Source organism: Vibrio sp. CCB-PB317 (assembly GCF_022808245.1).
GTDB lineage: Bacteria > Pseudomonadota > Gammaproteobacteria > Enterobacterales > Vibrionaceae > Vibrio > Vibrio diabolicus.
The window spans coordinates 1094794-1151333 of sequence record NZ_JALGNU010000002.1 but is presented as its reverse complement, the minus strand read 5'-3'; the positions used below and the strand labels follow the sequence as shown (position 1 = coordinate 1151333).

Here is a 56540-nt window from a genome sequence, read left to right as displayed (position 1 = left end):
AGTGTTTTTTCTAACCGAATAATTTCTTGCGGTAACACGGTGGAGCTGAAAATGGCAGGATACGCGACAAATGGAAGTGTCTTCGCCAGCTTTTCTGCCCCTAAAATTGCGCCAGCACGATAAGCAAATGTCTTTGCAAGACTTACGGTTACAAAATCCACCATATGAGTCAAATCCAGCTCTTGCAGTAGCCCAGCGCCTTGCGGACCGTGCGTACCTAACGAGTGCGATTCATCCACAACTAAGCCGCAGTCAAACTCTTGTGCTATTTCGTAGATATCACGTAGAGGAGCAATGGTTCCGATAGTGCTGTAAACCGAATCCACAACAATAATTCCCGAACCATGGCGTGAAATCTGTTTTCGCAAGTGGTTGGTGTTGTTATGCATGAACGGATGAATTTGTGCTCCTGCGATACGTGCACCTTCCCATAAAGACATATGCGCAAAGAAGTCGATATACACAGGTATGTTCGGTGCACAAATAGTCTGTAATAAACCGACATTCGCAGCCCATCCTGATTGAGAAAGCAGACAGCTAGGCATGCCGACAAAACTGGCTAGTTGAGTTTCAAATGCAGGTTTTGATTCATCATCTTGCAAGAAAATCGCGGACATCACGACGTTGTCATCGTGTTGAGAAATCGCATCACGATGCGCGTTTTGAATCTCCTTGTTATGGGACAGTGCAAGGTAATCATTGCTTTGCATAACAACGGCATTACACGGTGGACGTTTACCAAGAACAAGGTGTTTCTTGTTCTCGTTCGGTTCAATTAGATCTTGAATATGAAAATCTAGGCGTTCCTCAATAAAGGAAGGAAGTGGTTTGCTTTGTATAGTTTCACTCATAATAAATCTCTTCTTCATATGGAAAAACGCCAGCGCTGACACTTATTCATATTGCGGATTTTGGGGAGAGTGTCACTAACCAGGTTGCATAAGTTTGCAGACCCTTGCAAACTCGACATTTGAGGGTTGGATGGTGGCTGTAACTCTATAGGGGCCCGGGGTCTAAACTAGTTTGTGCTTAAAGTTTATACGGCGATTTTGCGGTGTTTTTTTCGTGCTTCATGTCTGGACTTTTTATGAGGAATATAAAGTTTGAAAAGTGAAAAAATGGGCGCATTCGATAACAAAAAAGGCGCGAAAATCGCGCCTTAAAATATGATTGGGAAAAGATAATATCAGTTTATCGCTTATTACGTAGATAGCGCTTGCGGCGCTCTTCTTTACGCTTCGCTTTTTCTTCTTCTTTACGAGCGGTTTCAATCTCGACTTCAATCAGCTCTTGAGTGATCATTTCTGGGCGCTCTAGTGTAATTTGGCCTAGTGTCCCTTGGCGAAGTTCGTGCAACAAAATCTCTGATACTTTGTGCAAGTCCACACGTCCACCTGCGCGTAGTGCACCACGGCGACGACCAATTTCTTCCATGATCTCGATATCTGATTCAGGAAGCTCTTCGATTTGGTAACGCTCTTTAAGCTTGTCTGCATAGTGGGCTGCTAGGTACTCAATGGTGTAAAACGCAACCTCGTCGTATTCCATCGCAGTATCTTTTACAGCGCCAGTAGCAGCTAAACGGAAGCCACTGTGTGGGTTTTCCACTTTAGGCCACAGAATCCCTGGAGTATCGGATAAAACGATGCCATTTTGCAGGTTGATGCGCTGTTGACGACGTGTTACCGCGGGCTGGTTACCTGTCACCGCGATCGTTCGACCAGCTAGAGTATTGATGATTGTTGATTTCCCAACGTTTGGGATGCCCATGATCATGGTACGAATGTTTTTACCGATCTCTTCACGGTGTGGGGCAAGTTTACGGCAAAGCTCCATGATTCGATGCACTTCTTGCGGTTCTGACGTCGTGATCGCCATTGCTTTTACGTGTTGCTCTTGCTCCAAGTGCTCAATCCATAATTGAGTTAACTCAGGATCGGCCAAATCACTCTTGTTCAAGACTTTAACGACCGGCTTGTCACCACGGATTTGAGAAATCAAAGGGTTTTCACTACTGAAAGGAATACGAGCATCCAGTACTTCGATGATCACATCCACTTGTGGGATTGCTTCTTCGATCTCTTTGCGTGCTTTGTGCATGTGGCCAGGAAACCACTGGATTGAGTTATTAACCATTTGAATTTAATACCTTAATTTTCTTACTGCTCCAACGGGCGTACGAGTAGTAATTTGAGCTTCGAGCAGCATAGTTTTAGACTGAGTGTGTTAAAACCGTACTTACTTTTGTGGCTCTGTACCGCAAAGTTGAGCGTTTCTTTCGTGTTAATGAGCTAGTTTATCACGGAATGAAGGCGAAGCATTCAAGATGGAGACAAAAAGCCATGGTTTACAAACGAGCAAGCAAACATTTGTTGAGTATGCTCGCCAACGGACTTACAACAAGTATTCACTTTGGTGAGATATTAAGCGCAAATATTGTGTAGTCAAAGGTGGATTGTTTTGTCGGTTTTTTCTGACATATTTTAAATTTTTATCTTTATATCAGTAATTTATATTTCATTTCGCTATTAGTCGAAATTTGACTTTTAGCCGACACAAATTAATCTGACTGCCCAGTCCGAGTAAGGCATTATGCTCAGTACGATAAGTCGTATTACAGCGTTGTCCGTTGCCACATTTTTGCCAGTAGTTTTTTTTTTAACTCATTGATAGTGACAGTTATTGAGAACAGACAAGCAGACTGAGTTTTACATTGAGGCTGAGTAATGCTGGTCGATTTTGATCAGCGAGTGGCAGGATTAATTTAACCAATCGAGCAGGAGATCGAAAATATAGATTATTGGATAGAGATAAATGAATACACAGCTTAATGTGATGGTGATTGATGGTCATCCTCTACAAACCAAGATACTTACCCAAATATTGGGTCATAGTGGCGCTTCAGTCAGTACATTCAATTGTGTGGACACTGCTAGTCAATGTGCACAAGAGCAATATTTTGATGTGATCTTTTGCGATCTCCAGATGCCGGGAAAAGGCGGTATCGACATCTTGGAAGTATTCGACCAAATTCAGTATCACGGGCAAGTCGTGCTAGTCAGTTTGTTGGAGCAGAGCATCATCTCGGCAGTACGAGAAATGTGCGAAGGGTTTAGTTTTGAGATATTAGGAGAACTGCCTAAGCCGTACGACGAAATACAAGTGGTTAAACTCTTCAGCCAAATAAAAGATGAAAGAACGCGAAAAACAGCGTTTGCTCAACCTATCGTACTGCAAGACCAAGAGTTTTTATTTGCTTTGGGTGAAGGGCGAGTGAAGAATTATTACCAACCTTTGGTAGACGCACACAGTGGTGAGCTTTTAGGTTATGAAGCGTTAGCGCGTTGGGTGCATCCTATTTATGGCGTGTTGTTACCAAACCACTTTCTTCCGATCGTAAAACGATGCCATTTGTCTTCTGAACTTTTTCAATCAGTGCTGATTAATACAATCTATGACATCAACAATAGGGGATTAACCCAAAAGGTCTCGATTAATGTCGACCACGAAAACTTGAACGACCCTGACTTCTCGCATCGTTTTATTCAACAATGCTCGGAGAGCGGTGTCGACCCGTCACAAATCACCATTGAGATTACAGAGCGGGAAGCTTTCCAAGCTAGCACGTCTATCTACAAAAACCTCATCAAACTCAGAATGAAAGGTGTCACGGTATCAATTGATGATTTTGGTACGGGCTCATCTACATTTGAAAAGTTGGCAAAGTTACCTTTTAACGAGATCAAACTTGACCGCGTTTTTGTCTACGGAGCGAGTGAAGACCTGAAAAAGAAAAGCATTGTCATCGCTATTTGTGCTTTAGCGAAAAGCCTCAATATTCGTATTGTCGCAGAAGGTGTCGAAGACGAAGTAACCTATAAAACCATGCGCGAATGTGGAATAGACATCTGCCAAGGCTTTTACATTGATAAGCCCATGCCGTTAGAGGTAATCACTATTTTGAAGCAAAGATATGAAAGCATTGAACGGTTTGATCTTTGATGATCAGATGCTTATCTGTATGGCTATCAGTGATAAAACCGTGAGTATCAAGAAACGTCGATTTCTAGACAAGTTTAATGTGAATAATGTTATTGAACTTGCAAAAGTAGTGGGAACATAAAGTGTTATGAATGTAAGAAGTTTTGTTTCTTCTTTTGCGGTTGCGATGTTGTTATTTATTGTATCGGTGACCATGATTGGTGCTGTTCTCATCTCTTATGAGGAGAAGCAATTTAATACGTACGCTAACAATTTAGCAAAAACAAAGCAGAAGGTTATTCTGCTAGGCTTGTTGACCGAAGCTCAATTGGCGCAGTATGAAAACTTCAGTATCGAACAAATAGAAGTACTGACTGACTTCAGTTTTCAAGATGCAATTTATGCTTTAAAGCCGTATAAAAACCTAGATTATGTGGAAACTGTTGCTCGTAAAGCCCTACACCAAGCAGAAGCTCATTTGTCCAATGTCTACGATAGAGAAGACGCCATATTGTACTTTCGTTCTTATACTAGTGACAAACTCATCTTAGAACGACCAATCCCAGCTCTAGAGGGATCTAAAGAGACGTTTGATATAGAATGGTGCAGAGTGAATTACGCTTGTATTCTTGCCGCGTGGAAAGAGCAGCTCTCCGACCGAGTTCTTATCTCTAAGCCCTTCAAAACCACGTATTCAGATGAGATGGCATTAAGTATCATGAGTCCCGTCTACTATAGAGGGAAGCTTGTCGGCGAATTTTCGGAACAACTGTATTTATCATCGCTTTATAATGAAGGCAAAGCCGTTGACGTAGAGGTTAGTAACGGAAATAAGCAGATAATTATTTACTTTCCGAGCTACCCCTTAGCTCATTTTGCTTACACTCAATCCTATGTTGCCGACAATAATAATCTTGTTATTTACCAATATCCGTTTAGTAAAATAGTGGTGGACTACAGCTTTATTCTTGTCATCTATTCTGTCGTAGCGTTCGCCTATTATCGAAAAGCCAATGAATCTAAACAGAGCAAAATTCAATTAGAAAATGCTCTGAGTGATGTAACGCAAGATGACTTGACCGGATTATTAAATCGGCGAGTATTTAAAGAAGAGCGGTTTAAACATCGAATGGAGGTTGAACCATACTCTATCATTGCGATTGACGGAAATCGTATCAAGAAGATTAATGATCGTTACGGACACCATGTTGGCGATGAAGTCATTGTTATTATTGCAGACTCAATGAGAAAGGTTTTTCGGAACAGTGACTACTTAGTCAGGACTGGTGGTGATGAGTTTATTGTAATTTTGCCCGGATGCAGCATGAGCAAAGCTTCCATGTTAGCGAAAAAGCTCCGTGGCGTTGTTAAACACAATCGTTTAAATACATTAGATATAGAGATCAGCGTTAGTACTGGTGTTGCTGTGCGCGAAGAGGATGAAACGCTGCAAGAGGTGATCGTGAGAGCAGATGAAGAGTTATATGAAATGAAAAAACAGCGTGTTTGAGGACAACAATACATAACCATGACATAACTGTTTGATAAATTTGACCAAGCAGTACCCTTGGTCTTTTATATTAGTCGAGCAATGCATAATGCTCCTTTGATTGCTGATTATCATAAGACCCAACTGGTACTTTATCGTGAACAAAGACCTTGATCTAAACCTATTAAAAATACTGGTTCTATTAGAAAAGCATCGTCAGCTTAAACCCGTAGCGAAAGCCTTGGGCAAGAGTGAGGCGTCGATCAGTAAATATCTTGCTCGCTTACGCATCCAACTTGGTGATGAACTATTCATTCGTCACCCACATCATTTAGAACCCACCAACTTTCTGATGCGTCAGCTACCCAAAATTGCAGATGCATTAGATAACTTAGAAACATGCCTAGTTCGATCAGAATTCAAACCAGAAAAATACAGTAAGGATATAACGGTCTGTTTACCCCAAACGGCTCAGTACTCATTTGGACACTTGTTGGCGATGGATTTAATGACGCTGTTTCCTAAAGCTCATATTACTGTCGCAACCATCACGGAATATACGGTGGACGAAATCCTTTTAGGCAAAGTGGATGCCCAGCTTCATTACTTCAATGATGAATTGCCAAAATCTATCCATCAGAAATTTATTGGCTACGCGCCTGCTGTGGTTGTTGTTCCGGAAGAGCTTGGGATCACCACTCTTGAAGAGGCTGCCAAACTACCATTTATTATGCTTGAAATTATCGGTTGGAAAGAGAAAGAGCAGCTTGCAAAACGAGCAATGGAGAATCACGGTATGGTGATCAATCGAATTGCAGCGCTAGATAACGTGAGCAGTGTGCTAAAGCTGCTCAAACAAAAAAAGGCGGCGACGGTTTTTCTGGAGTATCAGGCGCCAATCGAAGGATACCGTTTTATTCGTATTCCTGAATCTTATTACCCCAACGGCTGGCCAAAGGTTGTACTTCAGATGAAGCAAAGCCATCGTCACGACGCAATGCATCAGATATTAACCGATGCCATTGCAAAATATATGAAGAACTAACGATCGCATTGAATGTTTTCAGCGCTTGGGATCGTATGCAGTAATTCAATCAATGAATCTGCATGGTATTTTTTCAAAATACGAGTTTTGTAAGTGCTGATGGTTTTAGCGCTGAGCGATAGTTGTTCTGAAATACGTTTATTTGAATAGCCCTGAGCTAAGTAGTGGAACACCATGGCTTCGCGATTGGATAGCGTGACATCACCAGTAGAAGGAGCGTGAGTAGACTTAAACATAGAGTACCCACGTGAGACACTCACAATCGCGTCAGCAATCGCTTCTTTTGTCTCGTTTTTATTCAAGAAACCATGAGCTCCCATCTCGTAAGCCGCTTTAGAAAGGCTGGAATAGTCGCGTGAAGAAATGAAAAGTAATTTACCTTGATAGCCCGTTGCTAAAATATTCTTCGCCAAACGCATACCATCTCGATCACCAAGGACAACGTCTAGAATAATAAAATCAATTTTTGTATTTCGAACTAAGTCCATTACTTCTGCGCTGTCTTTCGACTGAATGACTTCGGCTGTGTTGATTACGCTCTCAACAAGAGAAGTCAGTGCTTCGCTGTAAAGTGGTTGGTCATCAATGATAAGAACATTATTCAAATGGAGCCTCACTACTATCCGAACTGTCATACCGCCCAACGCAATATGATTGTATTAAGAGGGATTGTAGGAAAAACCTTTCTGATGGAAAGGAAAATGACATTTTCTATAATTGAAATTCACTGAGCACAATTGAATAAGATACTGTCGAATACGCCAATACACGAGGGATTTCATATGTGTGGGTATAGTGATAGGCCAACGAAAAACATCAATATTAACCCTAAACTTTTCATCGAAATGGCCGCTAAAAGTGGGAAGGTAAGGTCGCACTAAGTTAACTCATGTTATCCTGTTCAAAAATGAGACATTTTTTCACAGTTTGATATGGAAATGTGCGTTGGCCGTCCTTTTGGTGGTTTACAAACTTTGTTGTAACGACTAAAAAGGATGCTTGGATTTTTAGCCTGAGAATGGCTTCTCATGGCGTTTGCATCAAACTTTTTCTGATGCGTATTTTGGTTGGATAATTGGCTTTATGAGTAACGTAACCAGCACCATTTTGACAGAAAGTGGTACCAATGAGCTTGAAATCATCGAGTTTCATTTAGAAAAAACATTGCCGGATGGCAGCACAAAAACTTGTTATTACGGCATCAACGTTGCGAAAGTACGAGAAGTGATTCGCGTACCAGAGACAACCGATTATCCAAACGCACAACCTCACATGATCGGGGTGTTTTCGTCCAGAGATGTATTGACGCCTTTAGTTGATTTAGCTGGTTGGTTAGGTGTACCAACACGCCAGGACCTAGAGCGTAAGTTTGTTATCGTTACTGATTTCAACAAAATGACCAATGGCTTTCTGATTGATAGTATTTCACGTATTCATCGTATCTCTTGGAATGATGTGGAATCACCAAGTCAGTTTTTGGAAGCGGGCGAACAAGATTGTGTAGTGGCAGTTGTCCGCAAAGAAGGCAACCTGATCATGATTCTCGACTTTGAAAAAATCATCGCGGATATTAACCCAGAGCTGAGTATGGAAAAATACGATGTGAAAGGGGATAAGTCGGTAGATCTAAACCAGAGAATGGTGGGTAAGCGTAATGCTAAAACGATCATGGTGGTGGATGACTCAGCATTTATTCGCTCTTTGATTCAAGATACATTAGCTTCTTCAGGTTACAATGTGATCACTTGTAAAGACGGTGGTGAGGCTCATGAGAAATTAATGAGCTTAATCGAGGTCGCGAAAGAAGAAAACTTGCCAGTTAAAGAGCTGTTAGATGCGGTGGTTACGGACGTAGAAATGCCTCGAATGGATGGTATGCACTTAGTGAAGAGACTACGCGATACTGAAGCGTTTCATGAAATGCCGATCATTATGTTCTCATCATTGATGAGTGAGGATAACCGAGCGAAAGCACTGTCTCTTGGCGCAAATGATACGATTACCAAGCCAGAGATTGGCCGTATGGTGAATATGATGGATAAATACGTATTTAACTTTGCGTAAACAAACCCGATAAGATTAAAAATAAGGCTGCCGATGGGCAGCCCTGTTGTTTTAAGAACAATGATTAATTACTAGAGTATAGTCTTGGTTTTCTCTAAGTGGTGGACCATAAATGATACTGCACTTCTCTTTTGACGCACTCTTGTCATCTCTTGCCATTATCGCTACGAGCCTTTTATCTTCAAAAGCCTCAATTTTCCAATCTGTTGTACCGTACTGATGTTCAAGTTCATGAACAAGCAACCCCAAAGCAGTCTCATCTGCATCAGGGTATCCGTATAAGAAGACGCATCGCTTGTTGGCGCCAATAGTACAGCCTTCGAAAGGCAGCTCTGCTTTGGTGAATTTATTATCAAAATTTGCAACATATGCTTTGCTCTCCAACCCTGCAATCGCCATTTTCCCATAACCGACACCGAGCGCTGATGCAATCGCGCCCTTCATGCCTTCTAAACGCGCTTCACGCGCATCACTTTGAAGGTTTAAAAAGCGTGGTGCGGCAGTGACAGCAAGAATGCCAAGCACGACAATAACTACGACTAACTCTATTAGAGTAAATCCAGTTTGTTTTCTCATATTATTTTCACAGCAAGTTAAAGGTAGAAAAAGTAACACTGACCGTACACTTGTTGTTGTGTAAATAAGTACGGTAATGACAAAATGATCAATAGTATAAAGCGATGAGTCATAAAGTGCTATACCGACGTAGTGAGAATCGATTACGCCTATATAGAGCGGGAGGAGGGTTCAAAGATCTAATGCGGCCGTTTTTGAGCAGTCATTAATTCCGTGGAAGAAATGCTGCATGAACAGTCGAGCATGAATTCGCCTAGATATAAGCATACGCGTACATCGGCTGAATGAAAGACGAAAAGAAGTGACGGCAAACCGCACAAATGGATTGTCTTTTTGTTCACTTTGATGAATGCTACGCGAGATTCATATCACAACACACTCGACGCATTCATCGTGCGAATGTGCTTTGCTTTCGTGTTTGGCTTTCAAATATAAGAATAATCTAAATGGAATTCGATTCGATAAACTTGCTTGCGATAGGGCTAATATTTCTTGGCTCTTATGTACAAACCGCAATAGGCTTTGGCTTGGCAATTGTTGCCGCACCTTTACTGATTCTTTGGGCGCCGGAGTATGTGCCTGCACCAATCTGTTTAGTCGCGTTATTTATTTCGTTGATGAATGCGATGAAGCACCGCAGTAGTGTTGAAATCGGCGGTTTAAAAATGGCATTGATTGGGCGTGTGCCCGGATCGGTTGCTGGCGGCTTGCTACTGTTTTTTGTCTCGACTCAAGCCCTTACACTTTGGATTGGTTTTTTGGTGTTATTCGCGGTTGTGGTGAGTGTTTTACCGTTTCGGGTTGAACCCACACCAGCGCGTATGACATTAGCAGGATTCTTTTCTGGATTGTTTGGTACCAGTTCGGCGATTGGAGGCCCACCGATGGCGTTGTTGTTGCAACATCAAGAAGCGAATCAGTTACGTGGTAACCTATCGGCATTTTTTGTTTTCAGTTCCATCATTTCGCTCGTTGTTCAAATTCCCGCTGGTTTCTTCACATTACACCATTTGGTGATTACTATTCCGCTATTACCTGCGGCAGCACTTGGGTATTGGCTCGCGATGAAAACCACCCAATCGTTACCAAAAGAAAAAATTCGGTTTGGAGCACTTATGTTGTGTTTTGTGAGTGGGTTTACAGCAGTAGTACAAGCGTTGAACCAGTAATGCCCTCAGCATCTTAAACTCACAGGGATATCGATCTCCTTTTATTATGCATAGCGCGATTTGTTTGCGCTGACTTGTTCGTTTAGATGAGCGATAGTTTTATGAATAACACTCGTTATGGCACTTTTATGGCAGCATTCTCCTTTGTAATTTGGGGGCTGTTACCCATTTATTATCGTTATTTACCGAATGCTTCAATGGATGAGTTACTGGCATGGCGAATCATCGGCTCAGTTCCTGTCGGTTTTTTAATTGTGCTTGGTATAACCCGTCGAGGACCGAATTGGAAAGAAATCTGGTGTGACAAAAAATCTTTGTGGTACACGTTTGTCGCGAGCAGCTTGATGTGTATTTCATGGAGTGCGTTCACTTGGGCTTTGACTCACCATCGAGTCATTGATGCAAGCTTAGGCTTTTTTATTGGACCGTTGGTGTCAGTGGCGTTAGGCGTGTTTATTCTTGGAGATAAGCTTTCAAAAGGCAAACTCATCGCAATTGTGCTAGCAACAATTGGCGTGATGTATCAAGTGATTCATTATGGCCAGTTGCCTGTTATCGCACTAACGATGGGGTTGTTCTTTGCTTTGTATGGCTTGTACAAGAAGAAGATAACATACGACTGGAGCACCACCTTGTTTGTTGAGGCCCTGCTATTGACTCCAGTTGCCGTGGCGTATTTGTTTTACAAACAATGGACAGTGGGTGAGTTGGCTTCAGGCGTAGATATCACAACATTGCTTTTGTACTTTGGCAGCGCACCGATCACGCTTTTACCACTGATTTTTTATTCTATCGCGATACGTATAACAAACTTATCGACAGTTGGTTTAATGCAATATATTGAACCAAGCTTGCAATTTGTTTTGGCTGTGATGTTTTTCGGTGAACTGTTTGATGAAGTTAAAGCAGTGACTTTTGCCTTTATTTGGGTGGGGCTGTTATTTACAATCTTTGAAAGTATTGTCAAAGGGCATAAGCGTAAAAAGTTGGCCAATCATCCTTTATAGTGCACTATTCTTGAATATTCACGATTCCACTCTCACGCCCTCTATTCGAGGGCGTTTTTAGTTCCATAAAGTATTCTCTAGCTCGTTTTCTTATATTCGAGTCAAATCATAATTTGAGGTTAATTGACGCATTATCATTAGGATACCGCTATATTTATAGCCAAGTGACACGCTATATAATGAAAACCGGATCAAAAAGGACGACATATGATCACAGCTCTATACGCTAGCATTCTTGCAATACTGATTATTTGGTTGGCCGTTCAAGTGATTAAGCAGCGTCGCTTAAATCAGGTTGCTTATGCTGACGGAGGAGTAGAGGCTCTCCAAATCGCTCGTAGTGCACAGAGTAACGCGACAGAATATATCCCCATTACTCTGATTCTAATGGCACTATTAGAATTCAATAGTGCTTACCCAACCTGGATACATCTCACAGGCATTATTTTCGTGATCGGTCGAATTATCCATGCTCGAGGTATATTGAAAGAGGACTTAAAAAGGCGTGTTAGGGGCATGCAGGTGACATTCCTAGTGATACTTTCGCTGGTTGTGTTGAATATGATTTATCTTCCGTACGATAAGTTATGGTAAGTCTTCGTAGCTATATCCCGCCGCCATGGGTACTCGTTCTGATTGGGTTAGTACTGAATATTGGCGCGATCGTTCTTACTAGCTTGGTCCTTGATAGGCTTGGCAAACAGTATTCGCAACTCGCAGAGCAAAAGGCGGAAAACTTGTATTCCATCCAACTCGCGTGGAATAGCGTTGAAACTCTAGAAAGAAAAAGAGAGGCGTTGCTGCTTCATTTGCACATAGGTCAGAGCGCAGCGATACCTTCGGAGATAGAACAGATATTGGAAGGGCACTTATCCTCTTGGACTCATCACGAATCGGATGAAATACAAATAGATAAACTCCCTAAGCTAATGTCAAAGATAAACCAAGCACAAGCTTCGTATAGAGATCGCATTGATGACTATTACATTGAGAATGTAGAGCTCAATGAGGTAATGGCAAAGCAAGATGAAAAGATCGCTTGGTACAAAAATATCGGGCTCTTCTTGCAAGTATTCGGACTCGCATTAATCCTCGCACGTGATTTGGCTAGGAAGCCATAGAACAAAAGTTAATGGTAGGGTTTATTGCGAAATGCCAATTATAATTTGCAAATTGCAATTCATTGCGTGAGCAAACAGTGGCTATTGGTGAAGTTTTAATGAAAGTGATTAAATAACAACCTGTTTTTGTGCGCTACAAAGTTGGCACGCCTCATGCTTTAGTATGAGTGACCCTTTCTAAGCCGAGGGTCACCTAGCCAACTGACGTTGTTAGTGAACCACTTTGTTCACAAATATATACAGCCAATCACGAATCCTTGTGGTTGGCTTTTTTTTATTTAAATGACACAGTTTAGAACTGTGCTTTAATCCAGATCATGCGATGGTCGGAAGACACATCTTTGCCATCACCATACTTACCAATACGCGCATCGTTAAATAGCTTACGACCTTCTTCATAAGAAGCTGACCAGTATACGCCAGAGTCCACCACATTTAGGTTTGCAGAAGGCAAGGCATAATCTACACCCAAGCCAAACGTCGAAGTGATGCGATTTGGATATGGGTGAGTGGAGCTGCGGTCAACAGCGTGTTCGGCTGCCCCAAAGCTTGTCGGATAAAGCTCGCCATTCATCACGGTTTGGTTAACCAATGGATCATTATGCAGTTCTTGCATTACAGAGCTAATACCGTCACCGGCCACGGGATCAAGGTTTTGATCGCCCATCATTACGAATTTAGCCCCGCTCGATAAGCCGCCTTTCTTACCTGCATCGTCGTAGAAATAGTCTTTACCTTGAATGTAGTGATGCCAGAACTCTACTTCGGCTGCGTTTTGCGCTTTGTTTTTACCTGGATCGAATACTGGTGGAGTAGGGTGCGACATCAGTAGATGCACAACTTCCTCGCCATTGCGAGTCGGAATGATAATTGGTGCATCTACGTGGTTTTTAGAAGATAGGCGTACTTGATCCCATTCTTCTGCAGAGTACCACTCATCACCACACTTCATGCCATCTGGAATCTTTTGTGAGCCGTCACAGATAGTAATGGTTGGAATCTTCGCACCTTCCATATCTTTCCATTTAAACGCTTGGAACGTGCGCGTATTTGCCGTATCAATCTTGTATTTAGACATTAGGGCAAAGGCATATTGACCGTGGTACATGCCAAAGCCCCATGCATCGCCCGGCATTTGACCTGCTGTTCCATTGTTGTCGAGGTCAAACTCGCTTAGCAAACCTGTGTTGGTAGAGTAAGACTCCGCGAAAGGATATTCGATAGGTTCAAGGTTCGCTTCACCGCCTGCACCATTGATGCTTTGCGCGACAGACAGGTAGTTCTTCTGGAAGCCTTCAAGGGCAGCTTTGTTTTCGCCTGTTCCGTCGTTGTTGTATTCCGCCATCATAAGAACGTCAGGGCGATTCTTCTGAATAATCGCAGCAACGTTTCGAATTTGAATGACTTTTTCCGCAGTGGTTTTGTCTTCAGCGGCGATAGAACCGTCTAAATAGGCATTAACCAATACAGTTTGCTGCGCTGGTTCAATTTGCATTTCACTCACTAAAGCTTCAAAAGTTGCACGGTCAAAAGAGAGGTTGTAAGTCGCTATTTTTACTTCTTTAGGCTGAACATTGACGTATTCAGTGTCGTCATTACATCCAGATAATAGAGCGGCGCCAACCAGGAGAGCGATAGAGGTTTTGATTGTTTTCATGGGTACGTCATACCTTATAATTGATTCGGCTGAATATTAAAGTCATCAGTAATTGTTTTAAGCGATATCAATCACACAAACATTTTCATATTTACATGTTCAATTAGTTTTTGTGTGATTTGTGCAATAAACGCAACACTTTCAACACCAAAAGGTTATATGCAAATTGTTAAAAAACGGTGTCGTTTTTAATAGATGAAATGGCACTAAAACATAAGCTGTATGATTGTGTGTGCTAAAATCAATGAGCGGGATAATTACGATAAGTTTGACTTCACTTTGGGGTGAGAAACAAACAAATAAGAACTGGTCAGTTTGGCTTTGCTATTGATGCAAAATAGGGGGCTAACCGATGGGTTCAGTATCAAACTATCAGAGCAGGTTATTTGTCACGGCAATGCTTGCTTCACCACTTCTTTTTTCAACATCTTTATCCGCCGCTCAGTCCGAACGGCTAGAGCAAAACCATGGTCTTGTTGTTGCTTTAGAAAAACGCAACCTTGCAGCCACACAAAATATAGATCGTGTGTTAGGTTTACAAAATGGAAATCGTGTACAAAAGCTGAAAACTAACAAAGGTAAAAACGGCGGTACGCATAATCGTTATCAGCAGATGTTTAAAGGCGTCCCGATTTGGGGCAAGCAAATTGTCGTACATCGTGATAAACAGGGCGAAATCAAGCATATCAACGGCACTCTCGTAAAGGATATTGCCCGAGACATCAATGATATGGTGCCTAAATTGTCGCTTTCTCAAGCAATGTCTTCAACGCAAAAGCCGTACCGAGAAAACGGATACCAAATAGAGAATCAGCGCCAAGGTTTACGTATTTATGTCGATAAAAGTGACGTGGCGCACTTAGCTTATATTGTCCAGTTTTTTGCTGATAATGAGCATGGTGGTAAGCCTACGCGTCCCACCTTTCTTGTTGATGCTAAAACAGGAAACATTTTGCTGCAATATGAGGGGTTAGCGCACGTAGAAGCGAATGGTCCGGGAGGAAACCAAAAAATTGGTCGTTATCACTATGGTGTGGATTTTGAGTCTCTATTAGTCCAGCAATCTGGTGATACGTGTTTGATGGATATTCCAGGCGTGGTCAAAACCATTAACTTGAATGGTAGGACGTCTGGCAATACACATACGTTCGTTTGTCCAACCAATAGTGTTAAAGAAATTAATGGAGCGTACAGCCCGTTAAATGATGCGCATTACTTTGGCAAAGTGGTATACGACATGTACAAAGATTGGCTGAATACCGCGCCCTTAACGTTTCAGCTTCAAATGCGAGTGCATTACCGCAAACGCTATGAAAACGCCTTTTGGAATGGTTCGAGCATGACTTTTGGCGACGGTGCGAGTTATTTCTATCCTTTAGTGAGTTTAGATGTCTCAGCGCACGAAGTTAGCCATGGATTTACAGAACAAAACTCTGATCTGATTTATTCAGAGCAATCTGGCGGAATCAATGAGGCTTTCTCAGATATGGCAGGTGAGGCGGCTGAATTCTATTCACGTGGTTCTAACGATTGGAAAGTTGGGTACGATATTAGAAAGGCTGCCAATGCGGCGTTGCGCTATATGGATAATCCGCCCCTTGATGGTCGTTCAATTGATCACGCGTCTCAGTATGTGAGTGGCATGGATGTGCATTATTCAAGTGGTGTGTTTAACAAAGCGTTTTATCTATTGGCGGTTGAGTACAATTGGGGAACGCGACAGGCGTTCGAGGTTTTTGCGTACGCTAACCAGAACTACTGGACGCCAAGTGAAACGTTTGATTCTGCAGCTGCGGGTGTATTGGCGGCCGCCCAAAGCTTAAGCGTGGCTGCGAATGATGTCGCCGACGCTTTTGCTCAGGTCGGTGTTTCAGTTGATGGCGGAGTCGTCGAGCCACCGTCTAGCACGTGTGAAGCTATCGCCCTAAACAATGGTGTTTTCAGCGAAATAGACTCTTCATCTACTGGTGAGTGGCATTGTTTTACGATTGATGTGCCTACCAACAGTTCAGATTTTACTGTTACCACATCGGGAGCAAACGGCGATGCGGATCTTTACGTTAAGCTGGGAAGTGAACCAAGTTTAACCAGCTACGATTGTCGCTCATACAGTAGCAACAGTAATGAAGCATGTAGTATTACTTCTCCGAATGAAGGAACGTGGCACATTGGCGTGTACGCTTACAGCAGTTACAGTAACTTGAATGTGGAAGCAAGTTATGTAGGACAAGAAGCGCCACCAACATCTGATGAAGTTACTACACAATCAATCAACAATGGTAAAACGTGGACGGCGATTATTACTGGTTCTGGCTTGATGAATGGCGTGTGGAATGTTATTTCAAATACGCCGTGTGATAACGATAACGAGTGCAGTTTATCCGGTATCGGAAAGAAAACCAGTGAGGTTAGCTTTACGTTGACGGATGGTACCGTATTCATCATCGCTAAGCCCTAGCGATTTTTATGTAAAGAGGCCCTGAAATATCAGGGCCTTATTTTTTTACGTTCAATTTTCTGTATATAATAGCGAGTCACAAAGAAGTGAGGACGACCTCACCGCTCTATCTTTTCTCGGGGACGACCCTATCTCGTTGGGAAATATGACATGGCTTGGGGAATTCTCTTCATTGCTGGCTTATGCGAAGTGGCATGGGCTGTCGGACTAAAATACTCACAAGGTTTTACCAAATTGGCGGCATCTGGCTTTACCGTTACGTTTATGGTGTTGAGCTTTTGGTTACTTGGAATTGCATTAAGGACGCTACCACTCGGTATCGCTTACGGCGTTTGGGTAGGTATAGGAGCGATTGGAACGGCAATCGTCAGTATCTACATATTTAACGAGCCCGCGACGCTAATAAAATTGCTGAGTTTATTGCTTATTGTAGCTGGTATCGCTGGATTAAAATTATCCGCTTAACGTCAGGTTAAACATAAAAAAGAAAGCCAGAGTCGACTCTGGCTTTTTACGTTTTAGTGTTGTCTCGCTTTAGGGCTGAAGGGTTAAGCGCTGCGCTTAACGAATGGCAAGCGCAAATGGTGACCAAATACGTTAATGAGTGCGCCCGCTACAATTAGTGCACCACCGATGTACGTCCAGATGAGCGGGATTTCGCCGAAGAAAATGATGCCTAACAACACAGAAAATACGATCTGAATATACGAGTAAGCAGACGCTTTGCCCGCTTGCTGAGTTTGCATTGCTTTGGTTAATCCCAATTGCCCAACTTGGGTGAATACACCAACCAAAACCAACATGAAAGTCAGATACAGGTCGGGCATAACAAAATCATCGCCAATCAGTAAGAGTGAAGTGGGTAGAGCAACCAGAGGGAAATAGAAAATGATCACTGAACTATCTTCAGTTTGGCTAAGTTTTCTAACAATGACATAAGCAATTGAGCTACCAAATGCGCCCAAGATTGCAATCATTACGCTAAACATAGGTAAAGTGCGCTCTGCTTCTTGTCCTGTTTCTGGACTTACCATTATATAGATGCCGAGTAAGCACAAGGCAATGCAAAGGAACGTCGATGGTTGAATGCGTTCCTTCAAGAAAAAGACGGCTAGGAGCGCAGTAAATACTGGGTGAATGTATTGGAAGATGGTCGCTTCTGCCAAAGGTAAGGTGGTCACCGAATAATATACGCACATCAATGCCATGGTGCCCACTGCGCCACGCGCAAACAGTAATGGCTTATTATTGCCCCATACAGAAATTCGTTTTCGCTTAACATCTAAATAGCTGATAACAAGTGAGACGAGTGCCCTCGCTGCAACAATCTCAAATACAGGGATACCATGAAGACTGACATGCTTTACTGTGGCAGACATTAGCGCGAAACCGAATGCGGAGAGCACCATAAAGCGCACACCAATGGGAACCAGAGTGTTGAATGAATTAGACATTTTACTGCTCATTTGTTGCGACAGATCGCACTTTAGCATACTCAGCTCACAAAATGATCCGTGATATTCAAACACATCTGCCGAGAGTGAGAATAAGCAGTAGACTATGGGTTCTCAAGCAACCCTATCTTTCATTCGCGCATGGAGCGCATCTAGGAAATATCTAGATATTTAAGGAGCATACATGATCCCAGTACAAGCAACGCATACTTCTGGCGTTGTCATTTCTAAAATTGATGGCGTCGATAAAATGCTGTTGCTCAAACGTGTTAAAGGTGGTTATTGGTGCCATGTTGCTGGTGGTGTAGAGGCCGGTGAAACCGGATGGCAAACTATTCTCAGAGAACTGAAAGAAGAGACGCAAATTGACGATGTTGAGTTACATACTGCAGACTTTCTAGAACAGTTCTACGAAGCAAAAAATAACCGCATCATGGTTATTCCATGCTTCGTATTATTTTGTCCACCTAACCAATCGGTTGTACTTAACGAAGAACACACAGAGTATTGTTGGTGTACGCTTGAAGAAGCAAAGCGACTAGCCCCGTTTGCAAATCAACACCACCTTTACGAACATGTGTGGAGGCATTACGTGGATGTGGAGTCGTTGACGCCATTTACGTTAATTGAACAAACAGACTAGACGAGATAGCCATCCTTTTAAGCACGTTTGACATAACGAATATGGAAGTTTGTTCTCAGCGCAATGAGGCGGTAGGATTTGTGAGTAGTGTTTACTGAAAAAAGGGATAAAGTGGATGGATGAGGTCATGTGCCAAAAGGCGTATCAAGGAAATAGCATGCAGGCCAGTTTTTCTGTTTCAGAAAGGGTCTCAATTGAGCCTCTCACCACCAAACATGCGACCGTTTTACTGGAAGTGGTGAACACGTATCGAAACAGCCTCTCTGGCTATTTGCCTTGGACGGACTTTGTGACCAACCGCAGAGAAGCGGTGAACTACATCTCTCAGCGCGTGAACAGCAAAGCGTTAGATGCCCACTGGTGCGCTATTTATTTTGATGGGCAGTTTACGGGTGTTATTGGCATAAAAGGTGTGGATTCGCACACACGCGTCACTGAGATTGGCTATTGGCTTGCCAACAATGGGCGAGGACACCGAGTGATCGACCAAGTACTCGCGGTGTTGATTCCTTTTTTGAAGCAGAAAGGGCACGCGCAATTCATCCAATTCCACTGTATGGAAGACAACATTGCCAGCATCAATATTGCTGAGCGTGCTGGTGCTACATTAAAAGAATACGTTGATCACGAGTTCGAGACGCTTGACCGCTCTCAACGGCTCGGCATTTATGAGTTGCGTCTGACTTAGCTCCAAACCCACTGATATTTTAATCAGAGTTCGAACTCTAATTTCGCGAGCGCTACAATAGTAACATTGTTGCGCTCGTGTTAATTTGGAGCGTCATTGGTTGAAACTAGGTTAGGAGAAGCATCATGAACGCAATCGCAGAGGTTGAAGTGGACAACTCGTTACAACAAAGCCTTGATCGCTTAAAAGCAGCGTATGCCGCCGAACCTTATCCTAGTCTGGATGAACGTAAGCAGCGCCTTGTCTTGCTAAAACAAGCTCTGATTGCGAATAAACAAGCATTGGTGGAAGCGCTGAGTGACGATTTTGGCTATCGTTCCGAATTTGATACCGCCATGACCGACGTTTTGCCGACGGTCTCGCACATCAATTACACCCTCAAGCAGCTAAAAAAGTGGTGCAAACCAAGTAAGCGTGAATCCGGTCTGTTGCTTGCTCCGTCGAAAGTGACTGTTCAGTATCAGCCACTCGGCGTGGTCGGGATCATTTCGCCGTGGAATTTTCCTGTCATTTTGAGCCTTGCGCCTTTAGTTACTGCTTTGGCCGCAGGTAACCGTGTGATGATGAAGCTCAGCGAATTTACGCCGAAAACCAATAAAGTCATCGTCAATATTTGTCGCGAGTTGTCTGAATATGTCGAAGTATTTGAAGGTGAAGCGGACGTTGCACGATCATTCAGCCAACTGCCATTCGATCATCTTTTGTTTACTGGCTCGACAAATGTTGGTCGCGCTGTGGCAAAAGCAGCGGCTGAAAACCTGACTCCAGTGACGTTAGAACTGGGTGGAAAATCTCCGGTGATCATTGCAGAAGATGCAGACATGAAGAAAACCGTTGATGCGATTTTGTTTGGTAAATGCATCAATGCTGGCCAGATTTGTGTGGCGCCTGATTACGCGTTTGTACCACAAGAACGCGTCGAAGAGTTCATCACGCTGTTCTTAAAACGTTTTGAAAAACTCTATTTGAAATCCAACAAGAATCAAAAGCTGACCCATATTATCAATCAACGACAGTATGATCGTTTGACTGCGCTACTTGAGGATGCCAAAGCTCAGGGCGCAAGCATCCATACTGTTGAAGCGTCACCTCAACAGGAAAGGCTTTTGTATCCTCATTTGATCACTGACGTGTCGAGAGATATGCGCATCATGCAAGAGGAAATATTTGGGCCATTTCTACCCATCAAGCCTTACAAAGCGGTAGATGAAGCGATTGACTACATTAATCAGCACCAGCGACCACTTGCGCTGTATGTTATGTCGGACAACAAATCGACCATCAGACATATTGTACGCAACACACACAGTGGCGGCGTCGGCATCAACGACACGGTATTACACGTTGGCGCTGAAGATGCGCCTTTCGGTGGCGTTGGTGAGTCAGGCATTGGTCATTATCACGGAGTGGAAGGATTCAGAACCTTTAGCCACGCGAAAACCGTACTCCACACGCCTAAATGGCTGCCAAGGACGGGGGCATTAATGCGTCGCAGAGCTATGGCGATAAAAGCGATTCAAAAGATTTTTGTTCGATAGTGGTTGGATTGAAAAAAAACGCCCAAACGGGCGGTTTTTTTGGTTTCTATGCGTTCTAAATTGCGGATTACTAAAAGCCGAGAAGCTTCCGACATGCACCGCCAATAGAAAAAGAAAGGCTCTTTTTGAAAGAGCCTTTTTCACGAAATGTCGACAGATTTTTGGAAGTTTAATGCAGAACTTCACTGCTGAATCTTAAGTATTTGCAGTCGTTCATTAGCTCTTTAAATGCCTTTCTATCTAGCTTAATCAGAGTTTCATGATCGCCGGCTTCAAGATAGACATGTTCCAAGTTTGCTAATCTTTCATCACAAACGGTCGACATGTGGTAAGGACTACCAATCGGTGGAATTGCGCCGTGCTCACAATCAGTGAAGAGTCGGTAAACCATACGCTCTTTCACCAAGTGGAAAGTAGCGTTAAATTCATCGTTTAATCTCGACAAACTGATTTTGTTGTTGGCAGGTAAGACTGCCATCATATGATGCCCTTCATGATCCTCAAGAATGACGCCTTTTGCGATATTCATTAAAGGCACACCTGCGGCAACACCACTTTGTAGCGAGCTATGACTGTGGCTGTGATTCACGGTTTGAAAGTGAATGTTATGCTCAGTCAAATATTCATCTAATCGGGTTGCAATCGTCATATAGCCTCCACGTGTATGAGACCCATAAAGAGTATAGGTGAGGCAAGCGACAATCGCGTATTTTACTCTGGTTTCGCTGACGCTCTTTCCGCTCCTGTTCTACGCTTATTGCAAGCCTGCGAGAAAGCGTGGTTAACAATAATAAACAGGGGGCAACATGAGCAAGCCAATCATCGCCGATAATAAGCCGATTAAAGTGAATCTAACCGAAGGGCAAGAATATTACTTTTGCCGATGTGGACGTTCTAAAAATCAACCTTATTGCGATGGGTCGCATTCGGGAACAGGCTTAAAGCCAATGAGCTTTACTGCGGAAAAAGATGAAGAAGCGTATCTCTGCCAGTGCAAGCACACCTCTAATGCCCCATTTTGTGATGGAACACATAAGCGTTTTTCTGCTGAGCAAGTCGGCAAAGAAGGCCCTGAGAAAACGCGAGAGAAAAGTGACAAACCGACTGCGTCCGCTACTCAAGAAGAACCAACCCTAGAGTTTATCCACCAATTAGCGAGAGAAGGGCTCTCTAAACTCGGCCATCATGGTCCGATGGCTGCAATGGGGGTTCCTAGGCATTTGCTACCACATTGGGATGCTATACAAATCATTGTGGCGCAAATGGCGACACAACCGTTGTTAGAAGACGTTCCCGTATCAACTGAGCTGATTGTGGGGCCAAACGCGCGTAAGCCGCTCAAGCTCGCTATTCCTTTGTTGGTGTCGGACATGAGTTTTGGCGCACTCTCGGAAGAGGCGAAAGTTGCGCTAGCAAAAGGTGCTGAGTTGGCAGGGACTGGGATTTGCTCCGGTGAAGGGGGGATGCTACCTGAAGAACAAGCTGCAAATTCGCGGTATTTCTATGAGCTTGCCAGTGCTCAGTTTGGCTACGATGAATCTAAGCTTCTTAATGTTCAGGCTTTTCATTTTAAAGGTGGGCAGGGCGCCAAAACAGGCACGGGTGGTCATCTTCCTGCAAATAAAAATGTGGGTAAGATCTCTCAGGTGAGAGGTCTCCCCGAAGGACAACCAGCGATCTCACCGCCAACATTTAAAGATCTTCATACTACTCACGATTTCAGAAAGTTTGCTGACAGAGTCCGTGGCATCACAGGCGGCATTCCAATTGGCTTTAAACTCAGTGCAAACCATATTGAGCAAGACATACAATTTGCGCTCGATGCGGGTGCCGATTACATCATCTTAGATGGTCGCGGTGGTGGCACGGGCGCGGCGCCAACTATGTTCCGTGATCATATTAGCGTGCCAACCATTCCTGCGTTAGCTCGTGCGCGTAAGTACTTAGATGAAAAAGGCGCAAGTGACCGCGTCACATTGATCATCACTGGTGGGTTGCGAGTTCCTACGGATTTTGTCAAAGCGTTGGCACTTGGGGCAGACGGAGTGGCGATAGCAAACAGTGCGATGCAATCGATCGGTTGCGTCGCGGCCCGGATTTGTAACACCAATAATTGCCCTGCGGGGATCGCAACGCAAAATGCCGATTTGAGGCAGCGTCTCGATATCGAAAAATCATCTCAGCAACTGAAAAATTTCTTCGAATCCTCGGTCGAGCTCATGCAAGTTATGGCAAGGGCATGTGGTCATCACGCTCTGAATGAATTTAGTCATCATGATTTAGCTACCTGGGATCACAACATGGCGAGGCTGTCTGGGATTAAGTATTCAGGTATGGACTTAAACTGATCTCTATCCATATTTTCTGCATATAGGTACATGTTTGATAACAATTATTTATTAGCCGAGATATGGAAATTTTGACTTGGCGTTAACTAAAAATTCAGTGTATGAACTACGCTGTTTGATGTGGATATTCGATTTATTGAATAACAAAGAGTGGTTACCACAACCACGATACGAAGGAGCATTATATGAGCAACACAAACGGCGGTTCGGTAGGTAAATGTCCAGTTATGCATGGTGGGCAAACATCTACAGATAAGTCGGTGATGGATTGGTGGCCGAATGCCTTAAACTTAGACATCCTGCATCAACACGACTCCAAAACCAACCCATTTGGCCAGGACTTTAATTACAAAGAAGAACTGAAAAAGCTAGATGTCGAAGCACTTAAAAAAGACTTAAAAGACTTAATGACTGATAGCCAAGACTGGTGGCCTGCCGACTGGGGACATTACGGCGGTTTAATGATCCGAATGGCATGGCACGCAGCGGGTAGTTATCGTATCGCGGATGGACGTGGCGGCGCTGCGACAGGCAACCAGCGTTTTGCTCCTCTCAACTCTTGGCCAGATAACGCAAACCTCGATAAGGCTCGCCGCCTTTTATGGCCCATCAAGAAAAAATATGGCAACAAATTAAGTTGGGCCGATCTGATTGTCCTTGCCGGTAACATGGCGTATGAATCCATGGGCTTTAAGACCTTTGGTTTTGGCTTTGGGCGAGAAGACATTTGGCATCCCGAAAAAGACACCTACTGGGGTTCCGAGCAAGAATGGTTAGCCACAAGTGACGCTGATAACAGCCGCTACTCTGGTGAGCGAGATTTAGAAAATCCACTTGCCGCAGTAATGATGGGGCTGATCTACGTGAACCCAGAAGGGGTGGACGGGAACCCTGATCCTCTCAAAACAGCACATGACATGCGTGTGACCTTTGCGCGAATGGCAATGAACGATGAAGAAACTGTCGCGCTCACAGCGGGTGGTCACACGGTCGGTAAGTGTCATGGTAATGGTGATGCCGCAAACCTTGGTCCAGAACCCGAAGCCGCAGACGTGCATGAACAAGGTCTTGGCTGGATTAACCACAAAACACGTGGCATTGGCCGTGACACGGTAACGAGCGGCATTGAAGGTGCTTGGACGACACACCCTACACAATGGGACTACGGATACTTCCACCTACTATTTAAGTACGATTGGGAACTGAAGAAGAGCCCAGCAGGTGCGTGGCAGTGGGAGCCAATCGACATTGAAGAAGAAGACAAGCCTGTCGATGTTGAAGACGGTTCTAAGCGCTACAATCCAATCATGACTGACGCCGATATGGCGCTCAAAATGGACCCTGAATATCGCAAGATTGCAGAAAAGTTCCAAAATGACCCAGCGTACTTTGATGACGTTTTTGCTCGTGCCTGGTTTAAGTTGACACACCGCGATCTAGGACCAAAATCATGTTATTTCGGACCTGATGTGCCAAGCGAAGATCTTATTTGGCAAGATCCAACGCCTGCAGGTAAGACAGACTACGATGTCGATTTAGTGAAAACAAAAATCGAAGCAAGTGGCCTATCCATTAGTGAGCTAGTAAGTACGGCGTGGGATAGTGCGCGTACTTACCGTGGCTCTGACCGCCGAGGTGGCGCAAATGGTGCGAGAATTCGTTTGGCTCCGCAAAAAGATTGGCAAGGAAACGAGCCAGAGCGTCTAAGTCGTGTTCTTGCTGTGCTAGAAAAAATAGCAGCAGAAGAGGGCTGTAGTGTTGCGGACGCTATCGTGCTTGCTGGTAACGTAGGTATTGAACTGGCTGCGCGTGCCGCAGGTCATGATGTTTCCGTACCATTCGCGCCAGGCCGAGGTGATGCCACCCAAGAGATGACGGATGTTGAATCATTCGAAGTTCTTGAGCCTGTTGCTGACGGTTTCCGAAATTGGTTGAAGAAAGACTACGCGGTTAAGCCGGAAGAGTTGTTGCTCGACCGAGCGCAGCTTATGGGTTTGACAGCACCAGAAATGACGGTACTCATCGGTGGTATGCGCGTTTTAGGCAGTAACTACGGCGGTGGAAAAGAGGGCGTATTTACTGACCGAGTAGGCACTTTGTCGAATGATTTCTTCGTGAACCTTACTGACATGGCATATACGTGGAAACCAGTGAGTGCTAATCAATATGAAATCCGTGATCGTAAAACCGACGCTGTGAAGTGGACGGCAACCCGTGTGGATCTTGTCTTTGGCTCAAACTCGATTCTACGTTCGTACGCGGAAGTGTATGCGCAAGATGATAATCAGGAAAAATTCATCCACGACTTCATCGCTGCATGGACGAAAGTCATGAACGCCGACCGTTTTGACTTGTAGTAAGTGAAACGATGCAAATCGGTAGATGCGTAAACAAAGTTGATGAATAAGTAAGAGAGGCGGGCGCAAAGCTCGCCTTTTTCTTTACCTGTCTTTTTACTTTGATTGAAAGTTGAGCTCATTTGAACCATAATAACTAGACCATATGAACCATAGGAGCTTGATATGGCAACTGCAGCATTAAAAAGCTTCAAACCGAAACAACCTCATAAAGCCAATTTCTGGTTTATGTTGGGTATTGAAGACGCCGAGACAGGCCGCACTGATGCGGTTCACAAAGGCTTTGAGCCCAAGGTATACCGGAACATTGTTGATCGAGTAAAGCTTTCTCAAAGTGAATTCCAACATGTGACACTGATTCCTGTTAGTACAATTAAGCGTCGTCTTAAAAATGATGAGCGTTTTAATACTCAAGAGAGTGATGCAATCTATCGATTAGCGATGTTATTGAAACTCGCAACAGAGTTGTTTGACGACGAAGAGCGCGCGTTAAAATGGATGAGAGAAAATGTGTACGGCTTAGGTGGAAAACGTCCACTTGATATGGTGTCGACCACGGTGGATTTTGAAATCGTAAAAGATTTGATCGGCCGTTTAGAGCACGGGGTGTTCTCGTAATATGAAGCTCTATCGTCTCACACAAAAGAAATTTGCTGACACGCCATTCAGCCCCGTTGGCGCAAAGTTGTTTGGAGGGCGATGGAACTCAAAAGGAACCGAAGCCCTCTACTTCTCTGAATCGGAATCCCTTTGCTCGTTGGAAGTGTTTGTTCACGTAAATAACGATCCAGCTATCACCAAACTGTACGATTTATATCGTATTGAGATGCCCGAATATCTCATCGCCACCTTAGATGAAGAAGATCTCCCTGTGACGTGGCGAGCAATACCGGCGAGCGAGTCTACACAGTACATAGGTGACCAGTTTCTCAATGATCCTCATCCTGAGTTTGCCGCGCTGCAAGTGCCTTCAACGATTTCACCTCGTGATAAAAACTACGTGGTGAACCCAAATCATCCCAAAATGAAAGAGATCATCAAGAAGGCCGAAAAGCTCGATTTCGCGTTTGACCCACGCATTTTCAAATAAACGCGCTGGCTTTCTCTCGCTTTAAAATATTCAGCGCTTACCTGAGATAAGCGCTGAAGCATAAAAGTTTATTCTCTTGGTTATTGTCGGTCGTAAGTGAACTGTTGCGCTTCATTCGCACTGCTGTGGTAATGCCCAAGCACCAACTCAGCACCTTTGTAAGATAAATGGCTGTCATCGGTATACATGGCGTTGTTCGCACCAACTTTCATTCGACATACACCATTTCTGCAAATGGCCTCGGTCAAGTCGACAAACTCAACATGCTCAAATTGCTCAAAGTAGTTCACTAACTTTTCCACGTTTTGAGGGTGATGTTGTTTGGGAGAAAAATCGCATGCGGACTCTTTCGTCTCGCCAAACAAACGCGCTTTCCAAAGGCATTCTCCTACCGCAAAAGGTGCAGAAGGCGTTGGGCCGAAAACGACCACTTCTTTCCCTTCCAGTTCATTCAACAATCCAGTTAATGATGCCTCATAATCGGCTTGTGAAAGCTCTTTATTGAAGTTGGAAGAGATAACGACGCGACGAATAGAAGGGGTACGCAAAATGGTATCGACTGCCTGTTTGAAGAACTGTCGGCAAGAAATTGATCCAGCATCTTTGATGATGTCGACATAACCGACTGCACAGGAATCTTGAGTAAGTTGCACCACGCCAGTTGGTGTTACTTCGGACAGACGCTTCACGTAAACCATGCTGTGACTATTGCCTAACACAGCGATGGTGGGCTGCGGCGCAGACGAGCACACATCGTTAACGTCAGTGTTGCCGTTGCAATTTAAACCGTAACCGTTATTAACGCGCATGGCTTCGAAAAATGCGCTTCTTTCTGGAAAACCACCGTTTTGATGACCGATAACGCCGAACGTTAGCAAGGGCAACGTCAACAACACAATAACCGCGGACACAGTGCGCATGCTCATGGCTTTTCGGCTACGGAACGGCTTTTCAATAAAGCGCCAAGTGAAGTAAGACAGCACAAACAGAGTGACAACGTAAAGTGGGATATTGACGTCTTGTGTTGCGTCCAACACGTAGCGGTAAAAGACAAATAATGGAATGTGCCACAAGTATAAGCTGTAGCTGATTAAGCCGACGAACACGACCCATTTTAGGCTCAGTAATCTACCGCAGACATTGTCTTTAGAGGCAAACAAAATCACCAACGCGCTACCGATGACCGGCACCAGCAGCGTAATGCCCGCGCCATCTTGCGATTTTTCAAACAAAAGCGCGGAAGCCAATATCAAAACGATGCCAATGGTTGCTAGAGTATCGTTGGATTGAACTTGAGCTTTTCTCATTACTAATGCGAGTAATGAACCGGTTGCCAACTCCCAAGCACGAGAGAAGATCATGTAGAAGGCGAAATCAGGATCGTTGCTCGCATAGACAATAGTCATCAAACTCAGCGCAAATACCGCGACAAAAAAAGTCAGGAAAAACGCTTTTTTGCCACGAGCGAGAAGCATGAGTAGCAAAGGAATGACAATGTAGTATTGTTCTTCAACGCCCAAGCTCCAAGTGTGAAACAGCGGATTGGCTTGATCTTCTAAACCGAAGTAATTGTGGCCTTTTAAATACAGAAGAATGTTGGATGAAGAAAGAATAGAAGACACTGCGAACTGACCAACGTCTTTGTGCGCTTGTGGCAAAAATAACCACCAAGACATCACATAGCTTACGGCAATCACCACCAGTAGCAGGGGAAGTATGCGGCGAATGCGTCGCTCATAAAAATCACCGAGGCTGAACTTCTGGTTTTCCAAATCGTTAATCACGATGGTGGTGATCAAATAGCCGCTGATAACAAAAAATACGTCGACGCCAATAAAGCCACCAGCGAACTGCTCCACTCCTGCATGAAATAAAATCACCAACGTGACAGCAATCGCCCTTAATCCGTCTACTTCCGCTCTGTAAGTCATATCGTGTCCCTCCAACATTCCGTTTAACGAAGTAGAGCAAAATATGAACCAGAAATAATGTTGTTTTAAATCAGGGTCTTAAAGTGATTGTCAAAATAAAAAGGTTGGGGAAAATAACGAATTCCCAAATTGAATTTCAATATGGAAATCCCAGAAAGAGTGATGTTAAGAAGCGCTAAATCAAAGAACGTAAAGCGCGAGACACATAAACTTCATTGAAAACGATAACGCTAAAGAAACGATGACAGAGAATACGATTCAGGAAAAAATTGCCAGCTTTACTTGTATCGAAGAAGCGTTGGATTACTTCGAAATCGAGTTTGATAGCCGATTTATCGAAAACAACCGAACCGAGTTGGTTAAGAGATTTAATGGCTACTTAATCCTCACTAAACCGGATGATTGGTTTTCAGGCCGCCGCGCACTCAAAAACGCCTACTGTAAAGTACAACGCAGTTTACTAAGTAAAACGACGCGCTCTGCGTGCCGAGGTTGCACATCTTGTCAAAGACGTTAACCCTTGGTGGCTTGCCTAAAAAAGAACCCTGCATCTTGGCGTCACAGGGGGAAGAGCAAGGTTCTTTTGGGTTAGCTGTTGGTTTGTCGCGAGTTGCGAATCAGCTTTACGCAGATGAATTAACCCGCGTGATACGCAGGGTAGTCCACTAAGCCTTTTTCATTGCCGCCGAACAATGTCGTAGGGTCATGTTCTGCCAGCGGATAGCCATGCTTGATGCGGCTTGGTAAGTCTGGGTTTGCAACAAACGGACGACCAAAACCGATCATGTCGGCTAAACCACTTTCAATCGCGTGTTGCGCCTTTTCTGCGTTGTAACGACCGGCATAGATCAGTTTGCCTTTATACGCCTCACGAACTGCGGTTTTAAAGTCGTGCGGAGTGTCTGGTGCGTCGTCCCAATCCACTTCTGCAATGTGAATGTAAACCACATTGAGTTTATCAAGCAGCGCAGCAGCAGCGGTGTAGGTGTCGACAGGTGTGCTATCAACGGTGCCGTTTAACGAAGTGAATGGTGCAAGGCGAACACCAACACGCTCTGCGCCAATGGCTTGCGTCATTGCTTCGACCACTTCACCAAGAAAACGCAGACGGTTTTCAATTGAGCCGCCGTATTCATCGGTGCGGTTGTTTGCTTCAGAATCGATAAACTGGTTAACCAAGTAGCCATTTGCTGCGTGAAGTTCGACACCATCAAACCCAGCTTTTATCGCGTTTAATGCGGCTTGGCGGTATTCTTCAATAACATTCTTGATGTCTTGTTTGGTCATCTCACGCGGCTCAACCACGTCGACAAAGCCAGGTTCGTCTGTGCCATTGTCGATAAATACTTTCACGTTTTCTGCTTTGAGCGCAGAAGAAGAAATAGGTTGCTCGCCGCCGATGTTGTCAGGATGAGTCACACGACCAACGTGCCATAATTGCGCGAAGATAACGCCGCCTTTCTCGCGCACTGCATCAGTTACTTTTTTCCAGCCAGCAATTTGCTCTGGGCTATAAATACCCGGTGTCCACGCGTAGCCTTGACCCATTGGTGAAATTTGCGTGCCTTCAGCAACAATTAATCCCGCTTCGGCGCGTTGAGCGTAGTAGATGGCCATCATGTCGTTGGCGACATTACCCGGTTGAGAGGCTCGAGAGCGCGTCATCGGAGGCATAACGATGCGGTTTTTTAATGAGAGAGAGCCAAGTTGAATCGGTTGAAATAATGCGTCTGTCATAGGAAACCTCGTTATTGTTCAGTTTGAATCAGTTCGATTGGGTAGCCGTCGGGATCTTTAATGAAGGCGATGTGCGTTTCTCCTCCTTTCATTGGACCGGGTTCGCGAGTGACGTTGCCACCAAGCGCTTTGATTTGTTCGCAAGCTGCGTAAATGTCTTCACACCCAAGCGCCATGTGTCCGAATGCGTTACCTAAGTCGTAACTGCCGGAATCCCAGTTATAAGTTAGCTCGATGGTCGCGCCATCTGGTTGATCAGGGCTACCAACAAACACCAGTGAGTAACGGTATTCTTGGTTTTCAAAACGATCCAAAACGCTCATTCCCAGAACGTTTGTATAAAATTCGATAGATTTGTCTAGGTCAACAACACGGATCATCGTGTGGAGAAACTTCATAAGTCGCCTTTCATAACGTTGCGTAATCACAATGCAAACCTTATCGCCACTCTAAATAAACTGGAAATTATCGTTAATTATGAAAATGATTATTTAACGTTATGGATAATGAGGTTGTTGGCCCTACAACGTGCAAACAAAGATTACTCGCCATTTCTTTTTAATAATTGGCATATGCTAATTACTCCTTTTTACAACCCGAGTACTTAACATGTCCGCAAATAGTCACTTTCATTCCACTCACGAAGCTCATTATCAATGTGCGGTTTGTTCTTCCATCGATGCGAATCCGAACTCTTTGGCTGTGAACTACCAGTGTCTAGCCGATGGTTCTGTTGTCGGAGAGTTTCACGTTTTACCTCGTCATCAAGGTTACACAGACCTGTTGCATGGTGGCATTGCGAGTTCGCTGCTCGATGGTGCAATGACACACTGTTTGTTATTTAGAAACATTCAAGCCCTTACAGCGCAGTTGGATGTGCGCTACCATGCACCTATTGAGCTAGATGAGCGCGTCACGATTACTGCACACTGTGAAGGTGAACGCCGCGGTATATATCAACTGGTGGCTCAATTACTGGTCAATAATGAAGTTAGAGTGACGGCAAAAGGGAAGTTTATTCGTCCTAAAGAGGCGTAAATAAAAACTCGTTCTACGGAGAGATAATGAAGAAATTTGATGAGCTGTACGCAATTGCGACGAGAAAATCTCAATATGACCAAACCAACACTTGGTTTAAAGGCGTAGAGACTTATCTGGAGTCCATTGGCAAAGAAGTCGATGAAGTCCGTGAAGAGATTCGTGAGAACCGCCTTTGTCATTTGGAAGACGAGTTAGGCGATGTGTTGTGGAACTATCTTAACGTATTAAAAGCGTTGGAAAGAGAAAAGGGTATAGCTCCTGAGAAAGTACTCGAAAGAGCCTGCGCCAAATACGAGCAGCGTGTATCTGCGATTGAGTCGGGACGCAGTTGGGATGAGGTTAAAAAGCAGCAGAAACAAACCTTGAACGCGGAACATGAAGCCGCGCAGTTAGAGACCATGAAGAGCCAATAACTGCGCGTGATATTATTTAAGATGCGGCGGAATGGGGAAGTCTGATCAATCCTTCGTGCCATTGACCAACAGTAGGTCACAAGGAGGTTGATCAAGTAACGTGTCTACAGTGCTGCCAGACCAAAATTGGGATGACATGCTTCGCTTACACGCGCCCATAATCAGAATTGCCGCTTGTGATTGCTTAACTGCTTTTGGTAACGCCGTTTCAGGGGTTCCTTCTGGCAGCAGTAGTGGTACTCGTGTTAACTTTTGCGCAGTAATAAAATCCGTAATGCCTGCTTTTTGGTTGCTCAAAATCTCTGCACGATAGCGAGATAGATAAGGCGCAACGTAGCGGCAGTAAACTAACGTCATTTTTCCGCTCAAGGTTTTTTCTAGCTTTGAGCCTCGCGATACGATGGCTTTATCTACGACCGACTTTGCATCTCCGCGATGAAGCGGATCTATCGCGCAAAGCATGTTGGCGTGAGAAGGCCATGAACGCTCACTTAATAGTAATAAATCACAATCGTTTTTTGCTAGCTCGGTGAGTAAGGTTTGAATTTCGTGCTTGTTAAAATGCCCCACGAGCAGTAAATCTGTGTTGTCGACAAGCCGTTTCGCGACTTGAGCAATCCAATGACTCCCTTTGAAATGCTCGTAAGAGAGGGTTGGCGTTTCAACTTCCTCTTCTTCACAAAGTTCGATAACGAAGTCTTTGAATTTTGATGTCCAAGCTTCAAACTCAGCTTGTCTCTTTTCTATATGGTCAGAGTTGAAACTAAGGAAATGCGCGAATGCGTGATCTTCACTCCGGCGGTGATCTTCCACCAACACCACGATGGGGTGAGCCAGCGCTGTCGCAAACTGAATCACTTTACGAAGCACCTTACGACTTGGTAAGGCGGCTTGCTGAGTCAGAAAAAATACTGGTGCCATTGATTACTCCATTATCAAACGAGGCAAATGCGCCTAATGCACACTAAAAGTTTATACCATCCCCTTATGCAAAGACGTTCTGTTTCTGCGAGCAAAATATAAATTCCGCAATTGTGCGCGCCATTGCCTAGAATTTTAACATCAGGATCTCATGCCTTTAGGTAATAGACATCGTGTTGACACTAACGTGATGTCCAAGGAAATCGGTGACAATGATGATAGATTCCAGCCAATTACAGATTAATCGCAAAGTGCCCCATTTGCTTGCCGAGATCATTAAAGCGATAGAGTCGACCGAAGACCTCAGTTTTTTGAAAGACTATCAGGAAGCGCAAATCGCGAACATTTTGGAGTCGGTCAACATTGCTTATCGTAAACGCGTGATAGAAGCGGTGCCGCCAGAGAAGTACTGGACGGTATTAAATTTGCTGCGATACGACACCGCCAAGCACATTCATCAATCACTCAACAAAGAGCTGCAACATGAACGCTTAGCGTACATCACGGATTCGGAACTGATCATCTTTGCAGACTTTCTGCCGACCGAGTTTGTGGATGAGTACCTTATCGACCAAAGTGAAGAGTCGGTCGCGCACATTCAACAAGCGCTGTCGTATGAAGATAACAAAGTGGGGAGATATGCCGAGCCGAATTTTTTGGTCGCAAATCCTAAAAACAGCGTAGGAGGCATCAAAACCGAGTTGTTAAAACGTGGACAAAGCCCGGTGCGATTGATCATTGTGCGCGATGTCGGAGGCGTTATTGGGACGATAGAACCTCAAACCCTGTTGCTGCATGAGAACCATACCAAACTCACAGACTTGACCGTGGTCACGCCAATTCTGGAAGATATCCAAACGATTCAAAGCGTCAGTAAACAGGTCTCGATTGATGGTGGAGCGCATTGGTTTCCTATCATGGCTGGTGGCAAAATTATGGGCGTTTTGTCGATGGCGACCATCGCGATTACTTTGCGTGAACTCAGCCTACAAGCTGTAGTGGCAGAAAACGTACGAAGCGAAGAAGATTTGTTCACACCATTAACTGTGGCGACAAGGCTAAGAGCACTTTGGTTGGTGATTAATTTGCTGACTGCCTTTGTTGCCTCTGCCATCATTGGTATTTTTGATAATGTGGTCGAGCAAGTCGTTGCGCTTGCGATCTTAATGCCCGTTGTGGCGAGTATGGGCGGCATCGCAGGTAGCCAAACCTTAGCGGTGGCCATTCGGGGTATCGCACTCAACCATTTGCACCAAAGTAACTTGAAGCTATTGGTGAATAAGGAATTAAAAATCGCCACCATTAATGGCTTGATCATGGGATTAGTCATCGCGGGTGTCGTCTACATGGTGTTTGACTCTTGGCCATTGGCGCTTATTATCTGCTGCGCAATTTTTCTCAATAGTCTGGCGGCTGCGGCATCGGGTACGCTGATACCATTCACGTTGAAGAAGTTTAACATTGACCCCGCCGTGGCTGGCTCGGTAGTATTGACGACCGTTACTGATGTCGTCGGTTTCTTTGCATTCTTAGGCTTAGGTGCCATTTTCTTGATATAGAAAGCCAATTGACGCGCTAACCCGCTGAACCAATCTCTCCATTTTCCAACCCAATTTTTTGGGCAAGCTTGGTTCGCTCAAAATTCCTCCGTTTTTCATAAACGCTGAACACGCCGTTTAAGCTTTCATTTCATCAATATTTTTTTCACTGCTCATTTCTATCCCAAAACATTCCACTGCCGATCTCGCTTAACGCTGGCGTGCCAAATGCCAATTTCAAACGCCAGATCATGCCAATTATCTTGGCTGTACCCGCATTACTTCACTCAAACAAAAAAATAAGGAAACAATTTTGAATAAACTCATCGTATTCACTGGTGGTCCCGGTGCAGGAAAAACCTCGGTAATCGAACAACTAAAAACACAAGGCTTTATCTGCTCGCCAGAAACAGGTCGTCACGTAATACAAAGGCAGGTTACGAATCACGGTTCAGCATTACCTTGGAATGACAAACAAGCCTTTCGAGACGAAATGATGAAGGCAGAAGTGAGCAATTACCGAGCTTTCAATGTCCGCCAGGGGGACGTGTTTTTTGATCGCAGTATTGTGGACGTATATGGCTACAGCAAGTTGGAACAATTGCCAATCTCGCATGAGCTCATCACGCATTGCCAGACGCTTCGTTATCATTCTCAAGTGTTCATTTTTCCACCGTGGTCGTCGATATTCAGCAACGATGAAGAGCGAAAGCAAGATTTTTCTGAAGCGGTCGCCACGCATAAACAGATGGTCGATGCATACCACAAGTTTGGTTATCAATTGATCGAAGTGCCCAAAATGTCAGTCGAAGACAGAGTGGCGTTTATTCTCGACTCAGTCATCGAATAAGGCAGACAGATGAATAATGCAAACAAATGCGTAAGGCGATTGTGACCACGACGACAATATGCGTAAAGGGAGTTATTTATACTGGATAAAATTCAATAACTTAATTGAGCATTATGTCTTTTAAATATCTTACCTTATTGCTCGCAACGACGAGCATGAACAGCTTTGCTGATGTGGAGCTACCTTCGGGGGATGATTGGTTAAACCATGTGAAGAATGGCCTAGCCCCATATTGGATGATGGAAAGCGCGCATGGGCAACCTGCGGGGAATTTTCCGACATTTCGTTGTGATAATGGTGTCATTCTCGACCCACAAAAGCCGTGTGAAGAATTAAACAAAGGGTGGATTAGCCCACACTTCGATCGCGAATACACACGCATGAAATCGCGCCAAACTTACGCTTATGGCGTGTTTTTTCATCTTACGGGTGACAAACAAGCATTAGAGCTGGCAAAGAAAGGGGCTTATTACCTGATTGATCATCTACAAGATGAGAAAAACGGCGGCTTTGTGAGCTTTACGCGTAGTGGAAAACCGGGGATGGAGTGGCAACAGCGAACTTCTCAAGACCAAGCTTACGCCTTGGTGGGCTTGGCGATGTACTACTACTTGACGCAAGATCCAAAGGTTGAACAAGCACTTATCGACCAGCAAGCGTTTATATTTAAACAATACCGACGAAGCGATGATCGCGGTCTGGCGTGGGTTTTGAAAGATGGTGATGGAGAAAGTGAGAAGCAGCAAGAGTTAGTCGCTCAACTTGACCAAATCAATGGCTACCTGTTGTTAACGGCGCCACTTTTACCAGAACCAGCGCAAGCCAAGTGGAAACAAGATCTGGAGTGGCTGACGCAAGTGATGCTGGATAACTACCACTCCGACAAAGAGCAGCGCTTTTATGGCGCGATACATCACAAAGCAGTAATGATGCCAGATGCGAAACACAATGATTTTGGACACACCACCAAAGCGTATTGGATGACGTATCTCACTGGTCAGTTGTTGGAGAATTCTAATTGGACAGAGTTTGGTTTCAAAGGAATGAAACACACGCTTAAGCAAGCGCAATACCAGCAAAACTTTGAGCAAGTCAAAGCGCTTTTCTCACCAGAATGGCAGGGTAAATGGACGCAAGAGAGCATTCCTGCTTGGCAATCAAGACCGCACAAGCATTACAGCTCGTCTTGGGAATGGGCAGAACTCGATCAAGCGGCGATGACGGTTTCTCTTGTCGATGGTTCGATGAAAGAAACGCTTCAATACACGTTACCCACCTTTATGGATGCGTGGGTGGATCATCAGTACGGAGGTGTTGGTCTGAATCCTAAATCAACCAAAGCGTTCCATTGGGGAAATGGTTACCACCAGTTTGAACATGCGTTGGTCGGATATTTGTACTCGCAACAAATGGCAAAACAGCCCGCCAAGCTTTACTACGCGCGACCAGCCGATAGTAAAATGCCACTTAATCCATATTACTTTAACGCGGATATAAAAGCGCTTTCATCGCAAAGTGATGGAGTCACCGCCGCGACATTCACCAATATTCGACCTTAAGTTGGTCGATGGTGGTGTGGTGGTTAAAGTCTGCGTGCAAACTAACAAAACCCAATGGTAAACTGCGGGTCTGTTTTACATAGTATTTAAAGGTAATTTGATGAACCCGATTCTTGCGATGTTGAAAGAAAACAATATTAGCGACGAGCAAATCAACGAGCTATTTCAGGCGTTAACTCAAAACCCTTTGGCTGCAATGGCAACTATCAGCCAACTAGGTCTGCCACAAGATCAGCTTCAAGCGTTAATGGCGCAGGTAATGCAAAACCCTGTACTGATTAAAGAAGCAGTGGAAGAGCTGGGCCTAGACTTCTCCAAAGTAGTAGAAGCCAAAGCGAAGCTACAGCAGTAATCGAGTTTTCGATAAAAACAAAAGCCGCCAGAGCCAAATGGTTCTGGCGGCTTTTTTACATCAGATGAAAGGTACGCGACTCCAACGGGAAAACGAATAGGTTGAGCTTAACTTGGTGCTTGCATAAAAAATCAAGTGCGATTCTAGTCACGTCGCATGAACTCACGGGTGCTATTGGCAATAAATGAATTGTTTCTAATACATAGAACGTATTAACATGGTTGCACTAGACCATATGAGTAACTTCATTGAATATACAATTTGAGAGAGAGGGTTTAGTTTTAAAAAATAATAGTTAGTTGGAATCTAGGTTAAATGAAAATAAATATATTTAAAAAGCTACAAGTTGTATTTCTTGTGGTGTCAGCATCTTTAATGGTGGGGTGTTCATCTATAGATGCGCATGCTGGTGGCGGATACGGAAAGCCGTTTTCAGGCACCGCGTTATCAGTCGCACGACAACCTTGCTATTTAAGATCTGATATTACTTCCATCGCGTTATATCCACTTTCATTGATTGACATTCCTTTGTCGTTAGCAACGGACGTTGTGTTTCTTCCTGTTGATTTAGTCATGGTAGCTACACCCTCAACGAGTTATGGCGGCGTTGTTTCTCTAGGTTGTCCAAGCGGCAGCATGATCTAAAACACTTATTTTATTCAAATAAATGGAAGGAAATGAAAGTGGAATCGAAAAATAATTACTCAACAGAAAACAACGCTCCCTCGGTGCTCTTTGTTACGTCGCTTTTGTGTTTGGCATCGGTTTGTTTGGCCATACTGCTATTTATTATTGAGTACATTTCTGGCATGGAAATGAACGGTGTCGGCTTTCTTGGGACGTTAATACCAGCGATGAGTGTAGGATATTATTTTGGCTATAAAACAGGGAATATAATGCCTTCGACAACGAGATGGTATTCAGTGCTGCTTTGGAATTTATCGAGCTTAGTGGTGTTTTCTCTCATCTTAATGTTTTTGGGCATTTCTATATTTGAATTGATAGCGGAACTAGGCTGGTTCAGTATTATTATCGTTGTATTAACGTTAATAACCGTTTGTCTCGGGTACTTTATTTTCAAGAGTGGTGAAAAAATGGCGATTAAGGTTTTGCTAAAAGCGCAAAAGAGTGCGTAACTCACATATAACGAACGTTTAAAGATAGATACGTAAAAAAGACGCCAGCCATATCGTGCTGGCGTTATTGTTTTCTCTTCCTAGGTGCCTCTTTGGTCTCTAGCAAAATCGAATGTTTTAGACGAAACGGTATTTCTACGAAAACTCAACATGTTTATGTCTGCCCAAACGTGTGTATAATTCGCCGGAAATTACGATTTACAGATAACGAAAGGTAAGTATGGCAGTCCTCGAAATTCTCTCCATTCCAGACCCAAGGCTTAAAGTAAAAGCAGAAAAAGTCACTGACGTATCGACAATACAAACGTTGATCGACGATATGCTAGAAACACTTTACGCAACGGGCAATGGCATCGGTTTAGCTTCAACCCAAGTGGGTAGAAAAGAGGCGGTTGTTGTCATCGATATCTCTGACGAACGCAATGATCCTTTAATCTTAGTCAACCCAGAAGTGGTGAGCGGAGAAAACAAAGCGCTTGGTCAAGAAGGGTGCCTATCTGTTCCCGAATACTACGCCGATGTAGAGCGTTACACATCAGTTGTTGTGTCTGCATTGGACCGCGATGGCAACCCGATTACAATCGAGAGCGATGAGTTCTTGGCGATTGTGATGCAGCATGAAATTGATCACCTATCTGGTAACTTGTTCATTGATTACCTTTCACCGTTAAAGCAAAAAATGGCGATGAAAAAAGTGAAGAAGTACGTAAAGGCGCAAGCTAAGTAATATGAGAGGAAGTAACTCACAACCGCGAGTTGCTTCCTTTTAAATCAAGGATAAGTAGAGTGGTTTATCTCGGTTTTTTGGGGACATAACGCTTTACGACCTTCATAAGCCTCTGAAATGAAGAGCAGTCCATATGTGACTCATGAGGGCAGGAGGCAACATGGTTTAGGCTGTCTCGCACCGCTTTCAAACGTGTTATTTGCTCATCAATCTCAAGCGCCTTTTTCGCCAGTAAGTCACGATCAATGTATGGTTTTGAACCTTCTGAGTGATTCAACATTTCCGCCATTTCGTTAAGTGATATTCCAGCGATACGCCCTAAACTAATTAAGTTGAGTTTATTGAGTACCTCTGGCGAATATTGACGTCTCAATCCATTCCTTCCTATCGAGCGAATTAACCCCAACTGTTCGTAGTATCTGAGCGTTGAGGTCGGCAATCCTGATTTTTTAACCACTTCTGCAATATCCATATTATTCCTCATTGACTTCAAGTTGGCTTTAAGTTGTAGCATGCAACTAAGACCTTAACAAATCAAAAACTTGAGGAGCGAAAAATGCTGTTTTTAATAGGATTACAAGCGGCGCTACTAGGGATTGGTGCGACTTTGGTAATGGATTTATGGGCTTGGCTACAAAGGAGAGTGTTTGGTATTCCCTCACTAAACTATGCATTGGTCGCGCGCTGGGTTTTGTACATGCCCAAAGGAAAGCTTATGCATGCGCCAATTATGGCAACAGACCCGATGTCGGGAGAAAAAGCACTCGGTTGGTTTTTGCACTATGCCATTGGTGTTTTTTTCGCTTTGGCTCACATTGCTGCTTTTGGGCATCATTGGTTGGTAGAGCCTAGTCTAGTGCCCGGCTTAGCCACTGGTGTGGTCACGTTGGTCTTCCCATTTTTTGTCATTCAACCTTGTCTAGGATTTGGTTTTGCTGCCAGTAAAACCCCAACACCTTGGAAAGCCCGTTTTCTTAGCACATTGGCGCATTTGGCTTATGGCTTGGGTTTATTCATAGCCGCGTTTGCAATCAAAGTGGCGAGCCAGTATTTTGCATAGGGAATATGAGCATCATGCAAACGAGTCTTTTTTGTTTTTATTTATGATGCTCAACTCTTGGTCGTTTTTGGCGCGTTGCTCATAGTGGGCGGATATGTTTGAGGTCTGTCGTATTTATCCAAGACGTAAAGTCAGCGAACATTTAACATTGCCTTAACGCCAGAATGGCAAGCGGTTTACCAAGAAAAATTAAAATTATCTGGTTTGACATAAAGAATATTAAGGGTTTCAGATGGCTTCAAAAGTGGCAGGGATATCAATACTGAGCTTATTGGCAGCGCCAGTTGCGATGGGAGAAACAGCCAGTGCTTATGATTTATGTTTGCTAGACAAAATTAAGCAAAGCAAAGGTGAGGAAACCATAAAGAGCATTCGCGCGCAGTGTGAGCTTGATGCAGTAACAAGCACAGTGCCCGCTGATCCAGAAATTGAAGAACCTGAGGAGCTTCAGGAAAGCTTGGTCGACAAGCGTTTGGAGTCAGAACGAGAAAACGCCTTTGAACCATTTAGTTTGGTGGCGCATCGTGTTAACTACATCTTGCCGTTCACTTACAGTGATCGCGTAAATAAGCGTGCTTATGCGGACACTAAGTACGGAGATGAGCTGCGTAAGGAAGAAGCGGAGTTCCAAATTAGTTTTAAAGTGCCAATGAACTACGACGATTTGTTGTTTGATGGGGATGGTTTGTTCTTTGGTATGACGCTAAAGTCATTTTGGCAGGTGTATACAGGAGCAGCATCGCGTCCATTTCGTGAAACCAATTATCGTCCTGAGCTTTTTTATTATACCCCGACAGACTGGAAGCCACTTGATGGTTCGACTTGGTTAGGTTTTGGTATTGAACATGAGTCGAATGGACAGAGACAAGAGTTATCGCGCAGTTGGAATCGTGTTTACGCCAACTTAACCTTTGCGAAAGACAATTTTGCGGTTTCTCTTCAACCGTGGTGGCGTATACCTGAGGATGAAAAAACATCTCCGAATGATCCTAAAGGTGATGATAACCCGGATATCGAAGATTACATGGGGCACTTTGAGCTATCGAGTGCGTACAAATGGAATGGTTATGAGTTTACCTTCTTAGGCCGCCAGAACTTCCAAACGCATAAAGGCTTTGCCGAATTAGGGGTGTCATTTCCGATCTGGGGCAAACTTCAGGGATACGCACAGTACTCGACGGGGTATGGTAAGAGCTTGATTGACTATGATCATAATCAGCAGCGTATTGGTGTTGGTATCGCGATCAACGGTGTTCTGTAGTTTTTCGGTAGCTCAATAGAAATAAACGCTGGCAATTGAGATTTCAGTATTTAGAATGCGTGGCTGAAATTGATTTCCAACCTAGAGTGATTTTATGCTTCGTGATTACACCTTCGATTGTCTTGTAACCATGCCTCGTCATGAACTGGAAGAGTTTAGTGCTCGCATGATCAGTAAAATGGTGCCAGAAGACGTGATGAATGAGCTATTTACTTTCGATCAAGAAGAAGTGGATAGCGAAGACCGTATGTTGTCTGCACGTCTTGATGCGATGTTACGCATGACAGCCATCGCACTGAGTGAAATTCAACAAGCGTTTGATGACTCAGACAATGCGAAGCAAAATAGCGAGCGAATGACGCGACTGGTTCTTTGGCATTTCTATGCGATTTCATTCCATTTGGAAGAGGCGATCACGTTAGAAACACACTGTGCACTAGTGGAAAAACTACTTGAAAATACACCTTCGGATGTTTTTGATTGGGTAAAAACATTGACGGAACTTCTGCACACTTACGCTGAAATCAACGCGAAAGAAAACCCTCAAGACTAAGGTTTTTGTCGTTAATCGTTCAGTAAACAAGGCGAGCCATCCGGTTCGCCTTGTTTTATTTTTGCATCTGTAAAATCCGCAGTTTTGTACTTTTGACGTACACCACAAGCCTCGCTTTAGGTTCGCTTCTCACTAGCGAATAGGGCGATTCCTTCTTACACTAAAATCAAAATGTTTGTTTTCGAACACTTTAATGCGTCATTAAGGTGTGTCTTCCAATCCACTTAAATACGGATAATTTATGTCGGAGAACGTTCTGGTTTTTAAATTTGAGCCTATTTTGAAGCGTATATGCCTTCTATCTCGGCTACATTTTCGTTGCGGGCGTAAATAATGGACCCGTTAACGCAAGGTTTACTTGGCGCTGCTTTGCCACAGTCTGCAAGTAACAAGCGGCACATTGTGGCTGCTGGCGTGTTAGGCTTGGTTTCAGGGATGGCACCGGATTTGGATGTACTTATCCGTTCATCAACTGACCCATTGCTGTTTTTGGAATATCACCGACACTTTACCCATTCATTGTTGTTTATCCCTTTTGGCAGCTTTCTCTGTGCTTTAGTGTTGTATCCGTTGTTAGCAAAAAAGCGAGGACTAAGCTTCCGGCAGAGTTGGTTTTATTGTGCCCTTGGTTATAGCACCCATGCGCTGTTAGATGCTTGCACCAGCTATGGGACTCAGCTTTTTTGGCCGATAAGCAACACACGCTATGCTTGGAACACAATCTCGGTTATCGACCCCGCTTTCACATTTCCTATTTTGATCCTGCTTTTGTTTGCCGCACTGAAGCGAAATCGAAATTACGCGCGTGTCGCATTTCTATGGTCTCTGGCTTATCTGACTCTTGGGGTTATTCAACGAGATAGAGCAGAAGTGGCCGGATGGAAAATCGTCCAAGAGCGACAGCACAGTGCTGTGCAGCTAAAAGCAAAACCAACCTTCGGCAATCTTTTGGTCTGGAAAGTGATTTATGAAACGGAAGATAACTACTATGTGGATGCAGTAAGAGTGGGGCGCTCAATAAAAATCTATCCTGGCGAATCCACACCAAAGCTCAATGTGAAAACACAATTTCCATGGCTCGACCCGCAATCGCAACAAGCGAGAGATATTGAACGTTTCCGTTGGTTTTCAAATGGTTTTGTAGCGCAAGACCCGAATAACGAAATGCGAATTGTTGACGTGCGTTACTCCATCGTTCCAAACCAAATTAACGCGCTGTGGGGCATCAATTTATCACCCAACGCTAGCCCAAATGTGCACGTCGAATACACTGCTCATCGAGGTAGTACAACGGAAGACCGCCAAACTTTTCTCAATATGCTTACGGATTTTGAGTGATGGTTTTTACTTTGGGTACCGATGCGGTGCCGTAATAACTATTACGCGGACTGAAAGTCCTTCACTAGGGTCGGCTTGCTGGCGAAGAAAATTTTGCCAAACAGGGACTTGTACTTCCAGCCAAGAGACAAAAGTCGTTTAGCTAAGTTCTTGTTTTCAATGATTGCAACCTCAATACCTTGGTAATGATATGGATGGCTTTTAATGTAGTCGATAAATGCAGTAAGCACACCTTGCCCGCGAACGGAGGGCGCAAAGTTGACTGCAACAATGGAAAAGCGCTGACTGCCAACAGGGCAACGGACAAAGCAGTGTCCAAGCGGATGAGTGATGGTCTCGGAAAACTCAGGAAACGCGCGAGACTCTAGTTCTTGAGAAAGCGCATCGTATTGCTTACATAGATAAGAAAATAGTTGTTTCGCTTCGCTGTTCATATCGGTGCCGCTTACTTGTAACTTGGTTTAAAGGCATGGATTTCAAAAACATTGTAACCATAGGCAGCAAGACAAAATGCGGTGAACTTTTACAATGGTGATTTCCTATTTTTGAAAGCTAATTTGTTACAAATGAAGTTGATTGGATTTTATATGGTACTTGGGGATGAGTGTTTCTAGTTGAAGGGAGAGTACGCTGGTTACTGGATTCTTACCGGAGTTCCTGTATTAAAAGGAGAACAACTTGGTTTAATGCCGCTCGTTTAACTGCGAGTGGCATCTTTTTGTATTTCGTCACCTTGTACAGTGACGAAGGTGCGTGATATAGGATCTTCTATCCTAGCTTTTTATGGTCAAAATTGTCTCTTTAACCACTCAGCACGTTGCTATTAGATTCCTAGTCTCGCCAAGGCTCGCTGGAATGACACAAAAACATCGTTAAGCTGTTGGCATTAAATCACTTGGTCTGTTTTTGCTTATTCTTGAGGGCTTAACTAGGCATTACTCTAAGTGCTTAAATTGCAATGCCACAAGTCGCTGATACAACTCACAGCTTTGCATTAATGATTGGTGGTTACCAACATCGACTAACTCGCCATTGTCGAGCACCGCAATTTTATCCGCATGTTGGATGGTCGAAAGACGATGAGCAATGATCAGCGTTGTGCGTCCTTTCATTAGAGCTTCAAGTGCTTGCTGGACGTGATGTTCACTTTCACTATCAAGGGCGCTAGTAGCTTCGTCTAGCAGTAAGATTTTTGGATCTTTTAGAATCGCGCGAGCTATCGCAATACGCTGCTTTTGTCCGCCCGACAGCCTAACGCCGCGCTCGCCTAAAAAGCTGTGATAGCCTTCGGGAAGCTTCTCAATAAACTCATGGGCATGGGCTTTTTTCGCGGCTTCGATAACTTGTTCATCCGTTGCTTCAGGATTACCGTAGCGAATATTATGGAAAACATCATGGCTAAACAGCGCTGGCTGTTGTGGTACGAGCGCCATTTGACGTCGAAGCTCGTTTGGATCGAACTGTCGAATATCTTCGCCACCAAACAACACTTGCCCTTGCTGCGGGTCATAAAAGCGTTGCAGCAGCTCGAATAGTGTCGTTTTACCTGCACCAGAAGGGCCAACCAACGCCAATACTTTGCCTTGTTCAGCGGTTAGGTTTAATTCTTTGATAGCTGGTTGATTTGGGCGAGAAGGGTAGTTGAAACTCACCGAATTAAAGTTAACCTCAGCAGGCATGTCGGGACGGACAGGCAAATAGTTGCTTGGCGCTTTAATATCGCTGTCTACTTGAAGAATCTCAATCAGCCGTTCGGTAGCACCTGCGGCTCTTTGCAGTTCACCCATGACTTCGGAAATGGTTGCAGTCGATGAGGCAACCATAATGGCATAAAACACAAACGCGGCTAGGTCTCCCGCAGACATCTTTCCGTGAATCACATCGCTGCCGCCAACCCAAAGCATGCCTGCAATTGCGCTGAACACAATCACAATAACGCCTGATATCAGGATTGCGCGTTGTTTTACTCTCTGTCTGCCCACTTCATACGCTTTTTCCACCTCGACAGCGAAAGCCGCTCGTTCGTACGGCTCTGAGCTAAAACTTTGCACGGTTTTAATATGTTCTATCGCTTCACCTGCGTAGCTGCCGACATCGGCCATTGAGTCTTGACTTTGGCGAGAGAGCGCACGCACGCGTCGTCCATAAAACAAAATCGGAACCAAAACCAAAGGCACAGAAGCAAGCACAATCAGCGTGAGCTTAACGTTGGTGGCAAACAACATTATGATGGCCCCAAAGCACATCAAAGCGCTACGCATCGCCATCGAGAACGATGAACCAATAATGCTTTGCAGCAACGTGGTATCGGTAGTCAGGCGCGACATAATATCGCCGCTACTGTTGGTCTCAAAATAGCTCGGATGCAGCGTAATCACATGGTTAAACACTGAAAGGCGAATATCCGCACTGACGCGCTCACCTACGGAAGAGACAAGGTAAAAGCGAAAGAAGGTCCCAATGGCAATACACAATGTGACACCGACAATAAACTGAATCGCATTGGTAAGCTCTTGCAATGATTGCTGAGCAAAGCCTTGGTCGATAAGAATACGTACTCCATAGCCAACGGATAACGTCAAACTTGCCGTCGCGACAAGGGCAACCAAAGCCGCCGCAACCCGCCATTTATAAGGTGCAATAAAGGTGTTGAGTTTAAGAAGAATGCTGAGATTTTTGTTATTTTTTCGGCTCATGAGTGACTCACAAAGCGTTTTAGGTACCTGGCATAGTAAGCCAGTTTGGTTGGTGAGACCAGCGAACTGCCGCATTCAGATTAGGAAGTTCACTGGGATAGCCAATATTGCATCGAAAATCACTTAAACGTCTAAGAGACGAGAATCAGCTTTTAGCTAGGAGGGGGTTAAGCACGGCTTTTGGCGAGTAGCTGGTCGACTTTTCCTTTTGCTGTTTTACTAACCGTTTGCATCAACTGAAAACTTGGCTTAACGATACCTGAGTTTTCTATCCCTTCGACCATTAAGAGCCAAAGCTTGGCTGTCATTTGCGCATCGGCTAGTGCACGGTGGAAAACACCGTCGTTGTCGATATTTTTATAGCGAACAAGTTCACCTAGCTTGTGTGATGGGGCATCTTGAATGAGCCGTCTTGCTACCAGTAAGGAGCAAGCAAACTCACCCGAATAACTACAGTTGATTCGTTCAAGCTCTGCATCTAAAAATCGTTTATCGAAGGACGCGTTGTGAGCGATAAGGTTTTCGCCTGCAATGAACTCACTAAATGACGCCATTACCTCTTCGCAGCTTGGTGCCGATCGCAACATATTGTTAGTAATGCCGGTGTAGTTCTCAATGAAAGAACTCACTCTGAAGCCGGGATTCATGAGTTGCTGAAAACTATCGACAACCTCGCCATCGACTAACTTTACTGCACCAATTTCTATTGCGCGATCACCTAAAGTAGGAGAGAGACCTGTGGTTTCAAAGTCGAGTACGACCACAGAGTTTGCTTGAGGCATAAAATTTTCCAGCTGAGTAATATTGCGCAAGAGTATTATCGAAAGCGACAGAAAAAGAAAGGCGAACACAATGGTGAATATCTGTCTATCTTTACTCCACAAAGTCAGTGTTCGTCGTCCACTGTTTATGGACAGGTACGTTCTGGCTTACCCATCGCGGCTTGTGCGGTAGCCTTATATTTCAAATGTTTTTCGGCTTTTCGATTCATTTCAATTAAGCATTAACTTTCGATGCAACATACTGATTATAAATTGATTTTATAAATCAACTTCGGCATCATTCACGGCTTGATTTTGAAGATGAATATCATCACGGCAAAAAATTAGAACAACTTATAATGCGAGGCTAGGGAACGATGGAACAAATGAAAAATCACTATTTAGAGATACCTGAAGAAAGAAAATTGCGTATTTTTCGTGAGGAAGATGAAGATTTCTACAACTTCTGGGAAGAAATGCTTGATGAAAAACAATCTTTTTATCAGCAACCTCTCAAAAGAATGAAAGGCGACGCTTGGTATTCGCTTGATGCATTCTTCACTGCTTCAAAATACGGACAACATCAGGCCTCGCCAGCTTATATAAAAAGAGCGCTTGAGTTACTGAATAACGTCTACTTACTGGCCAATCATTCAGACCACGTTGTTGAATTCTCCGTTGGGCACCGACATTTTTCGGAAGTAGGTAACCGTTCTATTGCAGGGGGAACGATGGATGCTTGGTTGGATGAAATCTGTTTAGCGATGGCCGCGAGAGATTGGCGCTGCGTAGAACTGATGACCATCATGGATGAGTCGTTAGTGCGTTTAAAAGATCCTTTCGATGTTGCGCTGGTCGAGTTCGTTAGCGGTGTATTTGGTAATTCATCAGCGTTGCCTGAGCTATTGCAAACTGTGATGGAGAAATCCTCCCCGCAATACTTAGAGTCAACCAGAGTGCCATATGTCCATTCTTTGTTTATTCCATTTGTGAATGTGTTTGTTGCCATTATCGATGGCGATGAGGAACACTATCAAAAAGCACTAAGAGATGCGTTAGAGGCGCATTACCAGTTCTACATGAATGAAGATGTTCGTTATTCGCCAAAAGGGAATGTTTCTTTGAAACTGATTGGTCTTGCTGCATTGGCATACGATAAGTATGGCTGGACAATTCCAGAAACCGCATATTTGCCGAAATGGCTCGTTTACGGTGAACATGATCTTTGTTCTAAATAAATCATTCGGAGTCTGCGCCCAAGCCCATTCGGATGTTCTGCACGGAAGCATACACAGAAAACATGCCGCGAAAAGGTTGTTTTTTAATCGACCACTCGGTAGTAAGGCATAAACTTATCAATATGCGAGCTTACTAACACGCCATACGTGACACTTCATGTATTCTTAATTGAAGCGAAGAAGAGGATTTATCAATGTCAAAAAGCTCCAAGCTTCACAATGAAGACAAACTGGTTAAGAAGGCACTAGAGATTGGTGGGAAGATGGCGAAACTACAAGGCTTTGACCTTCCACAGTCACCACAACCTCTGAGAGTAAAAGCGATTTACCTATTCTTGGTCGATGCAAAACAGATAACGCCACTACCGGAAAGTAAGCTAGACGGCGCAAGCATCAAGCACCGACTGGCAGTATGGATACACAGTGCATTGCCAGACAACGACCCTCTAAAGTAGAAAACTCAAGAAGTCACATAGGTCGTTACTTAACACAGGCCATTAATTAACAAGGCGAGCCAAATGGTTCGCCTTGTTTGATCTTGGCAAGTGCAAAAAGGTCTCCTCGAGTTTCGGTATCATTGATTTACAAAACAGAATCAAAAGGACTAAAGATAAGTCCCAAGAAGCGCTACAATGCACGCGTTGCGAGAGTGCAACCAAGAATACTCATTTACAGAAGCCTTGAAGTAACCATACATGTCTAAAGATTTCGAATTCACTACAGAATACATACTCGACAAACCTTTCTTTGCTGAGTGTTATGATCAAACTAGCCAGCCAACGAAGTTTCCACAGGCGTACCTAAAAGGGATACTGTTTCTTATCTTTGGTGTGGTCTTATTAGAGTTTGAACTGCTACCTAACGGTTACGTAGGTTGGTTCTTTATCGTATTGAGTGTGATTGAAGCGTGTAGCGTTTACTTCAAAAGAACCTGGTGGCTATGGCGTCAAACCATCAGCTCAAGTCGCGGCAGTAAAGTGGCTTTTGAAGTGAATGCAGATGGCGTGCGCTACAAAAGTGGTAAAGTTGACCGCAGCCTCGCTTGGAATGATATCGACCAACTCGAACAAACTGATTTGGGCTTTATCCTTCACCTTGGTAAACAACGCCAATACATCAGCAAATCTTGCTTAAACGAAGAAGTGAGCGCGTTTATGGTAGAGCAGCACGCGGCATCAAAAGCGAGCTAACAAATTCACATCAAGCTGGAATGAGCGATCTAAAAAGTAGGTGATATATGATCGAACATCATAACAAGTGCTTGGTTGATTCTGAATCAACTGGGTTTGATGTACAAAACTAATAGGGTTTAGAGATTTCTCTTTCGGACAAACTGCTTCGGTGTCATGCGCGCAATCTGCTTACACTCTCTAGTCATGTGTGCTTGATCGGAAAAACCTTGCTCCAGCGCCAATTCCGATAAAGTAAGATCGGGTTGCGCTCGGAGTTGCTCTAAAGTGTGCTTCACTCGTTTAATGCGTTGGTAATGTTTAGGAGTAATCCCCAACCATTTCTGAAAATTGCGCTCTCTCTGGCGCTGACTGATGGTCCCTGTAGGTTGGTCAATAATGTGGCCGACGTACTGCGGTTCATATTCCTCAATCAGTGTTTGAACCCAGCGATATAACGTAGAAATCCTTGCAGATGACGAACGCGCTGTTTGCAGAGACTCAAATGTTGCTAGCGCAGAAGAAGCCAAAGGGTGGTCGTCTTGAATCCGCAATAGCTGTTCTAGGCGTTTACCAAATAGTTGATAACCAACAGCAGGATGAAAGCGTACGCCAGTCATCACCGCGCCTGGCGGTAGGCAGACTTGATGTGCCAGAATGCTTACAGGTAGTAGGACAACCCCTGGCGTTTGCCACTCACCATCCATTTGTACTTCATTTTGTAAAATGAATACCACACCTGTACCAGCATCACTGAGTAATTGTTTACGTACGGTTTGCGTCGTATCAGGTTTGACGGATGCTGACCAAATGGCTTGAACATAGCCAGCTAAAGCCCTTTGAGGTTTTAAAATATCAAATTCTAAGTTCAAATGAATCATCCTATTTAACCTCAACTTAAATGAGAAAGTGATACACATGTACTTTTCATCATATTAAGTTGAGGAATAAGCAGTGACTTATATGTAAAAACTGTCAGATAGAATTATCTAGGTTTATAGACTCCAACCTTTGGCTTAAATGCCTTAACTATTCGGTTCCAACTGTTGATCGCGTTGATCGCAATTGTTAGGCTGACCATAGCTTCTTCTCCGAAGGTATTCAAGGTCAGCTGATAGGTATCATCATCTACTGATAGGCCAGCAGTTAGTAATTCAGCCCAGCCTAGTGCAACGTGTTCTGCATCGCTGTAGAATGGCATATCTTTCCATGCACTAAGCCCCCATATGCGTTCCGGCTTTTCACCTAACTTAAGCGCATCTTTGCTATGCATGTCGATACAAAATGCACATTGATTGATTTGCGATATGCGTAACTTAACCAGTTCCCATATGATCATGTTCATGGTTTCTGATTGGTTAAATTGTTCATGGAAGTAAGCTTCCTGAGCGTACAGGATTTCTATTGCTTTTGGCGCTACTTTAATATAGTTGAGTCGTTTCTTCATGGTCATTCTCCTCTGTTTTTCACATAGTAAAAAACGCTCTTAGCAAAAGATTGAAGATTTTCGACATGCACTCAATAAAGTTAGATAAAGGAGTGAACGAAGAAAGCGAAAAAGGATGTCTATTTGATGCTATGCGTAAACATTCGTATTGTGTGCCTTACACATTTGCAAGGCGTTACGTGCTTTCTAGAAAAGCCTCAAAATAGCGTACAATTAGCGTTTTGACATAGCGGAAATCATCATGTCCAAAACTGTTCAGCAGCAAATCGGAAACATTGCTCTAGTCGTTGAAAATTACGACGATGCTATCGAATTTTATACTCAAAAACTTCAATTCACTCTGGTTGAAGATACCAACCTAGGAGGTGGTAAACGCTGGGTTCAAGTTTCTCCTCCAAACTCCAATGGTACAAACCTACTTTTAGCTCAGGCAAGTACACCGGAGCAAACGCATGCAGTAGGAAATCAAACAGGTGGTCGTGTTTTCCTGTTTCTGCAAACTAATGATTTTTGGCGTGACTACGAGTTGATGAAGAAAAATGGTGTTGTATTTAATGAAGAGCCTCGTGTGGAAGAATACGGGACAGTGGTGGTGTTCCAAGATCTCTATGGTAATAAATGGGACTTACTGCAACTGAACTGAGAAACTACACAGCACCTGCATAACATAGTGTTCATGAGGAGTTTCCAACAAGCTTTTAAGGTTCTGAGATATTAGTGCTAATTCAAAGGTTCTCAGAAGTCACAATATTTCTAAATCACTTTTGTGCAAACAATAACTAGCCATCATTCCTCTACGATGTATCAACAAATGTTAGGGCGGCACACCAAAAACAAAAAGGCGAACCAAACGGTTCGCCTTTGTCGATTTAGAGACTACAAAAATTAATCTTCGTAGTTATCGATGCTTGGGCATGAGCAGATTAGGTTACGGTCGCCGTATACGTTATCTACGCGGTTTACTGTTGGCCAGTACTTCCAAGACTTGGTCGCTTTAGAAGGGAAGCAGCCAAGCTCTCGAGAGTAAGGACGGTCCCACTCTTCAGCAGAAAGGTCAACTTGCGTGTGCGGCGCATTAACGAGAGGGTTGTTCTCTAGTGGCCATTCACCGTTTTTCACTTTTTCCATTTCTTCGCGGATAGCGATCATCGCATCACAGAAGCGGTCTAGCTCTTCTAGATCCTCCGATTCCGTTGGCTCAACCATTAGCGTGCCCGCCACAGGGAACGACATAGTTGGTGCGTGGAAACCGTAGTCCATTAGACGCTTCGCAATGTCTTCTTCGCTGATGCCTGTTTCTTCTTTCAGTGGACGAATGTCGATAATACATTCGTGCGCTACACGACCATTTTTGCCACGATAAAGAACAGGGTAGTGTTGGCGAAGTGTTTCCATCACGTAGTTTGCGTTCAGAATTGCTACTTTTGTTGCATCTGTTAGGCCTGCTTCGCCCATCATTGCGATGTAAGCCCAAGAGATCGGTAGGATAGAAGCGCTACCCATATCTGCTGCTGATACTGCAAAATCTTCGCCTTCTACGCCGTCTTCAATATGGCCTGGTAGGAAAGGCGCTAGGTGAGATTTCACTCCGATAGGACCCATACCCGGACCGCCACCACCGTGCGGGATGCAGAAGGTTTTGTGTAGGTTTAGGTGAGAAACGTCTGAACCAATAAAGCCTGGTGATGTTAGACCAACCTGCGCGTTCATATTAGCGCCGTCTAGGTAAACCTGACCGCCAGCGGCATGAACCATTTCACACACTTCTTTCACTTTCTCTTCGTAAACGCCGTGCGTAGAAGGGTAAGTGATCATAATGCTTGATAGGTTGTCTTTGTGCTTCTCGATTTTCGCTGCTAGGTCGTCGATGTCGATGTTGCCTTCTTCATCACACTTAACCACGACAACTTTCATTGACACCATAGACGCCGTTGCAGGGTTAGTACCGTGCGCAGAGCTTGGGATCAAACATACGTTGCGGTGACCTTCGCCACGGCTTTCGTGGTAGCGTTGAATCGCGATAAGACCTGCATACTCACCAGATGCACCAGAGTTTGGCTGAAGTGAGAATGCGTCGTAGCCTGTGATCTCACAAAGCTTCTCTTTTAGATCTTTCGCTAGTGCTGCATAGCCCGCCGCTTGTTCTGCTGGCGCGTATGGGTGGATAGAACCAAACTCAGGCCAAGTGATTGGGATCATCTCTGCTGCTGCGTTCAGCTTCATCGTACAGCTGCCTAGTGGGATCATGCCGTGCGTTAGCGAGAAGTCTTTGTTCTCTAGCTGTTTCAGGTAACGCATCATTTGCGTTTCGCTATGGTGCGTATTGAATACAGGGTGAGTCAGGTATTCTGTTGTGCGGCGTAGCGCTTCTGGAATTGCCGCAAACTCGTTGCCTGCGATTTCCGTCGATAGTGCTGCTACGTCTTCTTTTACACCAAAGACTGCAAATAGTGCTTCTACATCAGCGACCGTGGTTGTTTCGTCACAGCTAATACCTAGCTTGCCAGGTAGTAGACGTAGGTTGATGTCTGCTGAAAGTGCTTTTGCGTAAAGCTCTTCTGTTTTTGAACCTGTGTTGATGGTGATGGTATCGAAGAAGCTGTTATGAGCAAGTTCAAAACCGCCTTTGGTTAGGCCAGCGGCGATAATCGCAGTCATATGGTGTGTACGGCGAGCAATAGTGCGTAGACCTTCTGCGCCGTGGTAAACCGCGTAGAAAGACGCCATGTTCGCTAGCAATGCTTGAGCGGTACAGATGTTCGATGTCGCTTTTTCGCGGCGGATATGCTGCTCACGGGTTTGCATTGCCATACGCAGTGCTTGGTTGCCGTTAGTATCGATGGAAACACCGATAACACGACCTGGCATGGTACGCTTGTGTTTGTCACGCGTTGCCATGAATGCCGCGTGTGGACCGCCGTAACCCATAGGAACGCCAAAACGTTGTGCAGAACCGATTGCTACGTCTGCGCCCATTTCACCAGCAGGCTTCAATAGGGTAGAAGCAAGCAGGTCAGTCGCAACAGTGACAAGCGTTTTGTTTGCTTGCGCTTTTGCGATGATGTCCGTTAGGTCACGAACTTCACCTGTTGTGCTTGGGTATTGAACTAAAGCGCCGAACACGTCTTGCTCTGGTAGGGATTCTAGCGAACCAACCAGAACTTCAAAGCCGATGAATTTTGCACGAGTTTTTACTACTTCTAGCGTTTGTGGGTGAACATCGTCAGCCACAAAGAATACGTTACTCTTGCTCTTACCTGCGCGCTTACACAGAGTCATTGCTTCTGCTGCCGCTGTTGCTTCGTCTAGCAATGAGGCGTTCGCGATTTCCATACCAGTTAGGTCGATGATCATTTGTTGGAAGTTTAAAAGGGCTTCCAAGCGACCTTGAGAAATTTCAGGTTGGTAAGGTGTGTAAGCGGTATACCAGCCAGGGTTTTCTAGCACGTTACGTAGAATGACGTTTGGAGTAAACGTGTTGTAGTAGCCCTGGCCAATGAATGTACGTTTAATTTGGTTTTGTTTAGCAAACTGCTTCATCGTCACTAGCATGTCTGCTTCGCTTTTCGCTTCTGCCAACGTCATTGGTTGCTCTAGGCGAATTTGTGCAGGCACAGTTTCTTCGATGAGGGCGTCAAGGCTTACCGCGTTGATGGCATCCAACATTTTTTGTTGGTCTGATTTGCTTGGTCCGTTGTGGCGTCCAACGAACTCATTTTGTGTGCTGAGGCTTTGAAGTAATTCAGTCATTGTCCTTTACCTACTCCTTGGCTCGGGTAACGGAAATGGTCGTTAGTGACACATTTAATTATACGTCCGAACCTAGAAAAAAAGCTGCTCTCTAAACAGGCTAGGGAACAGCTTTCGTCACATCCTAATTACTCTTCTTCGATAGAGTTTAGGTATTCTTCCGCGTCTTTTAAGTCATCCAACTCAGATGGGTTTGAAAGCTTCACTTTCACAATCCAACCACCTTCGTACGGTTCTTCGTTGATTAGCTCTGGGCTGTCTTCTAGTTCTTCGTTGATTTCTACGATTTCACCGGTAACAGGAGAGTAGATATCTGACGCTGCTTTTACAGACTCAACCAAAGAGAAGCTTTCACCTGCTTCTACTTCGTCTTCTACGTCTGGTAGGTCAACGAATACTACGTCACCCAACATTTCTTGCGCATGCTCAGAAATACCAAGTGTTACTGTGCCGTCACCGTTGTCACGTACCCACTCGTGGCTATCTGTAAACTTCAGTGTTTTGTCCATTGCTTAATCTCCAAATAACTTGTCAGGAATTATTGTGATTTTTAAAAAATCGTTTATTGGTAAAGAGGGAAGCGACTGCAAAGTTCTTTTACTTCTTTGCGAACGCGTTTTTCAACGTCTGCGTCACCTTCTGGGTTGTTCACCAAACCATCCAGTACGTCACCAATCCAATTACCGATGAGTTTGAATTCTTCAGCGCCAAAGCCGCGGCTTGTACCCGCAGGCGTTCCTAAACGGATGCCCGATGTAATCATAGGCTTCTCTGTATCGAATGGGATGCCATTTTTGTTACATGTGATCCCAGCACGTTCTAGAGCTTCTTCTGCTTTGTTGCCTTTCAAGCCTTTAGGGCGAAGGTCAACCAGCATTAGGTGCGTGTCTGTGCCACCAGTTACGATGTCGCAACCGCGAGTTTGCAATACTTCCGCTAGGACTTTTGCGTTATTGATCACCGAATCAATATAAGTTTTAAATTCAGGGCCAAGCGCTTCTCCAAATGCAACCGCTTTTGCTGCGATAACGTGCATCAGTGGGCCGCCTTGTAGGCCAGGGAATACGGCGGAGTTGATTTTCTTAATGATGTCTTCGTGGTTAGTAAGAATCATACCGCCGCGAGGGCCACGCAATGTTTTGTGTGTTGTGGTTGTCACAACATGCGCATGTGGCAATGGGCTAGGGTGTGCACCTGTTGCGATAAGGCCAGCAATGTGCGCCATATCGACCATAAGAATTGCGCCAACTTCGTCAGCGATTTCACGGAACTTAGCAAAATCGATAACGCGTGGAATAGCACTGCCACCCGCGATGATCATCTTTGGTTTGTGTTCTACTGCAAGTGCACGAACGTCGTCGTAGTTGATTTCTAGTGTTTCGCGATCAACGCCGTATTGAACTGCGTTAAACCATTTACCAGAAAGGGCTGGGCGTGCACCGTGTGTTAGGTGACCTCCAGCGTCCAAAGACATGCCAAGAATGGTGTCGCCTGGTTGAAGAAGAGCCAGTTTCACCGCGCCATTTGCTTGAGCGCCTGAGTGAGGTTGAACGTTTGCGTATTCGCAATTAAAAAGTTTTTTCGCGCGTTCGATAGCAATGGCTTCCACTGTATCTACGTGCTCACAACCACCGTAGTAACGACGACCTGGATAACCTTCAGCGTATTTGTTTGTTAGGCATGTGCCTTGAGCTTGCATTACCGCTTTAGAAACAATGTTCTCAGAAGCGATAAGTTCGATTTGTTCGTTTTGGCGAGCGGATTCCGCCTGAATTCCAGCAAAGACAGCATCATCTGTCGCAGAGAGGTTGGTAGAGAAAAAGTTTTCCAAGCTGTGGTTAGGGTAACTCTTATTCATGGTAGTTGACCTTCCAAATCTTAAAATGAACCCGCAATAGATGAATTATGATTTGCGGTTGTGGTTCATTTGTCCTCAAAACAGCTGAACTGCATAGCAGAACAGAGTGAACATCCGGCCCTAAATGTGGGCAAAAACTCCGTCGGATTGCGTGTTTCCTTTACCAATCTCTTACGGAAATATGCATCTCTACATCTAACAAGTTGGTAACATAGCGCCTGCGGCGGGAACAATCAACCAAAAATTTCCTATAGGAAACAAGATTTCAAAAATTGTTAACAAGAGCACGGTTTAATTCACTTGGTGGACTTTTATCCACTATGTGCTTCATGCACAATGCTAGTAGGATAAAAATAAGGATATCTATAGAGGGATTTATGGCAGAAAGTATTTACGATGAATACCCATCGATGACGTTAGCGAAAGAGCAAAATGAGCAAAATATCGAGCCATTAAAGCTGGGTCAGCGTATCAAGGATATCCGCTCAAAACTTGGTATTACACTAGAAGAAGCCAGTC

Annotated in this window: 57 protein-coding genes (2 of these 57 only partly in view); 37 read left to right on the top strand and 20 right to left on the bottom strand. The window is 44.2% G+C overall.

Going from position 1 to position 56540, the window contains the following annotated elements; all coding sequences use genetic code 11:
- Both cqsA and ylqF read right to left on the bottom strand, forming a co-directional pair.
- On the bottom strand, window positions 1-851 hold the 5' portion of the coding sequence (cqsA, locus tag MTR11_RS14320) for an alpha-hydroxyketone-type quorum-sensing autoinducer synthase (protein ID WP_006742320.1). Its footprint begins 331 nt before the window's first position; only the first 851 of its 1182 coding nucleotides appear in the window; its start codon is at window positions 849-851; the stop codon falls past the left edge of the window.
- 340 nt (window positions 852-1191) lie between these two features.
- Window positions 1192-2136 carry a ribosome biogenesis GTPase YlqF gene (gene ylqF, locus MTR11_RS14315; RefSeq protein WP_243327896.1) on the bottom strand — a complete coding sequence of 315 codons (945 nt, stop codon included), beginning with the start codon at window positions 2134-2136 and terminating at the stop codon, window positions 1192-1194.
- A gap of 678 nt (window positions 2137-2814) precedes the next feature.
- Between ylqF and MTR11_RS14310 the strand changes: the two genes are divergently transcribed.
- The 4 genes from MTR11_RS14310 to MTR11_RS14295 all read left to right on the top strand — a co-directional run bounded on the left by MTR11_RS14310 (window position 2815) and on the right by MTR11_RS14295 (window position 6515).
- On the top strand, window positions 2815-4002 hold the full coding sequence (locus MTR11_RS14310) for an EAL domain-containing protein (RefSeq protein WP_243327895.1): 1188 nt from the start codon (window positions 2815-2817) through the stop codon (window positions 4000-4002).
- Window positions 3974-4123 carry a hypothetical protein gene (locus MTR11_RS14305; protein ID WP_413777600.1) on the top strand — a complete coding sequence of 50 codons (150 nt, stop codon included), beginning with the start codon at window positions 3974-3976 and terminating at the stop codon, window positions 4121-4123. The genes MTR11_RS14310 and MTR11_RS14305 overlap by 29 nt, the downstream gene beginning before the upstream one ends.
- 6 nt (window positions 4124-4129) lie before the next feature.
- A complete protein-coding gene (locus tag MTR11_RS14300) occupies window positions 4130-5491 on the top strand; it encodes a GGDEF domain-containing protein (RefSeq protein ID WP_006742317.1) in 1362 nt (453 codons plus the stop codon).
- Window positions 5492-5627: 136 nt separating this feature from the next.
- On the top strand, window positions 5628-6515 hold the full coding sequence (locus MTR11_RS14295) for a LysR family transcriptional regulator (RefSeq protein ID WP_046876026.1): 888 nt from the start codon (window positions 5628-5630) through the stop codon (window positions 6513-6515).
- On the opposite strand, the gene MTR11_RS14290 is transcribed toward MTR11_RS14295, so the two are convergent.
- A complete protein-coding gene (locus MTR11_RS14290; protein ID WP_005395257.1) occupies window positions 6512-7120 on the bottom strand; it encodes a response regulator transcription factor in 609 nt (202 codons plus the stop codon). The genes MTR11_RS14295 and MTR11_RS14290 overlap by 4 nt on opposite strands.
- Before the next feature lie 478 nt (window positions 7121-7598).
- Here MTR11_RS14290 and MTR11_RS14285 point away from each other — a divergent pair, with 478 nt between their 5' ends.
- Complete coding sequence (locus MTR11_RS14285; RefSeq protein ID WP_025998672.1) at window positions 7599-8579, top strand: chemotaxis protein; 981 nt, start codon at window positions 7599-7601, stop codon at window positions 8577-8579.
- 51 nt (window positions 8580-8630) lie between these two features.
- On the opposite strand, the gene MTR11_RS14280 is transcribed toward MTR11_RS14285, so the two are convergent.
- Window positions 8631-9155 carry a prepilin-type N-terminal cleavage/methylation domain-containing protein gene (locus MTR11_RS14280; protein ID WP_074190600.1) on the bottom strand — a complete coding sequence of 175 codons (525 nt, stop codon included), beginning with the start codon at window positions 9153-9155 and terminating at the stop codon, window positions 8631-8633.
- Between the two features lie 446 nt (window positions 9156-9601).
- Here MTR11_RS14280 and MTR11_RS14275 point away from each other — a divergent pair, with 446 nt between their 5' ends.
- The 4 genes from MTR11_RS14275 (at window position 9602) to MTR11_RS14260 (ending at window position 12452) form a co-directional block, all read left to right on the top strand.
- On the top strand, window positions 9602-10324 hold the full coding sequence (locus MTR11_RS14275) for a sulfite exporter TauE/SafE family protein (RefSeq protein ID WP_005395248.1): 723 nt from the start codon (window positions 9602-9604) through the stop codon (window positions 10322-10324).
- A gap of 101 nt (window positions 10325-10425) precedes the next feature.
- Complete coding sequence (gene rarD, locus MTR11_RS14270) at window positions 10426-11331, top strand: EamA family transporter RarD (RefSeq protein ID WP_005395245.1); 906 nt, start codon at window positions 10426-10428, stop codon at window positions 11329-11331.
- A 207-nt stretch (window positions 11332-11538) separates the two neighbouring features.
- Window positions 11539-11925 (top strand): MAPEG family protein, encoded by a 387-nt coding sequence (locus tag MTR11_RS14265; protein WP_012842326.1) that lies wholly within the window; start codon window positions 11539-11541, stop codon window positions 11923-11925.
- Window positions 11919-12452 (top strand): DNA mismatch repair protein, encoded by a 534-nt coding sequence (locus MTR11_RS14260; protein WP_243327894.1) that lies wholly within the window; start codon window positions 11919-11921, stop codon window positions 12450-12452. The genes MTR11_RS14265 and MTR11_RS14260 overlap by 7 nt, the downstream gene beginning before the upstream one ends.
- A 292-nt stretch (window positions 12453-12744) precedes the next feature.
- Here MTR11_RS14260 and MTR11_RS14255 read toward each other — a convergent pair whose 3' ends face one another.
- Window positions 12745-14109 (bottom strand): endonuclease/exonuclease/phosphatase family protein, encoded by a 1365-nt coding sequence (locus MTR11_RS14255; RefSeq protein ID WP_243327893.1) that lies wholly within the window; start codon window positions 14107-14109, stop codon window positions 12745-12747.
- 352 nt (window positions 14110-14461) lie between these two features.
- Between MTR11_RS14255 and MTR11_RS14250 the strand changes: the two genes are divergently transcribed.
- Complete coding sequence (locus MTR11_RS14250) at window positions 14462-16567, top strand: M4 family metallopeptidase (RefSeq protein ID WP_243327892.1); 2106 nt, start codon at window positions 14462-14464, stop codon at window positions 16565-16567.
- Between the two features lie 150 nt (window positions 16568-16717).
- Window positions 16718-17032, top strand: coding sequence for a DMT family transporter (locus tag MTR11_RS14245; RefSeq protein ID WP_005395239.1), 315 nt, complete (start codon window positions 16718-16720; stop codon window positions 17030-17032).
- An 83-nt stretch (window positions 17033-17115) separates the two neighbouring features.
- On the opposite strand, the gene MTR11_RS14240 is transcribed toward MTR11_RS14245, so the two are convergent.
- Window positions 17116-18021 (bottom strand): DMT family transporter, encoded by a 906-nt coding sequence (locus tag MTR11_RS14240; RefSeq protein WP_171058500.1) that lies wholly within the window; start codon window positions 18019-18021, stop codon window positions 17116-17118.
- A gap of 184 nt (window positions 18022-18205) precedes the next feature.
- Between MTR11_RS14240 and MTR11_RS14235 the strand changes: the two genes are divergently transcribed.
- From MTR11_RS14235 to MTR11_RS14225, 3 genes are all read left to right on the top strand, one after another.
- Window positions 18206-18664, top strand: coding sequence for an NUDIX hydrolase (locus tag MTR11_RS14235; RefSeq protein WP_006742305.1), 459 nt, complete (start codon window positions 18206-18208; stop codon window positions 18662-18664).
- 115 nt (window positions 18665-18779) lie between these two features.
- A complete protein-coding gene (locus MTR11_RS14230; protein ID WP_243327891.1) occupies window positions 18780-19352 on the top strand; it encodes a GNAT family N-acetyltransferase in 573 nt (190 codons plus the stop codon).
- A gap of 125 nt (window positions 19353-19477) precedes the next feature.
- Window positions 19478-20890 (top strand): coniferyl aldehyde dehydrogenase, encoded by a 1413-nt coding sequence (locus MTR11_RS14225; protein WP_237309272.1) that lies wholly within the window; start codon window positions 19478-19480, stop codon window positions 20888-20890.
- 169 nt (window positions 20891-21059) lie between these two features.
- On the opposite strand, the gene MTR11_RS14220 is transcribed toward MTR11_RS14225, so the two are convergent.
- Window positions 21060-21539, bottom strand: a complete 480-nt coding sequence (locus tag MTR11_RS14220; protein ID WP_006742302.1) for an aminoacyl-tRNA deacylase — start codon at window positions 21537-21539, stop codon at window positions 21060-21062.
- A 157-nt stretch (window positions 21540-21696) separates the two neighbouring features.
- On the opposite strand from MTR11_RS14220, the gene MTR11_RS14215 reads away from it, so the two are divergent.
- From MTR11_RS14215 to MTR11_RS14200, 4 genes are all read left to right on the top strand, one after another.
- Entirely contained in the window at window positions 21697-23238 is a 1542-nt protein-coding gene (locus MTR11_RS14215; protein WP_243327890.1) for a glutamate synthase-related protein, read from the top strand.
- A 185-nt stretch (window positions 23239-23423) separates the two neighbouring features.
- The gene (katG, locus tag MTR11_RS14210; RefSeq protein ID WP_074190610.1) at window positions 23424-25595 is read left to right on the top strand and encodes a catalase/peroxidase HPI; all 2172 of its coding nucleotides are present in this window, start codon (window positions 23424-23426) and stop codon (window positions 25593-25595) included.
- Window positions 25596-25760: 165 nt separating this feature from the next.
- Entirely contained in the window at window positions 25761-26213 is a 453-nt protein-coding gene (locus tag MTR11_RS14205; protein WP_243327889.1) for an antitoxin Xre/MbcA/ParS toxin-binding domain-containing protein, read from the top strand.
- 1 nt (window position 26214) lies between these two features.
- Window positions 26215-26685: an RES family NAD+ phosphorylase gene (locus tag MTR11_RS14200; RefSeq protein WP_005376497.1), complete on the top strand. Its 471-nt coding sequence runs from the start codon at window positions 26215-26217 to the stop codon at window positions 26683-26685.
- Between the two features lie 80 nt (window positions 26686-26765).
- Here the strand turns inward: MTR11_RS14200 and MTR11_RS14195 are convergent, their stop codons facing one another.
- On the bottom strand, window positions 26766-28616 hold the full coding sequence (locus MTR11_RS14195; protein WP_243327888.1) for an acyltransferase family protein: 1851 nt from the start codon (window positions 28614-28616) through the stop codon (window positions 26766-26768).
- Window positions 28617-28857: 241 nt separating this feature from the next.
- Here MTR11_RS14195 and MTR11_RS14190 point away from each other — a divergent pair, with 241 nt between their 5' ends.
- A complete protein-coding gene (locus MTR11_RS14190) occupies window positions 28858-29133 on the top strand; it encodes a nitrogenase-stabilizing/protective protein NifW (protein WP_005498697.1) in 276 nt (91 codons plus the stop codon).
- A 119-nt stretch (window positions 29134-29252) separates the two neighbouring features.
- Here the strand turns inward: MTR11_RS14190 and MTR11_RS14185 are convergent, their stop codons facing one another.
- Together MTR11_RS14185 and gloA are read right to left on the bottom strand one after the other, a co-directional pair.
- Window positions 29253-30353 carry an alkene reductase gene (locus MTR11_RS14185; RefSeq protein ID WP_243327887.1) on the bottom strand — a complete coding sequence of 367 codons (1101 nt, stop codon included), beginning with the start codon at window positions 30351-30353 and terminating at the stop codon, window positions 29253-29255.
- Window positions 30354-30364: 11 nt separating this feature from the next.
- The gene (gene gloA / locus MTR11_RS14180; RefSeq protein WP_243327886.1) at window positions 30365-30751 is read right to left on the bottom strand and encodes a lactoylglutathione lyase; all 387 of its coding nucleotides are present in this window, start codon (window positions 30749-30751) and stop codon (window positions 30365-30367) included.
- 211 nt (window positions 30752-30962) lie between these two features.
- Here gloA and MTR11_RS14175 point away from each other — a divergent pair, with 211 nt between their 5' ends.
- Both MTR11_RS14175 and MTR11_RS14170 read left to right on the top strand, forming a co-directional pair.
- Window positions 30963-31391 (top strand): PaaI family thioesterase, encoded by a 429-nt coding sequence (locus tag MTR11_RS14175; protein WP_031853884.1) that lies wholly within the window; start codon window positions 30963-30965, stop codon window positions 31389-31391.
- A gap of 26 nt (window positions 31392-31417) precedes the next feature.
- Complete coding sequence (locus tag MTR11_RS14170; protein WP_243327885.1) at window positions 31418-31807, top strand: MazG nucleotide pyrophosphohydrolase domain-containing protein; 390 nt, start codon at window positions 31418-31420, stop codon at window positions 31805-31807.
- Window positions 31808-31852: 45 nt separating this feature from the next.
- Here the strand turns inward: MTR11_RS14170 and MTR11_RS14165 are convergent, their stop codons facing one another.
- On the bottom strand, window positions 31853-32728 hold the full coding sequence (locus tag MTR11_RS14165; RefSeq protein ID WP_243327884.1) for a universal stress protein: 876 nt from the start codon (window positions 32726-32728) through the stop codon (window positions 31853-31855).
- A gap of 212 nt (window positions 32729-32940) precedes the next feature.
- Between MTR11_RS14165 and MTR11_RS14160 the strand changes: the two genes are divergently transcribed.
- From MTR11_RS14160 to def, 7 genes are all read left to right on the top strand, one after another.
- Window positions 32941-34287, top strand: a complete 1347-nt coding sequence (locus tag MTR11_RS14160; RefSeq protein ID WP_182018580.1) for a magnesium transporter — start codon at window positions 32941-32943, stop codon at window positions 34285-34287.
- A 292-nt stretch (window positions 34288-34579) separates the two neighbouring features.
- On the top strand, window positions 34580-35116 hold the full coding sequence (locus tag MTR11_RS14155; protein ID WP_025536841.1) for an AAA family ATPase: 537 nt from the start codon (window positions 34580-34582) through the stop codon (window positions 35114-35116).
- 113 nt (window positions 35117-35229) lie between these two features.
- The gene (locus tag MTR11_RS14150) at window positions 35230-36675 is read left to right on the top strand and encodes an N-acylglucosamine 2-epimerase (RefSeq protein ID WP_243327883.1); all 1446 of its coding nucleotides are present in this window, start codon (window positions 35230-35232) and stop codon (window positions 36673-36675) included.
- Window positions 36676-36775: 100 nt separating this feature from the next.
- Window positions 36776-37027, top strand: a complete 252-nt coding sequence (locus MTR11_RS14145; RefSeq protein WP_005395194.1) for a DUF2999 family protein — start codon at window positions 36776-36778, stop codon at window positions 37025-37027.
- A 315-nt stretch (window positions 37028-37342) separates the two neighbouring features.
- Window positions 37343-37672, top strand: a complete 330-nt coding sequence (locus tag MTR11_RS14140) for a YceK/YidQ family lipoprotein (RefSeq protein WP_074190618.1) — start codon at window positions 37343-37345, stop codon at window positions 37670-37672.
- 32 nt (window positions 37673-37704) lie between these two features.
- Window positions 37705-38163, top strand: coding sequence for an ABZJ_00895 family protein (locus tag MTR11_RS14135; RefSeq protein WP_029817912.1), 459 nt, complete (start codon window positions 37705-37707; stop codon window positions 38161-38163).
- A gap of 220 nt (window positions 38164-38383) precedes the next feature.
- Window positions 38384-38890: a peptide deformylase gene (gene def / locus MTR11_RS14130; RefSeq protein WP_005395192.1), complete on the top strand. Its 507-nt coding sequence runs from the start codon at window positions 38384-38386 to the stop codon at window positions 38888-38890.
- Between the two features lie 64 nt (window positions 38891-38954).
- Here the strand turns inward: def and MTR11_RS14125 are convergent, their stop codons facing one another.
- Window positions 38955-39362 (bottom strand): helix-turn-helix domain-containing protein, encoded by a 408-nt coding sequence (locus MTR11_RS14125; RefSeq protein ID WP_024701298.1) that lies wholly within the window; start codon window positions 39360-39362, stop codon window positions 38955-38957.
- A gap of 84 nt (window positions 39363-39446) precedes the next feature.
- Between MTR11_RS14125 and MTR11_RS14120 the strand changes: the two genes are divergently transcribed.
- The 4 genes from MTR11_RS14120 (at window position 39447) to MTR11_RS14105 (ending at window position 43102) form a co-directional block, all read left to right on the top strand.
- Window positions 39447-39950 carry a DUF2938 domain-containing protein gene (locus tag MTR11_RS14120; protein WP_243327882.1) on the top strand — a complete coding sequence of 168 codons (504 nt, stop codon included), beginning with the start codon at window positions 39447-39449 and terminating at the stop codon, window positions 39948-39950.
- 232 nt (window positions 39951-40182) lie between these two features.
- Window positions 40183-41211 (top strand): phospholipase A, encoded by a 1029-nt coding sequence (locus MTR11_RS14115; RefSeq protein ID WP_006742284.1) that lies wholly within the window; start codon window positions 40183-40185, stop codon window positions 41209-41211.
- Between the two features lie 94 nt (window positions 41212-41305).
- Window positions 41306-41764 carry a hypothetical protein gene (locus MTR11_RS14110; protein WP_005395188.1) on the top strand — a complete coding sequence of 153 codons (459 nt, stop codon included), beginning with the start codon at window positions 41306-41308 and terminating at the stop codon, window positions 41762-41764.
- 333 nt (window positions 41765-42097) lie between these two features.
- Window positions 42098-43102, top strand: coding sequence for a metal-dependent hydrolase (locus MTR11_RS14105; RefSeq protein ID WP_243327881.1), 1005 nt, complete (start codon window positions 42098-42100; stop codon window positions 43100-43102).
- A 41-nt stretch (window positions 43103-43143) separates the two neighbouring features.
- On the opposite strand, the gene MTR11_RS14100 is transcribed toward MTR11_RS14105, so the two are convergent.
- The 3 genes from MTR11_RS14100 to MTR11_RS14090 form a co-directional block, all read right to left on the bottom strand.
- Window positions 43144-43536 carry a hypothetical protein gene (locus MTR11_RS14100; RefSeq protein ID WP_243327880.1) on the bottom strand — a complete coding sequence of 131 codons (393 nt, stop codon included), beginning with the start codon at window positions 43534-43536 and terminating at the stop codon, window positions 43144-43146.
- A 501-nt stretch (window positions 43537-44037) separates the two neighbouring features.
- A complete protein-coding gene (locus MTR11_RS14095) occupies window positions 44038-45798 on the bottom strand; it encodes an ABC transporter ATP-binding protein/permease (protein WP_243327879.1) in 1761 nt (586 codons plus the stop codon).
- A gap of 167 nt (window positions 45799-45965) precedes the next feature.
- Window positions 45966-46580: a PolC-type DNA polymerase III gene (locus MTR11_RS14090; protein WP_170892646.1), complete on the bottom strand. Its 615-nt coding sequence runs from the start codon at window positions 46578-46580 to the stop codon at window positions 45966-45968.
- A 356-nt stretch (window positions 46581-46936) separates the two neighbouring features.
- Between MTR11_RS14090 and MTR11_RS14085 the strand changes: the two genes are divergently transcribed.
- From MTR11_RS14085 to MTR11_RS14075, 3 genes are all read left to right on the top strand, one after another.
- Entirely contained in the window at window positions 46937-47797 is an 861-nt protein-coding gene (locus tag MTR11_RS14085; RefSeq protein ID WP_243327878.1) for an immunity 49 family protein, read from the top strand.
- Window positions 47798-47991: 194 nt separating this feature from the next.
- Window positions 47992-48252, top strand: coding sequence for a DUF5062 family protein (locus tag MTR11_RS14080; RefSeq protein ID WP_005376453.1), 261 nt, complete (start codon window positions 47992-47994; stop codon window positions 48250-48252).
- A gap of 240 nt (window positions 48253-48492) precedes the next feature.
- Entirely contained in the window at window positions 48493-48987 is a 495-nt protein-coding gene (locus MTR11_RS14075; protein WP_182018574.1) for a YcxB family protein, read from the top strand.
- Between the two features lie 119 nt (window positions 48988-49106).
- Here the strand turns inward: MTR11_RS14075 and MTR11_RS14070 are convergent, their stop codons facing one another.
- Together MTR11_RS14070 and MTR11_RS14065 are read right to left on the bottom strand one after the other, a co-directional pair.
- Window positions 49107-49847, bottom strand: coding sequence for a helix-turn-helix domain-containing protein (locus MTR11_RS14070; protein WP_205408376.1), 741 nt, complete (start codon window positions 49845-49847; stop codon window positions 49107-49109).
- Window positions 49848-49951: 104 nt separating this feature from the next.
- Entirely contained in the window at window positions 49952-50413 is a 462-nt protein-coding gene (locus tag MTR11_RS14065; RefSeq protein WP_243327877.1) for a carboxymuconolactone decarboxylase family protein, read from the bottom strand.
- Window positions 50414-50654: 241 nt separating this feature from the next.
- Here MTR11_RS14065 and MTR11_RS14060 point away from each other — a divergent pair, with 241 nt between their 5' ends.
- Window positions 50655-51056, top strand: a complete 402-nt coding sequence (locus MTR11_RS14060; protein ID WP_006742276.1) for a VOC family protein — start codon at window positions 50655-50657, stop codon at window positions 51054-51056.
- A gap of 242 nt (window positions 51057-51298) precedes the next feature.
- Here the strand turns inward: MTR11_RS14060 and gcvP are convergent, their stop codons facing one another.
- From gcvP to MTR11_RS14045, 3 genes are all read right to left on the bottom strand, one after another.
- Window positions 51299-54163 (bottom strand): aminomethyl-transferring glycine dehydrogenase, encoded by a 2865-nt coding sequence (gene gcvP, locus MTR11_RS14055; protein WP_243327876.1) that lies wholly within the window; start codon window positions 54161-54163, stop codon window positions 51299-51301.
- A gap of 128 nt (window positions 54164-54291) precedes the next feature.
- The gene (gene gcvH / locus MTR11_RS14050; RefSeq protein WP_046876056.1) at window positions 54292-54672 is read right to left on the bottom strand and encodes a glycine cleavage system protein GcvH; all 381 of its coding nucleotides are present in this window, start codon (window positions 54670-54672) and stop codon (window positions 54292-54294) included.
- 53 nt (window positions 54673-54725) lie between these two features.
- Window positions 54726-56021, bottom strand: coding sequence for a serine hydroxymethyltransferase (locus MTR11_RS14045; protein ID WP_005395177.1), 1296 nt, complete (start codon window positions 56019-56021; stop codon window positions 54726-54728).
- A 377-nt stretch (window positions 56022-56398) separates the two neighbouring features.
- On the opposite strand from MTR11_RS14045, the gene MTR11_RS14040 reads away from it, so the two are divergent.
- Window positions 56399-56540, top strand: partial view of a helix-turn-helix domain-containing protein gene (locus tag MTR11_RS14040; protein WP_164665596.1) — the 5' portion only. Its footprint extends 482 nt past the window's final position; only the first 142 of its 624 coding nucleotides appear in the window; the start codon lies at window positions 56399-56401; its stop codon lies off the right edge, out of view.

What these genes read in the sequence shown, in the direction of transcription:
- MTR11_RS14285 (WP_025998672.1), top strand. Translation starts at nt 7,599, where the DNA reads ATGAGTAACGTAACCAGCACCATTTTGACAGAAAGTGGTACCAATGAG.
- MTR11_RS14170 (WP_243327885.1), top strand. Translation starts at nt 31,418, where the DNA reads ATGAAGAAATTTGATGAGCTGTACGCAATTGCGACGAGAAAATCTCAA.
- MTR11_RS14060 (WP_006742276.1), top strand. Translation starts at nt 50,655, where the DNA reads ATGTCCAAAACTGTTCAGCAGCAAATCGGAAACATTGCTCTAGTCGTT.
- gloA (WP_243327886.1), bottom strand. Translation starts at nt 30,751, where the DNA reads ATGAAGTTTCTCCACACGATGATCCGTGTTGTTGACCTAGACAAATCT.
- MTR11_RS14280 (WP_074190600.1), bottom strand. Translation starts at nt 9,155, where the DNA reads ATGAGAAAACAAACTGGATTTACTCTAATAGAGTTAGTCGTAGTTATT.
- MTR11_RS14245 (WP_005395239.1), top strand. Translation starts at nt 16,718, where the DNA reads ATGGCTTGGGGAATTCTCTTCATTGCTGGCTTATGCGAAGTGGCATGG.
- MTR11_RS14125 (WP_024701298.1), bottom strand. Translation starts at nt 39,362, where the DNA reads ATGGATATTGCAGAAGTGGTTAAAAAATCAGGATTGCCGACCTCAACG.
- MTR11_RS14175 (WP_031853884.1), top strand. Translation starts at nt 30,963, where the DNA reads ATGTCCGCAAATAGTCACTTTCATTCCACTCACGAAGCTCATTATCAA.
- MTR11_RS14250 (WP_243327892.1), top strand. Translation starts at nt 14,462, where the DNA reads ATGGGTTCAGTATCAAACTATCAGAGCAGGTTATTTGTCACGGCAATG.
- MTR11_RS14310 (WP_243327895.1), top strand. Translation starts at nt 2,815, where the DNA reads ATGAATACACAGCTTAATGTGATGGTGATTGATGGTCATCCTCTACAA.
- MTR11_RS14120 (WP_243327882.1), top strand. Translation starts at nt 39,447, where the DNA reads ATGCTGTTTTTAATAGGATTACAAGCGGCGCTACTAGGGATTGGTGCG.
- rarD (WP_005395245.1), top strand. Translation starts at nt 10,426, where the DNA reads ATGAATAACACTCGTTATGGCACTTTTATGGCAGCATTCTCCTTTGTA.
- MTR11_RS14105 (WP_243327881.1), top strand. Translation starts at nt 42,098, where the DNA reads ATGGACCCGTTAACGCAAGGTTTACTTGGCGCTGCTTTGCCACAGTCT.
- MTR11_RS14220 (WP_006742302.1), bottom strand. Translation starts at nt 21,539, where the DNA reads ATGACGATTGCAACCCGATTAGATGAATATTTGACTGAGCATAACATT.
- MTR11_RS14100 (WP_243327880.1), bottom strand. Translation starts at nt 43,536, where the DNA reads ATGAACAGCGAAGCGAAACAACTATTTTCTTATCTATGTAAGCAATAC.
- MTR11_RS14235 (WP_006742305.1), top strand. Translation starts at nt 18,206, where the DNA reads ATGATCCCAGTACAAGCAACGCATACTTCTGGCGTTGTCATTTCTAAA.
- gcvH (WP_046876056.1), bottom strand. Translation starts at nt 54,672, where the DNA reads ATGGACAAAACACTGAAGTTTACAGATAGCCACGAGTGGGTACGTGAC.
- MTR11_RS14045 (WP_005395177.1), bottom strand. Translation starts at nt 56,021, where the DNA reads ATGAATAAGAGTTACCCTAACCACAGCTTGGAAAACTTTTTCTCTACC.
- MTR11_RS14240 (WP_171058500.1), bottom strand. Translation starts at nt 18,021, where the DNA reads ATGTCTAATTCATTCAACACTCTGGTTCCCATTGGTGTGCGCTTTATG.
- MTR11_RS14190 (WP_005498697.1), top strand. Translation starts at nt 28,858, where the DNA reads ATGACAGAGAATACGATTCAGGAAAAAATTGCCAGCTTTACTTGTATC.
- MTR11_RS14225 (WP_237309272.1), top strand. Translation starts at nt 19,478, where the DNA reads ATGAACGCAATCGCAGAGGTTGAAGTGGACAACTCGTTACAACAAAGC.
- MTR11_RS14090 (WP_170892646.1), bottom strand. Translation starts at nt 46,580, where the DNA reads ATGCCTCAAGCAAACTCTGTGGTCGTACTCGACTTTGAAACCACAGGT.
- MTR11_RS14135 (WP_029817912.1), top strand. Translation starts at nt 37,705, where the DNA reads ATGAAAGTGGAATCGAAAAATAATTACTCAACAGAAAACAACGCTCCC.
- MTR11_RS14230 (WP_243327891.1), top strand. Translation starts at nt 18,780, where the DNA reads ATGGATGAGGTCATGTGCCAAAAGGCGTATCAAGGAAATAGCATGCAG.
- MTR11_RS14085 (WP_243327878.1), top strand. Translation starts at nt 46,937, where the DNA reads ATGGAACAAATGAAAAATCACTATTTAGAGATACCTGAAGAAAGAAAA.
- MTR11_RS14305 (WP_413777600.1), top strand. Translation starts at nt 3,974, where the DNA reads ATGAAAGCATTGAACGGTTTGATCTTTGATGATCAGATGCTTATCTGT.
- ylqF (WP_243327896.1), bottom strand. Translation starts at nt 2,136, where the DNA reads ATGGTTAATAACTCAATCCAGTGGTTTCCTGGCCACATGCACAAAGCA.
- MTR11_RS14110 (WP_005395188.1), top strand. Translation starts at nt 41,306, where the DNA reads ATGCTTCGTGATTACACCTTCGATTGTCTTGTAACCATGCCTCGTCAT.
- MTR11_RS14095 (WP_243327879.1), bottom strand. Translation starts at nt 45,798, where the DNA reads ATGAGCCGAAAAAATAACAAAAATCTCAGCATTCTTCTTAAACTCAAC.
- MTR11_RS14260 (WP_243327894.1), top strand. Translation starts at nt 11,919, where the DNA reads ATGGTAAGTCTTCGTAGCTATATCCCGCCGCCATGGGTACTCGTTCTG.
- MTR11_RS14065 (WP_243327877.1), bottom strand. Translation starts at nt 50,413, where the DNA reads ATGAAGAAACGACTCAACTATATTAAAGTAGCGCCAAAAGCAATAGAA.
- MTR11_RS14080 (WP_005376453.1), top strand. Translation starts at nt 47,992, where the DNA reads ATGTCAAAAAGCTCCAAGCTTCACAATGAAGACAAACTGGTTAAGAAG.
- gcvP (WP_243327876.1), bottom strand. Translation starts at nt 54,163, where the DNA reads ATGACTGAATTACTTCAAAGCCTCAGCACACAAAATGAGTTCGTTGGA.
- MTR11_RS14265 (WP_012842326.1), top strand. Translation starts at nt 11,539, where the DNA reads ATGATCACAGCTCTATACGCTAGCATTCTTGCAATACTGATTATTTGG.
- MTR11_RS14070 (WP_205408376.1), bottom strand. Translation starts at nt 49,847, where the DNA reads ATGATTCATTTGAACTTAGAATTTGATATTTTAAAACCTCAAAGGGCT.
- MTR11_RS14150 (WP_243327883.1), top strand. Translation starts at nt 35,230, where the DNA reads ATGTCTTTTAAATATCTTACCTTATTGCTCGCAACGACGAGCATGAAC.
- MTR11_RS14185 (WP_243327887.1), bottom strand. Translation starts at nt 30,353, where the DNA reads ATGACAGACGCATTATTTCAACCGATTCAACTTGGCTCTCTCTCATTA.
- MTR11_RS14195 (WP_243327888.1), bottom strand. Translation starts at nt 28,616, where the DNA reads ATGACTTACAGAGCGGAAGTAGACGGATTAAGGGCGATTGCTGTCACG.
- MTR11_RS14145 (WP_005395194.1), top strand. Translation starts at nt 36,776, where the DNA reads ATGAACCCGATTCTTGCGATGTTGAAAGAAAACAATATTAGCGACGAG.
- MTR11_RS14160 (WP_182018580.1), top strand. Translation starts at nt 32,941, where the DNA reads ATGATGATAGATTCCAGCCAATTACAGATTAATCGCAAAGTGCCCCAT.
- MTR11_RS14075 (WP_182018574.1), top strand. Translation starts at nt 48,493, where the DNA reads ATGTCTAAAGATTTCGAATTCACTACAGAATACATACTCGACAAACCT.
- MTR11_RS14115 (WP_006742284.1), top strand. Translation starts at nt 40,183, where the DNA reads ATGGCTTCAAAAGTGGCAGGGATATCAATACTGAGCTTATTGGCAGCG.
- MTR11_RS14205 (WP_243327889.1), top strand. Translation starts at nt 25,761, where the DNA reads ATGGCAACTGCAGCATTAAAAAGCTTCAAACCGAAACAACCTCATAAA.
- katG (WP_074190610.1), top strand. Translation starts at nt 23,424, where the DNA reads ATGAGCAACACAAACGGCGGTTCGGTAGGTAAATGTCCAGTTATGCAT.
- MTR11_RS14140 (WP_074190618.1), top strand. Translation starts at nt 37,343, where the DNA reads ATGAAAATAAATATATTTAAAAAGCTACAAGTTGTATTTCTTGTGGTG.
- MTR11_RS14165 (WP_243327884.1), bottom strand. Translation starts at nt 32,728, where the DNA reads ATGGCACCAGTATTTTTTCTGACTCAGCAAGCCGCCTTACCAAGTCGT.
- MTR11_RS14300 (WP_006742317.1), top strand. Translation starts at nt 4,130, where the DNA reads ATGAATGTAAGAAGTTTTGTTTCTTCTTTTGCGGTTGCGATGTTGTTA.
- MTR11_RS14215 (WP_243327890.1), top strand. Translation starts at nt 21,697, where the DNA reads ATGAGCAAGCCAATCATCGCCGATAATAAGCCGATTAAAGTGAATCTA.
- MTR11_RS14275 (WP_005395248.1), top strand. Translation starts at nt 9,602, where the DNA reads ATGGAATTCGATTCGATAAACTTGCTTGCGATAGGGCTAATATTTCTT.
- def (WP_005395192.1), top strand. Translation starts at nt 38,384, where the DNA reads ATGGCAGTCCTCGAAATTCTCTCCATTCCAGACCCAAGGCTTAAAGTA.
- MTR11_RS14255 (WP_243327893.1), bottom strand. Translation starts at nt 14,109, where the DNA reads ATGAAAACAATCAAAACCTCTATCGCTCTCCTGGTTGGCGCCGCTCTA.
- MTR11_RS14200 (WP_005376497.1), top strand. Translation starts at nt 26,215, where the DNA reads ATGAAGCTCTATCGTCTCACACAAAAGAAATTTGCTGACACGCCATTC.